Raw genomic sequence first — 43,685 nt, 5'->3', positions numbered from 1 at the left:
ATAATGGTGCAAGATCTCAGACTAGGAAAGGACAAATTTTTGTCTATCCATGATGATTTCGTCCCCGTATGACTTCAAACCCTTCTACGAATGAGGTGGGGAGTTTTTACGCAAAATTTTTAATTGATTTTTGTGTAATAGAAAGTTACACAGTGTATTATGGGTTGATGCTTGTGTCACAACCTGGTTGCGTTAGTCAGTCTAAATGAGGTTGGGGTTAACTGCTGCTCGGTAAATTTGGTGCATATCTAGTATTATAAATGAGCAATAACCTGTACTTTTTTCAGCAAATCAAAAGTTAAATATTATACGTATTTCCCAGTCATATTTTGTGTAGATATAGGACTCATATTTGATTTTTGAAATGTACGTAGTAGGGTGCGTTATGCCTCTGGCTCACCATGAGCATCAGGCTATAGTGCGTTATGCTACGCAATAAGACTACAGATACTTAGATTTGTTGCTCAAATCAAATCGGATTCCTATATTTGATTTTTAAAAAAAACTTAGTACACCTTTATTGCTTCTTAAGAGTTCCCTGTTAAGAGTTCCCTGTTAAGAGTTCTCTGTTCAAAGATTGCTATATTGCCAGTCTAATTGAAAATATGTGTTGCCCCAAACAAATGTGGGAAATTAAAAAAATAGTGTGATTCTGATAAAGTTTATGTAAAACCAGACGTGGAACACTCTTAAATGTAGATAATGACAGAAAAGCGCTGTCAGGGTAATTACGATGCAAATGATTTCCTATTCTACGCAGCCTCATTGTCAAACGATATCAAATGATATTTGAGAAGTCATCAAGCATTTTGTTAATTTATGAAAAATAAATTCATTTCACATCTGGGTGGACTATATCGTAGCCAACGAAATAGTAGTTATTTACGATTCAGACAATTTTTCAAGTTTTTTCTCTGTCTGATGACTGCAATGAGTATTACATTGTACTTTACAGCCAGAGTCGTACCTGCCACAAAAGCCTACACAACATCTTGGATAGGTAATACTTATGGTGGTAAGAAATGGGTGCAAAATTATGTAGAGGCAATGTATGTCGGTTCTGATGGCACAGTATACACCGACAGCACTTGGGATGAAGCTGGAAGAGAAGCAGGAATATATAAAGATGGTGATGTTATTGGTCCTGACTTTGAGCTTCATGGTTGGAGTCGTGTAGGCGGGAAAGCCATAACAGTCACTGATAAATATATTTACCTTGCTATGGTTCAGGGATCAATGGGCAAGATACCAGAGGATTACCCACCGGAAAAAACAGCTTGGTACTGTGTCAGACGCTATACTTTGTCTGGAAAGCCTGCGGGTTTTGCAGGAGGGCGGGGCTATGACAAAAGTATGCTGATTGTCAGTACAAAAAGCCCAGTCACAGGATTAGCAATTGTAGGGAAAGAGTTATATGTCGGTATTGCTGAGGCAAACCGCATTAGTGTCTACAACACTGACACAATGACGGAAGTCCGGAATTTTTCTGTTCCCAATCCAAAACAGATAACAGTTGATAAGCAGGGAAATCTGTGGATTATACAAAGTAAGAATGGCAGTAGCCCTGCTCAGATTTTACATTATTCAAGTCAAGGAAAGCGTTTGCCTGAGGTCATTGCTGATGTTGTTGATGCAAGTGCGATCGCACTCGACAATCAAGGCAGACTTTTGGTCGCAGAAAATGGACCTCGTCAGCAAGTCTTGATATATAACATTACAGCAAAGCCAACACGAGCAGGAACTTTCGGAGTCGAGGGGGGCGTTTATGCTGGTGTTCCTGGTGAAGTTGGAGATTTAAAATTTTACGGTATTACTGGAGTGGGTACAGATGCAGCAGGTAATATCTATGTAAATAGTAATGGTTTCAATAATTCAGGAACCGACTTAAGAAAATTTTCGTCATCAGGAAAGTTACAATGGCGATTACTGGGTTTGCACTTTGTGGATAATGCAGATACAGATCCTCAAAGTGATGGCACAGAAGTATACACCAAGCATGAATACTTCCGGATGGACTATAAAAAACCATCAGGTAAGCAATGGAGTTACAAGGCTTACACCTTAAATCCTTTTAAATACCCCCAAGATCCACGGATCCACACATCGCCAACTTCAGTTTTCTTCCGGCGCATCCAGGGGAAACCTTTTATGTTTCTCACAGATATGTATGCTAGCTTTATGGAAGTTTATCGTTTTAATCCAGTTACAGATGGTTATATTGCAATACCATCTGCTATGTTTTCTGCTACATCCATGAATCATGGTAAGCCCGTTCAAAGTTGGCTGTCTAATCAACCTCAGGAAGAAAAGGATTGGATTTGGCGCGATCGCAACGGTAACGGTGCTTTTGATCAGGGTGAATATGATACTAGAACCCTAGATTATCCTTACCTTGGAGGATGGTGGGTAGATAGCAAAGGCGACTTATGGAAAACTCTGCGAACGAAAGTTGGTATCCTGCATTTTGTTGTACAGGGGCTAGATCAAAAGGGTAACCCGATTTACTCCAGCAGTTCTATGAAAAAGGAGACAACTCCTAACCAAATTACAGATTTGCGAAGGATTGAGTATTTCCCTGACACAGACACCATGTATTTATCAGGCTTTACTAAAGACCATCCTCCGATTGGAGATGATTCTGGAGTCGTTGGTTCTGAAATTATACGTTATGACAATTGGAGTAAAGGAAACCGCACTCCCCGGTGGCGAACCGTGATCCCTTATGACACAACTGGAAAGCGCGAAGTGATGACAGCAGCGATGAGTGTCGCCGGAGATTATGTATTTGCCGTTACAGGAAAAACATCAGAGGTATATGTTTACAAAGCAGCGACAGGAAAGCAAGTACAAAAGTTAAAACCTGGTCCAGAAGTGGCTGGTGAAAGTGGCTGGATTGATATACCTTACGGTATCCGTGCTTTTCGCCGATCAAATGGAGAGTACATAGTATTTGTTGAGGAAGATTTGAAAGGAAAGGTGATTATGTATCAGTTACCGCGCTAAGTGTATGATAGTTTTTGGCACTCATTCCCTAACTGTGTTTGGGAATGAATAACGAAGCAATTATGACAGGCTTTGCCTGTTTTTTTTCAAATATTGGGGCTAGTCGTGAACTCTTGGCACGCATCTGTCGCATTCTTTTGGCGAAATCGGTATGCTCAAGATTTGTAACTTAGATAACATTTAAGCAGTAAATTTATAATGTTTTTACAAAAAATGAAAATATCTTGAATAAGAAAGTATAAAAAATAAGAGATAATGGCAGTGTCTTAAGTATTTTTTTGCACCTTTATGAAAAAAGAGCCGCGACGCACGCGTTCAGTGTTCGCGATAGCCTATGCCGTAGGGATAGGCTATCGCCCTTTACTGTTCTCAAGTTGAATGTCTACCTCGTAGCTTTGTTAAGAGATTTTGGGATATTGTCAAATTTTTGACAAAGCAGAATTTTAAACTGCTGCCTGTTTTTTAAGATCCCGCGTTTATCAGCGGTTGCTTCTATTGATACTGAATGAAGATAAGCTATTTGTAACAAGCGACCACTGTGGAGCTCATAGTAAATGCGTATACTACATCTTACAAACCACGTACAAGAGATTGGTAACGGTATCGTTAATGTGGCAATAGACCTTGCTTGTATGCAAGCAAAAGATGGTCATAATGTTGCTGTAGCCTCCTCTGGAGGAGAATATGAGACATTACTCAAATCTTATGGCATCAGACACTTTCATCTAGACCAGTCAAGAACACCGTTAAATATTATCAAAGCGGTATGGCGATATCGGAACATTGTGGATGAGTTTAAACCAGATATTGTTCACGTACATATGATGACGGGAGTTATACTGGCGGCGACTCTCAGGTTCGGTTATGAATATGGTTTAATTGCCACAGTACACAACGAATTCCAGCGCAGTGCCACATTGATGGGCTTGGGTGACCGAGTGATTGTCGTCAGTCAAGCAGTGGGAGACTCGATGGCACGGCGTGGTATACCAAAAGAAAAAATGCGGGTTATATCCAATGGCACATTAGGCAGTCCCCGCCAGCGCAGCATCAAAGAATACGAACCGCAACCCCTACACCATCCTGCGATTACAACAGTATCAGGGATGTATCGGCGTAAGGGAGTCGGGGAATTAATAGATGCTTTTGTTGAAATTGCTGCCGATTTTCCCGATGCCCATTTATACTTGGTAGGTAATGGTCCTGATCGCGAGTCATTGGAAGAACAAGCGCGAAATACTCCTTTGACTTCCCGCATTCATTTTGAGGGTTTCCAAACAGAACCAAAGAGATATTTACTCGCAACTGATATCTTCGTACTTGTTTCTCACAAAGATTCTTCACCGCTTGTGATTCCAGAAGCACGAGAAGCTGGTTGCGCGATCATTGGTTCTAATGTAGATGGTATACCTGAAGCTTTGGACGGTGGGAAAGCAGGTATTCTCGTACCAGTAAAAGACAGCCATACCTTGGCAGAAAATTTAAGGCAGTTGTTGAGCGATCGCGATCGCCTGCAATGGTGGAGGACTCAAGCATCTCAAAATTTAGAAAGGCTCAGTGCTGCTCGCGTTCATAAAGAAACACTAGCTGTCTATACAGAGTTAAGACCAAATAACACGCCCAATAAGTATGAATATGCTGAAGCTAAGCTAATTCATAAATAACACATTACACGACAGATTAATCTGTTATCGATGACTCGTAATTCGTCATTTAAGTCATAATTTTAAATGACGAATTACGAATGAAAATTACACTGTTTTTCATAGATGAAATTATGCATTTTATTGTCACTGGCGGAGCAGGCTTTATAGGTTCTCACCTTACTGAACAGTTGTTATCAGAGGGTCACTATGTCACTGTGATTGACAACTTGACGACAGGTAATTTACAAAACCTGCCTGAACATTCCCGGTTAAAATTTCTGCACAAAAATATATTAGACTGTCACCCAGAAGATTTTTCCACACAGATTGATGGCATTGCTCATTTAGCAGCTACTCCATCGGTTACCGAATCTTGGTTAAAGCCACTGGAAGCACATGATAATAATTTATCTGCAACTCTAGCTGTGATTGAACTTTGTCAGGCTTTAAAGATTCCTAAGCTAGTCTTTGCTAGTTCTGCTGCTGTATATGGTAACAAAACACCTCTATCAATTTCAGAAGATCAGCCTCCCGCTCCCATATCTCCTTATGGTTTGCAAAAATTAGTAAGCGAGCAATACGCTGTCCTTTTTGCTAAACAATACAACTTTTCATTTATTGGCTTACGCTTATTCAATGTATATGGACCTCGACAAGTACCTGGTTCTCAATACTCTGGAGTGATTTCCATATTTGTTGATGCAATGCTTAAAGGCTTACCCATCAATATTTATGGCGATGGTAGTCAGACAAGAGATTTTGTCTTTGTGAAAGACGTAGCAACTGCTTTTGCCAAAGCGTTAACAACTCCACTAACACCTGGTTTGGCATTAAGTTGTAATATTGGCACAAGTAAAACAACTTCAATTCTTCAGCTTGTGAATATTATGAGAAATTATTTTCCAAAATGGGAATTGGAACCTGGCTTTGCACCTTCTCGTCATGGAGATATTCAACACTCACTCGCTGATATATCTAAAGCGTTGTCAGTTTTAAATTTTGTACCTCAGTGGTCTATAGAATCTGGTTTGAAAAATTTGATAGAATATTCTCAACAACAGAATTCATAGAATGGTGAATATATCTTGTACAACTTTTTCTGATGAAGAACCTCAAAAAGATTATAAAAGAACTACACTTTTATGTAGTAAATAGTTTCCCAGTTCCTATCGCGAACAAACTGCCATTAGGTGCGCTGACAAAAAAGGAAAGATGGTCTATTGGAATCTATACTGGCAAATCCCCTGTTGATTTCCAGGCTCCTAAAGAGATAAAAAATCCTGTCTTGACACGCCGGAATGTATCAGATGTCAGGGCTGGGTTTGTTGCAGACCCTTTTATGATTAAAGCTGATAGCACCTGGTTCATGTTTTTTGAGGTGTTAAATCAACAGACACGTAGAGGAGAAATTGGGTTAGCAACCAGCAAGGATACAAAGAATTGGAAGTACGAACAAATTGTACTTGCTGAACCATTTCACTTATCTTATCCCTACGTTTTTGAGTGGATGAATGAGTACTACATGATTCCGGAAACCCATCAGGCAAACTCGATCCGATTATACAAAGCAAGTAAGTTTCCTACAGAATGGAGTTTTGTTGGTAATCTCAGTAGTGGTGCGTCGTTTTTAGACGCTTCTATTTTCCGTCACGCTGATAAATGGTGGCTATTTACGGAAACAAATCCCCAGCATAAATTTGACACTCTCCGCCTCTATTATGCTGATGAGTTGCTTGGTTCTTGGATAGAACACCCAAAAAGTCCAATTATTACTGGTAATGCACACATTGCCAGACCAGGCGGTAGAGTTGTCGTGATAAATGATAAGATTATTCGCTACACTCAAGACTGTCAGCCCGACTATGGCACACAGCTCAGAGCATTTGAAATTACTGAGTTGACAACGACAAGTTATCAAGAACGAGAAATCGAGCAAAACTTAGTGCTGAAACCTACTGGTGTTGGTTGGAACGGTGCTGGTATGCACCATATTGACCCTCACTTTATCCATGAAGGGCAATGGATTGCTTGCGTTGATGGTAGAGGGTAAGAAGAACGCACCAACGCAAAAAATCCCCCCGGATTCCATCCGTGGGATAAAAACCCCGTTCTGAAGGACGGGGACTCATAAAGCAATACGGTTCAGTAAAGGATAAAGTAGGTTGGGGAGGACAGTGCCGGGGTGAGGCAGCGCGGTCTTGGGGGTTCCCCCCATGAGCGACTGCCGAAAGGGTTTCCCGACTTGAGGCACCTGTCCGTTGAGCCAGCGCGAATGACGGTGACGACAACAGAAGTGCGGGAGGGGAGCCAGTGCGGTCTTGGGGTCTCCCCAAGTAGAGCACCTGGCGTTTTCCCGACAGCCAGGCATCTGGCGTATGCGCAAAGCGCACGCCCTCTGGGCTAAAGCCGTCAGGCGTGCCGTAGGCATATCCGATAGGCGCAGCCGTGCCGCAGGCATAGGGCTTTCCGCTCTCACGGCAAGTCTGGCGTTTAAGCGTAGCGCAACCCAACACAACAAAATGTTTATTCTTGGGTTTGGTAAACTTTTCACTAAAACGCAACAAAGGTCAAAAGTCAATAGTTCTTATTGACTTTTGACTGCCTTGAGGAAAAAATTACAATATAAACGCACATTCGCTTATGAACCTACGAAACACTTGGCACTGCTGAGCGAAGTGTGTTGATAAAGTTTTGAACGTAACGCTCTGTGGAGAAATCAAGGGCGCGTTGCTGTGCGGCGATTGCAGCATTGTGGGCAAATTCTTGATCGTTGAGGTAGCGCAGAATTGCATCTGCCAGTGCGTTTGCATCGCCATAAGGCGTGAGCTGTCCGTTTTTGCCGTCGGTGATGATCTCCGTTGGTCCCCCACCATTGCCAGCAATTACGGGCTTGCCTAATGCCATCGCCTCGATAATCACAATCCCAAACGGTTCGTTATCCGAGGCATGAACAAAGACATCCATCGCTTGCATCCACTCTGGGACGTTACTCTGTAGTCCAGCTAAGATGACTTTATCTTGGAGTTCCAAAGCTGTTATTTTCTCTTTTACAAAATCTTCATAATCCGGTTCTAAATTATGCTTGCCCCCGACTACCAAACAATGGGCATCAGGATACTTTTGTAAAACTTTGGGCATTGCTTCTACAAGAACGTGGATTCCCTTCCAGCGCTGCAATCGTCCCACAATTCCTATTATTGGTCCATGCAATGGCAAACCTAGCTTGCGCCGAGCTTCAGCAGGAGAAGGCACAGTAGAGCCATTGAAGCGGTCTAGTGATACTCCAGGATAGACCAAGGGTGTTGGTCTATGGGGCCAAATCCGCGCCTGTGCCTCCTTGCCATCTTTCGAGAGCGTCACAATAGCACGGGCTGGCACGAGAGTAGCAAGCCGCACTAACCAAGGCTGGTCATAAGGCACTTCCAGTTGGTACCACACAGAAGGCAAACCCGCAAGCATTGCTGCGAGTCCTCCACAGATATGGGTGATCCACATCCAGTTGACAATCATATCTGCACGTTCGCGTCGGGCGATGGAAGCTATCCTAAAAACAGCAGCGATGAAACGGTGAACTTCGCGCAGGCGACCGCTTTCAACAACTCGCGTGTCAATACCGAGCGCTCTTACCTGTTCTACCATTGGACCATGTTCCAAAAATATTACCAACCACTCGACACCTGCGTTACGTCCCTGCTGCATCAAATCCCAAAGCATCATTTCACCGCCGCCTCGTAGTTCAGCTAGCGGCATAATTACAACAACTTTCACGTGTTACCTCCTTATTTGTTTGTATACGAATGTATTTGCAAAAAGGTTAGCTCAACTGATATCTTGCACTCCTTGCAATCACCTTCGGGTGTGCATTGTTTACCAACGTCAAATTCGAGTTTTTAGGCATCGCTCTCGCTAGCCACACCCAAAAAAAGTCCATGAAAAAAGTTACTGCGACCTTTCATCCCACTCATAATGCACCCCGCAGTATACCTCATGCCTTTCCTGAAGGGGCGCTCAGATCAGGACGCTGATATTGAGGTGGAATCTCATATTGCGCTGCACTCATTTCTTGATGCTGATAGTACTTATGTGCTGCCATAGTCATACCAAAAAATCCCCAAAGAACCATGCCTGCTATACTCAGCATTCCGCTACCGATAATGAGCTGAGAACAGGAAGATATACCAATGGCGCGGGCAGCACTGACAAAACTATCGAAGCGAGCCTCATTATATTTGCATACAGTGAAAATCATGAGAATGAGTCCACCCAAGTAAGGAAGACCTCCAACCCAGCCCAGCGTGAAGAATATATCTAAAATGCCGCTGTCTATGACAAATACTACTATTTGACCAGTTTTTTCATCGACTTTCCAGGTGTTTCCAAACCCATTGCCGAAAACATTAGACAGGGCAACACTCAGGTTTCTGTCATAGCTTCCAGATCTATCTTTGAAGCTGCCATCTTGTTCAAGATTGGAAAAACTTTCCAATCGACCGGCAACAACACTGGAAATTGGTTCTATGGTTGCTAATGGCACGACACACAATGCCATTGCCAATATGATCGTAATCAAGCGCATTTGAATCTGTGCTTTGACCGAACCAAAAATCATAACCACCCCAAGTAACCAGCCGCCCCAGTTAGTACGTGCCTGGGTGAGTAGGAATGACAAATATCCCACTGCTGAGGCGGGAAAATTTAAAGGTCCTTGGCGGGCTGTGAACAATAACAGCAAAGCAGCTTGCATCACAGCTCCAAATGGACCGACTGAGTGCATTGTGCTCCATACGCGCATTCCAAAGGGTACCGGTTCTCCAGAACTGGTATTCATTTTTGATTCTATGAGCCAAAATCTATCCCATTCAGGTGCTACCACGAATTGAAATACGCCGTAAGCTCCTGTAATTAATGCACACCACAAGAATGTGCGCTGAAGGTTGTCACGATAGGCAGGATAATCCCGCCAGCACATAAATAAATGGAAACCAAAAAGGACAGGGGATAGCCAGTCCAGAAGACTGCGTGCTACGGGGACAGGTCCGTTGTATACCAGTCCCACAAGCAAGCCATAAAACACCCCTACAAGAGCCAAAACAAAAGGTAAGCCTCCTTGCCTAGAGGCGCTGGGAAGGTATCTGAAGGTCGTTCCAAAAGTTACAAATGTAACTAAGTATGGTGCGATCAGCATCTGACGCGTTATATCCCAACCAGCACGAAGGTCAACTAAGCGCGTAAGAAACGCTGATAGAAACCATATCCACCAGGTAAAGCCCAAGTATAGAACCGGATGTCTTAAGTATAAAAATATAGCTACTATAAAAGATGTCACGGGGAAGATGAGGCGCACCATACTAGCACTTGCAAAATAGCAAGCTAGATTCAGCAATACAAAGGCGAAGATGACTATCCAACCTAGGAGCGATCGCTCATCTGGTGAGTACTTTTCTTTGACAATAGGATTATAAAGAATCTGTCTGGAACTCATGCTAATTCAATTTTTTAGTTTACTAACGGGTAAGGACTAGGGTCTAGGGGAGCCACTGCGCCCTTGGGGATTTCCCCCGAGTCCCGCAAGTGGGGTGAGTGTAACCAGAGCGGGGGTTTTCCCCGAGGAGCGTGGTAGGGTGTTTCTAGAGAGTGTAGGGTGTAGGGAAACACTACACCCTGTAGAAAATTTAAAAATCAAAATTATCAATTCAGAACAATTTTTTTGAATTTTGAATTTTGAATTTTGAATTGTCAAACCCTGCCCACTCGTCACAATTAGCTTTTTAGCAAACTACTGTATCAATCCCTTTCAAGGATTAACATGTGCCTGCCATCCCTGCCAACGCCCACGGATGGAAGCTAGCCACTTTTGCCCCGCAAGCTTGCCTTCGCGGGGCAAAAGCCTAAGCCATTGTACGAACCCCAAACTATCCCGTGTGCCAACTAATATAGCCCAAAGTAAAAAAAATACACGCCTTATAGGTGGCAGATGCTCAAGTAACACAAGCGTTTCATTATGAACTAGATTTATCCAAGCTATTTCATTAAAACTATTGCGCTGGTCTTCATCAAAACGTTGTGCTGGATAGTGGTCAACGGCTACAGCGGGATCGTAAATCATCTTCCAACCTGCCCGCTTTAAAGCTAGGGTAAATGCCATTTCAAAGTGTACCTGTGCTCCCGTACCTCGCATCCGCTCATCAAAGCGCAATCCGGCGATCGCGCTGGTACGAAAACTCATGTTAACACCCTTGAGGACATCGACTTCGCGGGGTTCTCCCATTCCCAAGTGATGATTACCAATGACTCGCCCAAACCACTGTAGTTGACCGACCACCTCGCACGAGTCATCTAACAGCTTGTCACCTTGATGTATCCAATCGCGTCCGCCGACTCCACCGATGCGACTGTCTGAGGTGAAATGAGCACTGATGCGTTCTAACCAATCAGGGCGAGGTGCTGCATCATCATCAGTAATTGAAACCGTATCTCCTTTAACCGCTTCCAGTCCAGCATTAAGAGCTGCAACTACTCCCCCAACTGTAACTTTTACGGTATCCAGTGGCAGTGTAGTTTCTTGGAATTCTTCCAAAAACTGCCAAGTATCAGTATCTATATCCCGTACAACCACTATCACCTGAAAAGGTGGTTTAGTTTGCTCAAGTAGCGCCTGAAGGCAGCGTAATAGGTCTTGAGGACGGCGATAAGTCGGTATGAGAACGGTGTTCCTCATTCTTGCTTAACTCCTCAAACAAATCCACATAAGTTTTTGCCATAGTAGCCCAGCTATGCTGTTCTGCGACAGTGCGTGCAGCTTGACCCATCTGTTGCATTTTGTTGCGATCATTCACCAAAGACAACAGTACCTCTGCCAAAGCCTCAACGTCGTCGGAGTCAGATAAGACAACCCCGCATTCTGGTGTGACTAATTCTGCACCTCCTGTTGCCGTTGCGGTAATGACGGGAAGTCCACAAGCAAGGGCTTCTAATAAGACTAGGGTACATGCTTCGTAACGAGAGGGAAACACGAATAAATCTACAGCACGCATAATCTGGGGTATATCACGCCGATATCCCAGAAAATGTACTCGTTCATTCAACCCTAGGGATTCTGCCATTTGTGGGAAGGGGCTACCTTCAGGACTTCCCACAACTGCAAGATGTAAATTTGGTACTTTCACCAAGGCACGCAGTACAGTATCTAAGTTTTTCCTGGGTGTGCGAATGTCCCCTGCAAACAGCGCCAAAGTCACATTTTCCGGCAAACCGAGTGTTTGACGAGATACCGTACCAGGAGAAAACTCTTCTAAATCAACTCCATTGACAATCACTCGAATTCGAGAACGGGGTACACCAATACTTTCCAATTCTTGGGCAACTTTTTCGGATACCGACACCACAATCTTTGCTTTTTGGAAAGCCTGTTTTTCCCAACGCGCATTGAATGCTGTGTACAGCTTTTGGTACAAACCATACAAATCTTTGCGGAGACGGGAAATATGTACGGGCGATCGCAGCCAAGAACTGTGGACAAAATGTACAGCATTCACATCAGATGCTGCTGATGTAATTGCTCCGTTCACTTTCACCAAATCGACTTGGGAGCGATGTTTCCGCAACCAATCTGCACTTTTTTGAGAAAATATGAAATTACGAAAAAATTCGGTTGGAAACCCGTTGACGGGAATAGAAATCCAGTTGACTTGGCTACTTTGTTGCAATTCTGGTGCTATTTCACTTGCCAATAAAGTCAAGTGATGACCCTGACGAATGGCTTCTTTTGCAACCTCATAATTCACTCGTCCTTGTCCATCACCCTTTTTTACCATGTGAGTCACAATACAGAGTTTCACGCATCACCTTCCTTTTCAGTTCATTTCTGACTTAACATTTCTGACTTAAAAATTCTATTTTTAGTTGCGTTGAGCCTTTTAAATTGATTTGCTATTGGTCGTGGAATGAAACTCAAAGTCAATGCTGCTATAGTTCTTAAATTAAACTTTTCTTCAGAAAGCGCCCGCCAAAGATAAGGACGTGCTTGGGTTGTCTTTTCAGAGCGTAGCAAACCTATAGCTAAAGTTGTATGAGCTTCTAACCATTTTTGCTTAAAATACAGGTTGTATTTCTTGAGAATTTCATCTCCCATAAATTGCTCGTAGCAAAAGATTTCTGCTGTTCCTTTGCGAATTTTTGCCTGAGCATCTAGACTACCACTGCGATTTGTGTCTGTTTGTTCATGGGCGCGATACCGTGTCAATTTTTCTGGATAGTAGTAAGCTCCATGACCGGAACGGGAACATAGATATGATAAATATAAATCCCACATACCGCCTACTTCCTGTGGAATCTTATCCCAGTCAACAAATTCTTTGCGAATCACACAAGCTGCGGCTATTGGTACAGACTTATCTATGACTGCAATTTCAATAAAAGGTTGATGAACTCCTTTTTTTAAGCTAGTTCGTTTGTATGCTTTGGAATTTCCTTCAGTACCAACATTATCAATGTTGCCATCTTTATCTATAATATATTGGTCGCAGAAAGCGAGAATGATATCTGGGTTTTCTTCTAAGGCTGGAACCAGTTTTTCCAGAAAGTCCTCATTCCACATATCGTCATCATGGAGACTGGCAACGTATTTGCCTTGCGCCATCTTGAAGGCATTCATCTGATTGGCAAACATCCCGACATTTTTTGCCTGTCTGAAAAATCGGATGCGTGAATCACCAAAAGATTCAACTACCTTTTGAGGACTTTCCTTTTGGGGACTTTCCTTTTGGAGGCTTTCCTTTTGGGGACTTTTTGGTCTGATGCGTGAATCACCAAAAGATTCAGCTACCTCTTGGGGGCTTTTTGGTCTGATGCGTGAATCACCAAAAGATTTAACTACCTCTTGGGAACTTTCTGGAGTGCAATTATCTGAAACAATAATTTCAATATTTCGATAAGTTTGTTTAACAGCACTAGTAATTGCTTGCTTGAGATAGTCTGGTCTATTATAAGTTGGGATAATAACGCTGACTAGAGGCTCTTGGGAGCTAGTAACGTGTGACATTTTATAAAAATCCTTCCATGTTACTATAAAATTACTACTCTCTATCTTGGTTTGGCATTAAGGAAGCCTATTTAGCTTTCATATATTATCTAACTAAATTTTTTGACTGGCAAATTCTGATATTGTGTTTTCATAAATTTTTTGTAAATGTTTGACGTGGACATCCATTGTGAATTCTTGCATGAGCAAAGCATGACCTTGTTCGCCCATCTGTCGGCATTTTTGATAATCAGAAGACAAATGAGTTATCGCTTGTGCCAGCATCTTAATATTATTAGCTGGTACAAGAATACCTGTTTCTCCATCTCGTAAATATTCTGGAATACCTCCGACTGCGCTGGCAATGACAGGTCGGTAATGAGCATAAGCTTCGAGAGTGACAAGACCAGCTGGTTCGGGCCAAACACTGGGGAAGATAACAGCAAAACACTGTTCGTAAAGTTGATTTAATTTGTTACTATCACACCAACCATGCCAAGTGATACGGTTGTTTAACCCGAGTTTTTGAGCTAATTTTTCCAACCGTGGTCGTTCCCAACCTTCACCCGCGATATCAAGATGAATTTGCGAATCTGTGTGTACTAAGGTTTTGAGCAGCCATTCTAGTCCTTTATCAGGTACTATTCGCCCTACAAATAATATTCGCCCTATTTTGTATGTTTCTAAACTTAGAGGTGCAGTCGCTATTTGCGGTACGGTAATACCACAGCGTAGTGTTACAGTTTGTTGAGGTGGCAAGCCATTTTTAATCAACTGTTCCCGAACATAGTCACTGTTAGCCAAAAAAGTAACTTTCAGATTTCTGATAAAATGGTTGAGATGATGAGTACTTTTTAATTCTTGAATCACTCTTGCGGGTTTGCGGCTTCCACAGCCATCTATTATTTTGCCCCAGAGGCATCCTAAATAAGAGAAATTGCGATCGCAAATGACGTCCTGTGCTGCTAAATATTTTGTGCCACTAGCACAGTACAATGAGTGATTGTGAACAGTGAAGACAGTGGGACATTCTCCTTTTACTTGCTCTAATAAATCTGGACTGTGGATGTGCAGCAATTTGAACCGACTCTGGTCAAGTTCTTTGAGAGATTTAATAACGAAGTCACTCACACCAGATTGCCGAGATTGAATGAGAGAAGTTAAATAAGTTTCAGCTCCTCCATTGCCATTAACTCTGAAACTAGAGCAGTGATATATCAAATTCTCATCATACTCGGGTTGGTTCAATTTTTCTGCTCTCTCCTGTGTAGCTGTGATTAGGTTGGGCATTGCTCCTCCATTTTAGTTTCAAGTTCCCACAATTCTATTTTTTACTCACAAAATATTTTTAATTTTTTGCTAATTTTTGACTTATCCATATTTGTTCTAGTTGCTAGAAAAATCCTGGCTATTCGTTTCCTGGAGTCTTTCTAGCTGCTTTACCCATTTCTTGCTTGGTGCATCGATTCGTTAGCAGCTAAAAAACCTAATTTTTCAGGAATAGCTGTTTCATCTGTAGGTGGTACTAGAAATCAATTGACGTCACCTTCAACCAATACCTCATCAAGTATTACATGTGAGAGTAACTTTCATAGGACTCACTATCTAAGGTAATTTTCTCAAGCCATATTTTTCATAGTTTCGTTTACGTTTAGGCTTTATTAGATATTGCTATTGATCCTTAATTTAGTTGATGCTGCATCTGGTGATATTTCCAAAGCTTACCTTTTAGCTCAAGCAACTCCTGATATCCGCCCTGTTCTACAATCTGTCCCTGTTCGAGTACGACGACTTTGTCTGCTTTAACTATTGTCGATAAGCGGTGAGCAATCACAATCACCGTTCGTCCTACAGAAAGCTTTTCTATAGACTCTTGAATCAACTTCTCCGACACAGTATCAAGAGCACTTGTTGCTTCATCCAAAATCAGAATTTCCGGATTCCGCAGCAAAGCACGAGCAATTGCAATTCGCTGACGCTGACCACCAGAAAGTCTTACGCCTCTGTCTCCAAGCTGAGTGTTGAAACCTTCAGGCATTTCTTGGACAAATTCCATAGCATTTGCCAGTCGAGCTGCTTTGTAAATTTCCTCATCTGTTGCTCCTTCTGAGCCGTAGCCAATATTGTTACGGACAGAAGTGTTGAAAATAAAAGTATCTTGGCTGACCACAGCAATTTTTCGGCGCAGTGAGGTAATGTCAATATCCCGCAAATCAACCCCATCAATAAAAACATGACCCCGGGTTGGATCGTAAAATCGCGGAATCAAATCCGCCAATGTTGTTTTACCAGCTCCGGAAGCGCCCACCAATGCTGTCATTCTGCCTCGTTCAATCATAAGCCTAATGTTACTAAGCACCAAACTTTCGGAGTCGTAGCCAAAATCAACAGACACGAACTCGATTGAACGTTTTAAACCAGGAAATTCGATATGTCCATTGCGGAAATACTGTTCCTCATCAATTGCCAAAAGTTTTTTAACGACTTCCGACGAGCCATACATCGTACTGATATGCGCCGCTACACCATTAATATCTTGAATAATTGGCACGAGGCGAAAGAGAACGAAGAAAAACGTTAATAGAGAACCTACTTGTGGTGCTCCGTTAGTTAAAACACCTGTAACTGCCAGAACAATTATTGCCACGAGTACTGTGGTCGCTAACGCCTCTGCAAGTGGCTTGACAACCATCCATACCAAGGCAATGTTCTTTGAAGCCGTGAAAAGATTCAAGCTGGCATTATAATAACGTTGACGTTCAAAATTTTCAGTGGAAAACGCCTGAACTGTACGAATCCCATTGATGAATTCTACGGCTATTGAAGTAAACCTATTGCTGGCTTTCGTTACTTCAAAACTTGCCTCCCGCACGCGACCATTCAATGTAGATAAGGCTACTGCTAACAAACTGAACAGCATCAATGAAATGATAGATAACTGCCAAGTTAACACGAACATTGATACTAAGTACGTGACAGCAGTGAGTGTTCTTGCAAACAAGAAAGCTGCCGATCCGAAAGCTTGTTTAAGCCTTTCTATTTCCGTTGTTATAGTATTTATCAGTTCGCCAGACTTAGTCTTGCTAAAATAACTAATTTTTACAGACTGTAGTTTCTCAAAAATTTGTTTACGGAGTCTATCAACTAAATTAAGTTGAGTTATTTCGGTGTAAAGTTGTGCTAAATAATTTAACCCCGAACGTATCCAAGTGCTAAATAAAATCAATGCCGAGACGCGATATAGCCGCTCAGGAGCAGATGCGTTCACTCCCAATACAGAAGTATTGAACCAATCAATTTGAGTCTTAAACGGGATATCGGGAGTGGTTAAGGTTTGCAGAAAGGCAGACAAAAGACCGACATTAACGCCCTCAAAAACTGCCGCCACAAATGAAAACACCAAAGCAAAAACTGTGATTCGGCGAAAGTGTTTAAATTCTCGCAATATAAGGTAGTTGTCCTGCCAGAACTTAGTAGTCTTGACTGAATTCTTAAGTAAATTTTGGACTGGTTTGGATAGTTTGACATGCATGAGTGAGATTCAACCGTAGTTTTGCAGGGAAGATAGAGCGCTCTAAATATTATGGTCTTACAAAAAGCCGCAACGCGTTGACTGACGTGCGGCAATTTTACTTACTACTGTAAGTTCCAGTAGTTGTTTTGTCGTAATAAACAGAGCGAAAGTCACTTTCCAAGGGTGGAACCAATACTTATAGTTGGTGAAAGACCTCAAGGGTGTTCAAGCCATGAGGTAACGAACAACAAATCACAGAGTTGAACTATCCAGATGTAAAAGGTTCGACTCTGCTTCAATCTCCCATGACCTCATCATTCCTGGTAATCTGTTGAGCTGTCGTTGTGCTTCTGGGCTGAGTCGTACTGCATCTTCCAAAGTCCAGCAACGAGGTCCAGTCAAACTCATTTCACCACGTAGTACATTCAATAACTGCGGCAGATGATCCAGTCCGTACTTACGCATCCATCGTCCTAGTTTTGTCAGATTCTGACTATCTTCTCCATCGCACAAATCCTCTGGATATGTGATACCCTTATCTCCCATTGCTTTTTTGCTGGCTGTAGTTGTGCGAAACTTGAAAACCTTGAACACTTTTCCTCGTTCTCCAACATGCCATTGGCAAGAAAAAAGTAGTCTCGGTTCTGGGGAGGAAATGCGCATTAACAAAACCAACCCTAACATGATTGGACTTATAGCAAGCAGAAAAATCAAGGCAGTGAGCCAGTCAGTAAAACGCTTTAACCACCACAATGTTGAGTCTAGTAGTTTCGGCTGTTTATCAATCGAGGGTATGCGCAGGAATATGGGCTTGTTGGCTTGAGCGCACGCATCTGCCCAAAATCTTAACCTTGTTTCACCAAGTCTTGGATCTATGCGTACCAAATTTGCAGGAGAACGCTTCAGACACTCCACTAACAATTCTTTTCTATCCAGTGAAGGCATATAGGGTTGTGTTATCCCTCCAGGAGGGATGACCAGCAACTGACCCAGACACCATCGAAGTGCGCAGTATTGAGAGGGATTATCTTGTTGCTGCTGCTTCACTGTATAGTTACTCTGTAATGTTGGTATTATTGAGGTTGTCATATGTATCTTCGCTCATACTATAGTAGATTGCTGACCTAATATTTAAGGCGGCTATTGCCAAAGAGTCCTAGATGGATCTTGCTCTTTACTCCAAAACATGGAGTAATCGAGTGCAAAAAGATAACACAATTATCCCTATTAACAATTGCACATCTTGGTTAATTATTCTTTACCAGAAATGTATATCATACAACAATAGTAGTTTTCAGATAATCTCAGAAACTTCACTCTTGTGTTTTTTAGGGGGATTTAATATCTAGCATATAAGACGAACCGCTACATATAGAGATCTTTATTTAGTCTTTAAAGAGCAAGGACGTTTTTCCGATAATTATTAAGTTCTTATGAATAAGATAGCTTGTGTAATTACGAAATAAGACCCTTCCTTGTCACCGTACGTAATTTGAAATCTTGTTAAAAAAAAGCATAGCTATCACAACTAATCAAAAGACACAAACTCAAAAATTTGAGTGCAAAGCACTCAAATTATACGCTGATATAAATTTGAGTTCCAATACTTCTAATAAAATATCTCTTCAAGCCTGATTTTTTACTTTACGGAGCGAATTCTATTCGTCCCGATACACTCAAAAGCCGCATGTACGGCATTGAAAGTCATGATTTTTCTTGCTTTCCGCGCGGACGGAGTTCATTTGTCTAGTAGGGAATTATATTCGCCCAAATCTTTTGATATCTTCTCTAATAAACTTATTATGAGTAAAAGGAGCATATATGATTTATTAACTTTTATTTTATCAATAGAACAAGACGTATTAAGACAAAATTATTTCTCTTGTCCGTAAGTAGTTTGATGTACGATAGACTTTGATTGTGCTCTTTGGGAAAAGATAGTTATATACTCTGCCTTTAAATATCATAATACACAATAAACAATTAACATTTTGTCTTTTAATTAATACCAAATCTGCTTAATTACTTACGTCAAAGAAGGCACGAGACAGTTGGTAACTTGCGCTGCCACAATGCACTCCAAGCGTGCTGTTGTTGTGGGAAGAGAAAATGAGAATTTGACTATTTTAACCACAATTACTGTCGGGTTGGGTAAAACCTGTGTAAAGATCCAGCAACCTATGTCCTTTGGACACGCACTCGCGTATGCCTAGTGGCACGCTTTGCGCTTACGGAAAAACCTTCCGCTGCATTCAGCGTGTCGCTTTGCAACGAGGGCGCCTCCAGAGGAGATACGGAGACGCTGCGCGAACAAAAACAGATAATTAAGTTGAGCTACTTATACCAAAAGTGACTAAACACATAGACAGAAAAAAGCCAAGCCAGCGCAAGTCCTGTACTCTCTGGGACTTGACTACCTGTACGAGAGATTTTGGGACAAAACTAGTTAAATATTAGACCCACCACTGCATTGACCTTTCTCGACAGACGTAAGTGGCGTGCTGGCTCGGTTTTTTTTCCAGTCGGTCTACTTAATGGCAACTGAAGCCCAAGAATCTCCGCGTCTAAAGACGCCGGAAATTCTCAAAAAAATTGAAGCAGAAAGCCCACAGCTTTCTAAGAAACCTCTTCATACCATCGGTGTGACGAGGAGTAGGAGGGTTAAACTCCTGCCGCTACTAAGAAAAAATACGGCATATGCTTTTCTAGGTAGCATGTGCCGCTTTATTTATATTTTTGGTTGTGCGTTCGTTCTCGTTAGTCAAGCCAGGCATATTCAGGCAGTGTGCGCCTTGCACCAAGCTGTGGCGTAGTTTTATTTCTCTACAGCTTGTTGCAGTGCAAATCGTTGTTGATGTGTATATGGCACAAATGTACTACTAGAGTTTGAGACCCCATTTGCCACAACTCCAAGTAAGTTTAACCGGCTCAACATGGCTGTAGCTTGTGTGAGTTGAGTTCGAGTCACTCTACCTATGCTAGCTACCATAACCACGCCACGACAAGATGAGGCCGTAAGCATCGCATCAACTAAGCCAAGAACTGGGGTTGAATCTACAAGTACCAAATCATAGTTATTCTCAAATGTTGCCATTAATTGCTGCATCCGAGGGGAACTTAGCAGATTAGCTGGATCAGCAGGTGTTGGTCCTGCGGTCAAAATGTCGATATAGGATGAGCCTGAGGATTGGATACTAATCTGATTAGGTATTGTGACCTCACTTGCTAATAGAGTTGAAAGCCCCTGTTCGTTAGGAAGATTTAGCTGTTTGTGCAGGCTGGGTTCACGTAGGTTGGCATCAATCAGCAGTACCCGTTTATGTAAACGAGCTGCGCTCATTGCTAAGCCCAATGCCAGACCTGACTTACCGTCATCTGATAAAGCTGAGGTAATCATCAAAGATTTGAACGAAGCAACAGAGTTCAAAAGTTCAATGTTTTTATAAATCAGATCTAGCGATTCCCAACGCGGTGAAGATTGCAATACCTGAATTGTCCAAGGGGCAGGGACATCTGGCTTACCAAATGGTAACTTGATAACTGATTCTCTGGTTTTAGCAGGTGGTAACTTGGGAGTTGTTCCCAATATCGGTAAAGCAACCTGCCTCTCCAACTCAGCTGTGGTGTGAACTGAATCATCAGCCGCTTCACGGACAAACGCAGCAATACCTCCTAACATCAACCCAACCACTGCACCTAACATTAGATTCTGCTGTTCGTTGGGACCCTGGCGTATACCTTCTTGGGGTTCTTCCACGATTTCCCAGTTAAATCCTCCCTTGGCAATTTCTTGCCGTAATCGCTGTTCTGCTTTCAAAAGTTCCTGCAATCTTTCCCGGCTCAGTTGTACTTGCGGCTGTAGGCGACCGTACTCAGCTAACAACTTGGGAAATTTTGTGAGTTGCTCACGTAGTTCTTGCTCTTTCTTCGCCAGAACTTCGTCTTTTGCGCTTAAAGACAGCATTGTTGTTTGTGTGTCCACTAACTTCGCAGCAAGGTTGAGGTCAATTGCGCTCTTCTGTCCTTGTTGTAGGAGAGACGGTGCTTGGCTAATTGCTTGAGCAGACTCTGCCCCTAAGGTTCGTCTTTGCTCTTCCTGCAATAGTGCCTTTTGACTTTGAAGTTGACCTGCCAATTTCTGCACACTTGGAGCTTCCTCTGTAAAGCGCAAGCGTTCTTGTGCTAGAGCCAGTTCTGTTTTTTGAATTTCGTTCAGTAGTCCTTGATAACGAGTAGACTGACTCAGACGAGCTTCGACAAGGGCATTCTGTGGTGTACTTTGAAGTTGCTTTTGTATATTTTTGTACGTAGCTTCAGCTTCTTTATACAGAGAACGAGCTGTGCCACGCTCTTGCACAATCCTGGTCAATTCGTCTTGTGTAGCTTTTGCCTGTGTCTCTGGATCTATAAGATTCTTCCCTGTAATATTCTTCCCTGTGCGAAAGTCTCGTAACTCACCATCAGCCTTCTTGACATCATTTCTTGCTTCGTCTAACTGTTGTCTAATAACTTTAAGCCCTTTTTTTAAACGCTCATTCTGCTGCTGAATGTTGTAAGCTAAATAAACTTTCTGAATTGCTTGCAGAGCCTTATGTGTTTTTACTGGGTCTTTCTCAGTATATTGCACCTGAAATATTTTAGTAGCAACATTATCGTCTTTGTTTTTAATTTGACTTAAAACCAAAGAACTTTTTAACTGACCTACGGTCATGTCTGGATATTTGGACTTGAGTTCAGTAACTGCTTTTTTAAGCAGAGGAGAACTTTGCATCAAGCTCAGTTGGGTTGCAGCGTCTACCTGAACAGTAGGTTCGGTAAACTGACTGTCTACACCACCACCTTCTTTCTTTCCTTGATAGTTAGGTTCTACCAACAGCTGCATTGAGCTTCTATAGGTAGGAGCTGTTTTTTTTGTCATCACACCTGCAACGGCAACAGAAGCCACAAATGCTGCCAAAAACCAAGGAAATCTCCGTATTAAAACCGCAAATAGTTGTCCGTAACCCGGTTCTGACTCAGTAACTGGATTTCCGTATGGACTAAGACTGCTCTGAACCACTTTTACTATCCCTCAGCTAACAAATTAAATGAATAATGTATTTACACAGTACAAGCTTGCTCAATAACTTGCTCAACTTTGTTAAAGAAAGCTTCCTCGGAAAAGTTTGCCACTGCATGATTACGGATGTTGTTGTAATCCCAATAGATTTCCCTGGCTTCTAGTAGTGCACGATTGAGTGATTCGGGTGTTTGTTTCTGAAAAAAGACTCCTGTTTTACCAGGTATTTGAGTATCTAATACCCCACCCGCTCCAAAAGCGATGACAGGTGTTCCACTAGCATTGGCCTCTACTGGAACTAAACCATAATCTTCTAGGGCTGCAACTATAACAGACTTTGCTTTAGAAAACAACTGAGTGCGTTGTATATCAGTTACGTGTCCTAAAAACTCAATATTGGATAATGCTTTAGACTTTAACCTCTCCCTTTCTGGACCATTTCCTGATATCAGCAACCGCCATCCCAGCCAGTTAAAAGCTTCGACTATTATATCAAGACGCTTGTAGCTGATCATCCGAGCCGAGGCAAGATAAAATTCTTCTTTTGTATCTGAAAAAACAAATTTACTGGTGTCAATCGGATAGTTAATAACAATGGCTTCTTTGCCGTAAGTACTTTTAATCCGACGAGCTACAATACTGGAGTTAGCAATGTAAAGGTCAGGTTCCTGTGCATAGGCAAGGTCTACCTTTCTCATCATTTCAAAAACTTGGTCGATTAATGGAGCAAAATATCGATAATCTCCGTACTCACGTAAATAAGTTTCTGTGTCCCACAAAAAACGGGTAATGTTATGACAAAAGCAAATATGGCGGCTCTTTTGGTTCTTTCGCACTGCTTTGGCAAAGCTTGTGCTACTGCTGATAATAAGGTCGTAGTCTTGCAAATCTAAGGCGCGAAAGGCTGGAAAATATAAGGGAGCCATCAACCTAAAATACTTCGCTGCTCCTGGAATATTTTGCAGGAAGGTTGTGTTGACAATGCGCTCACCAATGTCAATGGTTTTTTCGGGGTCGTATAAGGAAGTAAAAACATCTGCTTGGGGGTAGCGCTTACAGAGTAACTCGAAAACGCGCTCTGCCCCTCCTTTCTGGGTTAAATAATCATGCACCAAGGCAATTTTCATATGAATCCTTAATGTATTGACTCCATACAACTATCTACAAGTGGTGATAGGTTTGCTCCGAATACTGCACCGACAGTTAACAGTTCACAGACTCTAAATGCAAATCTGATTCAAGCCCCTACTTGTTCTCAAGATACTAAAACGTGATTAAGAAGTGTTAATTTTTAATAAATATTTCGTAAGGAGAGAAGAAAGAAAGAAATGAGTAACCCATTGGGTAAATTGAGAACTTGAGATTTTTATTGGCTAATAGCTTTTTTTGTTGATGAACAGAACTGATACACAGTCGGTGATCGTGAGCTAAGTATTGCAAAAAGAACTTAAATGGCAACAGGTTATACCAGAAGATCCAAATAGGGTATTGCAATAACTCTGATAAAGTTCCTTATAAAAAGCTTTCACAAAATCTTCTTCTTGACTAATCGATCCACAAATAGTTAAATGGAAATCAGACATTTGGGCAAAAGCTTCTAATACTAATGCATAAGTTTTGCTTAAGACTAGAGATTCTTTACTACCCAACGTATGCTATTTTTGCTACCGAAGTCAACACCATAACTTAAGTATGAGTTAACTTCGGTTAACGAAATTACCTAAACTGCTGCTAAAGTTTTGGATTTGGTGAAATAAGCGTTTTGCTCAGCTCGCAGTTTGTCGCACAGTCTACCTTCAGGGAGTTCTACATCGTCGTAGGTCAGGACTTGGTCTTTTGGAATATCTCGCTTCAGGCGACATCCTTCTGCAAGACCGATTGGTAAGAGGTTTTGCTCTTGAACGATGTTGGAATTTTCACATTGCCCATATGTCATGTAGTAGCCAATGCCATCCAAGGTTTCTCCAGCCTTGAGGTCGATTTTGGCAGTGGTGATCACATCTACCAGAGGACCACCTAAAGGACTTAAGACGTAATCTTGGAAAAGGACAGCGCGAGCAACAGACAATGGTACCTCAAAGTGACAGAGGTGATAAGGAGTGTAAAAGCTGTAAAGCGGACCTTCACCTAACTTGTATAAGTTGAGGTAGTGACGTTGTTTGGGATCGTCGTGGGTTCCAAAGACAAAGACCCCTGGACCTGGTTTTGCACCAACGACGTAATCAACGATACCGCCCAGTTCTTTGAGTTGTTCGACATCGTACATTTTGGTCATTTCATCGACATGACCGTTAAAGTCGTATCCCAGCATTCCCCGCTTGGCAACTGTCATACCTGTGGCGTTAGCAACTATTGCTTGCTCAAAGGATATCTTTGTTCCATCGGCAAAGCTGGTGACCATATGAGCTTTTTGACCCCAACGCTTAGCAAATGCTTCCTGTGTTGTTGGATTGCGATAGGGATCTTGTAAACCTTTGATGTTACCACACAACAGTGGAGTTAAGCCGATACTCTTGACGAAGCGGTAGAGATTCATTTGCACTCCTGGCTGATCCCCATCACAAGCGGTGAGGATAACTCCTGCTTTGTCAGCGTAAACTTTGAGAATAGAACCGATGGTACCATCTAATTCGGCGTTCATCATAATGATGTGCTTGTGATGGGCGATCGCCTCCATCACAACATGAGCGCCAAATTCTACTGCGCCTGTCACTTCAATCAGAGCATCGATCCCCTCGGCGCGACACAGTAACATTGGATCTTCAGTGACTGCGTATTGATTGCGGGCGATCGCCTCTTCTAATTCGGTGACGGTAGAAACGACTTTGCTATCTTCAATACCTGCTTCCGAATATGCTCGCTTAGCTGCATCAACACTTCGGTTGGAGATAGCAACCAACTCCATACCAGGAACGGAATTTTTAATCTGATTGGCAATTCCCCGTCCCATAAACCCAGCACCAATCATCCCAACCTTGATGGGGTTACCTGCTTCAGCACGAGCTTGTAAGGCGCGATCTACGATAATCATTGGTTAATCTCCTATGAATAATATTTGCGAATTGCTTAGTTGTTGATTGTTAATTAGTCGTTTTTTCGATCACCACTAACAACTAAACATTCCCTCCAACGCTCATCATTTTCATCAAAGGCCAATTTTTATCTTTTTCAGAAATGTCAGTTACTTCCAATGGCCATTGAATATTGAAAAATGGATCATCGTAGCGCAACCCCCGCTCATATCCAGCTGTGTAAAACTCTCCTACCTGATACGCGACCTCAGCAGAGTCTGTTAGTGTTTGATAGCCGTGAGCGAACATTTCTGGAACATATAAGGCGCGATGATTTTCCGCAGTTAATTCCACACCGATATATTGAAGGTAAGTTGGAGACTCAGGACGCATATCAATAATGACGTCATAGATAGCGCCTTGGGTACACCGGACTAATTTTGTTTCTGCTGCTGGTAGAGTTTGATAATGCATGCCCCGCAGCGTCCCTTTTTTGTAGTTAAAAGATAGATTGCATTGGGCAACTGTTGGCTTTAAACCATGTGCCTCAAATTCTTGAGCGCAGAAAGTACGGGCAAAGAAACCACGATGATCCTGCTTTTGTTCTAGCTCAATGATGTACGCGTCTTTCAGTTCAGTTTCTACAAAAATCATGGGTAACCTCGCTTGAAATCTTAACTACACAGTGGCACTGGGTCATTTCGGATTTTTCTTCGTGTTTTTTGCAACTTTTTTTTGAAGCCCTGTAGAGGTGTAGGGGTCAAGCAGCGATCGTTATGCACCGAGGGTAACCCGAAGACAGACAACTGCTCACCAAAAGGGCTTCAAGGGAAACTAAAACACAAAGAAATTCTTCAACTGAAGAATCGCACTATCTTAGAGCTGTCACAGAATCAGCTTCTTGATAGGACTCTGGTTTTGCAAAAGTATCATCCCAGTACTGGGTGCAAAGTTCTGGTCTCTTCGGTGGGTTTGCAGTGTAAGTAAAAAATAGTGCTGGTCTTTCTTCTGTCCGTAGTGTTCCGTGGTGTAAAGCGACTTTTGGATCTGTAAAAATCACAGTACCTGCTGGACCTGGACATGATTTCCACTTGTCTTCTGGGATGACTTCCTTAAGCTGTTCATCAGTGATTCCTAAGTAACCTGACTGCCAAAGCTTGTAGTAAATCCGGTAATAATTGAGACTGTATAAAGAAGTCAAAGAGACCGGAACATATTCAAAAGGACCGTGTTTTTGTTCTACATCGGACAAATAAATGATCATTTTGAGCATCCGACGGTCTTCTGAGTCTTTATGCCATAACAGTGTGCCAAACTGATCTTCGTTCGGAAAATCTTTACGTAAATGTACGCCCTGAAAGGCAACAGGAAGACCGATGTAATTCTCGATGATATTAAGTAGCTTTTGTTCCCGTCCCCACTGAGAAAATTCTGGTAAATCTGTAACGGTGTAAATTTGCGGCAGTCTTTTTGTGAGGTGGCTATTGCTTGCATCTGTCATTCTAGATAGTTGATTGTAAGATGCTTTGAGAAGAGCAGATGTAGAGCCAAGTCCCAACTTTTCGAGTGTTGTCACATAAACTCCATCGCGTTTGAGGGTATCGACAATCACGCGATCGCTTTCTTCCAAAGCAGGCAATTTCCTTGCATGGTTTAGGAGTGCTGCTCTGTAACCTAACTCAGATGTCAACTGAGATATTTTGTTGATAGTACTGTTAAACATAGAATAACTACCTTGTTCAATTGATTGATTACCCCTTCGGGGTTCGCCAGTCGCTCATGGGGGAAACCCCCAAGACCGCGCTGGCTCACAAGTCTTATTTTCGTCAATTTTGAGTGAATGGTTCCGTTGTTTGTGCCATTTTGAATTCTTTAGTAGGAACTGCGTCAAAAACAGACAGACCGACTAAAGTCAAAAAGGGAACTATTGTTTTAATAGTGAACATAGGCCATCTTCTCAAAGCACCTAAGAAAACTTTCAAATTAGCTTCTTTGAAACTCTGGAACATCATCCTACGGTAAAATTGTCTAGAGTATCCGTTTTCCTCCAATTTCGTGACAACTTCCGGTAAGTGCTTGTATTGCATTAATAGTGCCGATTGTGGATCTTTTTGCCAATAACTCACACCAACAATACATTCCATATAGATATCTTTAGTAACAATTATCCTGCCATTAGCAGCGCAATACCCAGCCAAGTATGCTAATGATATCCAGTTATTCTCAGCTTCTGACCAAATTTGAAGAGCGCGTTGTACTAAGTCAGTACGATAGATCGAAGCCGTGAGAAAGATGACTGCGCCAACACTTTTTGAAAAACAATGTTCAAAGATAGCTTTTGGGTCACCGCTTCCATCTTCACTATCAACATCAAACCAACGGTTACCTACTATTGTGGGTGGGTGTACAGGTTCCCCAGTTTTTTGATTACGACCAGAAAAGTTAAGGAACAATAATGATAAATCTTCATATTTTTTGAGTTTGTTGATGACATAAGCAACTGCTCTATCCTGAATGGGATCATCATCACCAATTGTCCAAACATATTTGGTCGTTGCGGACTTTAAGCAATGAATGATATTCCGCATGACACCAATATTTTCTGCATTTCGGCTAGATTTAAATGTGATGTGGCTGAGATTTGTTTGCCACTTTTTAATCACCTCTTGAGTATTATCAGTTGAACAATTATCTGAAACAAAAATTTCACATTCAGATTCCAAACCAATGATCGCTTGAGCAACCCATGCTAGTTGCTTATCAAGTAGTTGGGCGCGGTTGTAAGTCGGAATAGCGATAGTGAGTAGTTTATTCATGGTGGACTGTACATCAGGTTGTGTTTCATGTGGATTGAGTTGTTGTGGATTTTGCATATGTTATTATGACTTTTGATTTGAATAAGCGAAGGAATAAAAATGAGAAGAAGACTTAAGGCTTCAGGAATATACAGAAATCAGGTATGATAATCATACTACTGCTATAACAGCTAATCTTAGCTTCTCAAAACTCCTCACAAAAACAGTTAAAGTTTTAAAACATACATATTTATTTTCTATTTAATTCATTTGAATATCTTATTTTTTTGCCTTATTTCATTACCATACTATGATACATTGATGATTTCAACAATTCCGAATCATTTTTTTTTAATTCGTAATTATTGAAATCACTTTTTTTGCTTATCAATTCAAGATAATTACTTCTGACTCCAGAAGAAATCTTTGTCAATTTGTTGTGTACGGATGAGATATTCTAATTGCTTTAAGCGAGTGAAGCCTCTAGATAAGAAAACTTCTTCAGTCATATCAATTTGCGAGAACAAATCATACAACTGTTGTGCTCCTCGTTGAGCATTCCAATCACACTTAAAGCCGGGTAGAACGGTATTAATTTTTTCAAAAGAGACGCGATAACTGCGATTGTCTGCACCTTGAGTGCCAAAGCTCAATTTACAATCTGGGAAAACTTGAGCAACAATTTCGGCAACTTCTTTGACTCGATAATTATTTGCTGTATCTCCCACGTTAAAAACTTGGTTATGTACAATATCACGAGGTGCTTCCACTGCGCAAACAATTGCTTTGCAAATATCCAGTGCGTGAACTAATGGACGCCAAGGCGTACCATCACTAGTCATCTTAATTTCTTTGGTTGTCCATGCCAAACCTGCCAAATTGTTCAAAACAATATCAAAGCGCATTCTGGGGGAAGCACCAAAAGCAGTGGCGTTCCGCATAAAGGTAGGAGAGAAGTCATCATCTGCTAGTGGCTTGACATCTCGCTCTACCATTGTCTTACATTCTGCATAGGCGGTTTGGGGATTGACAGGAGATTCTTCTGTGACATCACCTTCAGTAGCAACACCATAGACACTACATGAGGACATATACACAAAGCGACGCACACCAGCTTCTTTTGCCAATTTGGCAAGACGAACTGAGCCTTTATGATTAATTTCGTAAGTGATATGCGGTGCAAGTTGTCCAGTGGGATCATTTGATAGATCAGCCATGTGAACGATCGCATCAACACCTTGCACATCCTCCGGGGTGATGTGGCGAATATCTTTATTGAGAGTTTTGGCTGTTATCTCAGTACCGTTGTACAACCAACCTACTTTGTAATAACCAGTATCTACTCCGATAACTTCATGTCCCCGTTCAATTAACAACGGAGGTAATAAACTACCAAGATAACCTTCAGTACCAGTGACTAGAATTCTCATTGTTTTTGATTCCTATTCAAGTTTAATTTCATGTGGTAAACAAATTACCTTGGTGAAGTACGGTGCATCATTCTCTGTAGGATGGTTTAGGCACTTTCATCATCATGGATTCATGACTACAGAAATTCTTGCCTTTACTCACCTTTTGTGTATATGTTATGCACCGTAACACAGCATGTTTAAAGTTTTGAAGTAGTCAACGATGTTACTTTCATAAATTTTCTCCAAAAGCGTCTCCAAATGGTGTCTCGCCATCCTGACCAGTCTGTCATGTCAAGATATTGGAAGAACAAATGTTTTTTAGGATGTTTACATTCTTCTCGCAATCCTGCATACCAGGGTTTGGGAGAGTTCGTAAAGTGAATGATGCAAGGGTTGTGCTGCAGTTCGTTATAAATATCCTCCGTGAAGGGGCTGTCTTTCCAGGATGAATATTCATGTATTTTGGGCATTTGATTCCATTTTGGGTGAAGTTCTCCCCATTTCCCAGCAAGAACTGCGTTTAATCCATCCTGATCATTGCGTACGTATTCTCTATTTTGTTTGATGTATTCAAGGACTTTTTTGCCAATATCCTCTGATCGCCACTTGTCAAGATTTATCACTAAAAGTCCGGAGTTGAAATATTTCTCATCCGGACTAATCCCCACCTCACGGTAGTTTTTTAAACCTTCAGACATTCCTACGTACAATTCAACATCGTCTTGAACTGCTAATGCATAGTTATCTCCCATGTCAATCGCCCATAACTCTGCCAAATCTCCCGTCACTACCATGTCGGTGTCTAAGTAAATGGCTTTGTGAAACTCTTTTGGTAAATATTCGGTAATCAGAAGCCGATAATAGCAAGTCAGTGTTAAATGTCTGGTCAAGACTAAGTTTTCAAAGACTGCATTATCTGGCTGTATCCATGAAATACTGACCTGTTCTTTGTTAAAAGATTTACTAATTCTGCGTTTGTTCGCTTCGGTAATACCTCCATCAAGAACATATAACGCTATCTGATGATTCTTTTTCAGATTGGCAACTGCTGAACGAACTGTGACAGTGAGTGGCATGGCATAGTTATTATCAGCAGCGCACACAAGAACGATTGGCTGAACATCTGAGTTAAGGAACATTAGTTTTCCCCTGACAACTAATTACAACCTTAAATTAGATGTTCTCGCAAATTGACAAATGCCACAATGCCTGTGCTTTTTCTTAACACTATTAACTTAAGCAAGCACAGGCAAACAAAATATTTTAGAGTTGAGTGACTACAGCTTTGAGATGTGGCTGTTGGGGAATTTTGTCAACAATTGCTTTGCCAATTTCTATGGAAGATGTTGCTGCTGGTGAATGGGCATTACAAACATGGACGGAGTTTTGACCTTGAACAATCAAAAAGTCATCCACCAGTTTGCCATCATTCATCAGTGCTTGGGCGCGAACACCCGCGTGAGTGGGAACTAAATCTTCTTGTTGAACTTCGGGAATGAGTTTTTGCAAACTTCTAGTGAAAGCTGCTTTACTAAAGGAGCGAATAATTTCTTGGATTCCTTCGTCAGCGTGTTTGGCTGCGAGTTTCCAAAAACCAGGATAAGTCATGACTTCTGCAAAATCACGCAAGTCAAAGTCTGTTTTGTTATAGCCTTCGCGCTTAAGACTCAAGACTGCATTTGGTCCAGCATGTACGCTCTTGTCAATCATGCGCGTAAAATGGACACCCAAGAAAGGAAAGTCTGGATTGGGAACTGGGTAAATTAAGCCTTTGACCAAATAGCGTTTTTCTGGTGTGAGTTCGTAATACTCTCCCCGGAAAGGAACAATTTTTGCTTTCGGATCAGTTTTGCCCATTTTGGCAACGCGATCGCTATGTAATCCAGCACAATTGATCACAAAGCGAGTTTCAAAAGGACCACGGTTTGTTTCTAATACCTGATGTTTTCCACTGATAACTATTTTTTCAACCTTGGTATTGAGACGCAGTTCTCCTCCCTGCTGTTTAATGATTTCAGCATATTTATGGCAAACTTGCTTGTAATTTGCAATACCAGTTGAAGAAACTAGAACTCCTCCAACGCTACTCACATGAGGTTCAACTTCTTTGACTTCCTCTGGAGTCATTCTCTTAACGTCTATGCCATTTTCCAAACCTCGCGTGTAAAGATTTTCTAGGCGAGGTAACTCTGTTTCATCAGTAGCAACTATGACCTTACCGCAAACTTCATGCTCAATTCCATGTTCTTGGCAAAATTCCACCATTGAACGACAACCGTCACGGCAAAATTTAGCTTTGAAACTACCCGGCTTGTAGTAAATACCAGAATGAATGACGCCACTATTATTACCTGTTTGGTGAAAAGCCCAATTGCTCTCTTTTTCTAAAACTAGAATACGAGCATTGGGATAGCGTTTACCTAAAGCCATAGCGGTGGAAAGACCAACAATTCCACCACCTATAATCGCGAAGTCATACATGAGTACTCTAGCTCCCGGAATCTAGAAATATGAATCAAGAATGAAAAGTAAAAAATCAATAACGATGAGTGAAGAATGAATGTACCTCTTTCTTTTATCTCACCATACCTTCCAAGGAGCCTTATTATTCTTCCACAAGTCTTCGAGATAATTTTTATCTCGTAAAGTATCCATTGGTTGCCAAAAGCCATTATGCTTGTAAGCAGATAGCTGTTCCATTTCTGCCAGCTTTTCTAATGGTGTCTGCTCCCAAACAGTGGAATCATCATTAATGAAATTGATGACTTCTGGCTCTAACACAAAATAACCACCATTAATCCAGGCCCCATCTCCTTCTGGCTTTTCCCGAAAACTAGTGATTTTTGTTTGTTCTTGTCCTAAAACAATAGCACCAAAGCGTCCTGGTGGTTGAACTGCTGTCATTGTTGCTAAATTATTTTGTTTTTTGTGAAAATTAATTAACTCCTCAACATTGACATTACTGACACCATCACCGTAGGTGAAGCAAAAAGTTTCATTACCAATATGCTCTCTGACTCGCTTCAACCGTCCACCCGTCATTGTGTTGTCACCTGTATCTACTAAGGTGACACGCCAGGGTTCTGCCTTACCTGCATGCACGTTCATCTGGTTAAATCGCATATCAAAGGTTACGTCTGACATATGTAGGAAGTAGTTCGCAAAATACTCCTTAATGACGTAGCCTTTGTAACCACAGCAGATAATAAATTCATTAATGCCGTAGGTGGAATAAATTTTCATAATATGCCATAATATAGGCTTACCACCAATTTCCACCATAGGCTTAGGTTTGATGCTCGTTTCTTCACTTATACGTGTACCAAGACCTCCAGCCAAAATCACTGCTTTCATAAGCTTATCTCTAGGTTTTTAGGTAGATGAGTCATCAACTTTTCATGGGCTAAGTAGAGAAAAAGTTGTTTTTTAATTTTCTCAGTATATAATTTAGCCGTAAATTTACACTTAAGTATGAAGACAATATAAATAAACCTATCTTAAGTATGAAAAAATGAAAAAGCTTTATAAATATCTGAAATCTACAGATAAGAGCACTTAAGAAGTTTTTAAAAAACGCAAGATAACACCAGATAAAATAACCGAGTCCTACTCTTTCATAAGAGTAATAAATAACTTGTTACATCATTCAGAACACAAAAAATAATCAATAGTATAAACAGCTTTGTTGGCGCAACCCTCCGCAAAACTCAGGGGAATAGCCATAGGCATAGAGCATACTTTGAAACAAGTCTGAACCGAGGTTTCCTCAGATCAGAACTTTGGTGAGGTAGCGCCGTACTTAGTTGCTTTTTGGGGATGTATTCGTCGTGGTTTGCAAAAAAGTATCGCATTTGTTTTCGACGACAACACAGATGCTGCTTAATGCTTGTTGGTAATTCTCCATATCTTCTTGTTCCAAAGATATTTTGGCAGCCTTCTGCAAATCATCAACTGCTTGCTGATGATACTGACTAGATTTGCCACCTCCATATTGTGCAAGTTCGTAGCGGACAACACCTCGTTTTAAATAGACTTTTGACAGTTTGGGATTGATACTCAATGCCTGATTAAAGTCCGCGATTGCGTGTTTATATTCTTGCTCAAAATCACTGCTATATTGGGCTACTTGATAACGTACCAAACCTCGCTGAAAAAAGGCTTCGGCTTTTGATGAATTCAGGCTTAGTGCTTGGTTGAAGTCAGCAATTGCTTTTTTATATTCCTGTTGAGAATCGCCACTATATTTAGCCATTTGTGAGCGAACAACACCTCGTCTGATGTATGCTTCTACTTCATTCGGATTAAGACGCAGGGCATTGTTATAGTCTGCAATTGCTAGATTATATTCTTTGTCTGGATCAGTGCTATATTCGGCAAGCATATAGCGGGAATTTCCTCGATTGACATACGCTTTTACTTCCGTGGAATTGATGCCAATTGCTTGATTGTAGTCTGCAAGTGCTGCTTCATACTCTTTGAGGTTATAGTGTGCATTTCCACGATTTACATAAGCTTTTGCGTATTTTGGATCTTTTTGTATTGCTTGAGTGAAACTTTCAATGGCTTGTTGATAATCTTTCACTTTGTATGAAGCATGACCTTGCTTGTAGTAATCAGCAAAATTTTGATTTTTGTGACTTTGATTCTGTTGCAAAGAAATCAAATTTTGCTGAGCGTAAGAATTTTGAGCAATAAAGGGGCGATTTGTGAATTTAACCATTAAATCCAAATACCCCAAAGCACCAACGAGACCAAGCAAGCAGAAAACAACAGGGTAGAAATTCTGCTTTTTCTGAGGTTTATAGTAAGGAATTTTTTGGGAAAAGCCTGAACTACGATAATGAGTGTTGAATGGAATGGTTGGTTGGGGTGTACGAGGAACTTGAGTTTGGCGTTTTTTCTTTTGTACTCGCGGTTGTAAATGTTCTTTGTTTGCGATCGCCTTTAAAGATGGGAATGGATCACGTCCACCCAATCGCAATGTACGTTCGCACCAAGGACATTTGTCCAAGTGGTTGCTATAGCGATGCTGGGGGTTAACAGTGCAGCTGATGAGCGAGTTTTCAGCATCGGCGAGTGCTGTGAGCCAAGTTTGAGCATTGGGGCGTATCTGCGGGTTGTTGTGACCATCCTCAAAACAACGTATAAACAGTTCCTGTAAACCCGGAGGAAGAATATCCCAAGGAGGTGCGATGGGTGTTGGAACGTAGGGTACGCGACGCTTTTGACTGTAGGTAAAATGTCCACTAACAATACGTGCTTCATATGGTGGAGGTTCACCTGCTCCTTGATAAATCCCAGAAAATGGGTGTGTCCCTTCCATTAACAATTGAAATATCACTACCCCTAACCCAAACAAGTCATGAGTAGAATTGCGATCGCACTGAGCAAAGGTTTTGTTGTGAAGTTCTGGTGGGGTAAATTCTGCTTTCCCAACATGACAGCGGTAAATAACTCCATTTTCTGGGTCTTTTACTTGGAATGAATCGGTGTCTACTATTGTCACCAATGCCATGTCACTGACGAGGATATTGGACTCGTTCACATCGCCGACACAGTATCCACGCTCGTGTAACGCAGCAAAAGCTGAAGCGAGATTGCGAGCAGTGCGAATTAAGTACTGATAGTTGAATAAAGGACAGTGCTGGCGGCGAGTTCTGGGATTGTAAAAGTCGATGATTGGACGCATTCCTTGAATGCGCGGCATCAAAAACCCTATCACCTCACGGGCTCCGTTCGACGATCGCAACAATTCAATCGGCCAAGCTATGGAAATATGCCCCAAGCTGGCGGTTGGGTTGTCCGGCGGGTGGGCAAGCATGACCTCCAGTTTGCGAGCTTGGGCAGGTGTTGGTTTGTGGTAAACCTTGGCCACTAAACCAGCATCTGTTGGTACTGTGTATATGCATGCCTCACCGCCTCGTCCTAAACTTACGGTCAGGCTGACATTACTGATTTGTTGGTTGGGAAGACAACGTAGTACCTGCATGATATATTTTTATAGATACTCTATGAGTTTATACACTTCCAGACAAACGAATTCGCGACATAGTTTATAAATCACTTAAAGCAGCAATTATTAGTGTCAAGTCATCATCTGTACGTTGCGTAATTCGCTCGGAACGCAAAAACCTCACTAACTGCTCTTTTGCCACTGTTTTGTCATCAGCATTAGCTGCGAAGTCAAATAGTGGAAGAAAGAATGGTTTATGAGGAACTCCCACAGCCATATTCATGGCAAGCATTTGTAGTCCATCTGTGAGGACACCAACATTGGCTACTGCCTGACGCCATAATCTCAGTTGCACAGCATCTAGGGCTGTCGGTGAGGTCAAAAAAACTGTCTCGTTGATATATTCACCACTGTCAGGTATGGTCAGGGCAATGAGGTTATCCTGAAAATCTCTTACCACTGCCACACCATCCCCGATTTGTGCCACTGCCACAAATTCTGGTGTTGCTAACGCAATAATCAGCGTACTTGCTAAATCCAATGACTGCTTCTGGCAAGCGACAGCCTCTTCCTCGACCGCTTTCTTGGCAGCAATTATTGCCTCGGTCAAAAGTGAGCGCACAGCACTATCATCGACTAGTGTTCGTCGAGAGAATTTTTTGATAGATATGTTTTCTATCGCTGTTTCCACAGCAATCATTGCTCCCACCTTACCCATGCTTGCACTACCTGCTCCATCTGCTGCCGCAACAACTAAGATATTATCTGGCAAAATTTGCCAATGGTGAGCATCCTGACACAATTGTTTGTTCTTCAAATGACTTGTTCCACATACCGATGCAGCTACTACCCGCCAATGAGGTCTTTGTTTAGAAGTGTTCATAGATGATCTTTTAGTTACTGCTCTTGTTTGAGCATTCTGTCACATCTTGTACTAAACAGAACCCCAACCAATAGGTGGTAGTGCCACTTGTTCGTCTACTTTGGAATGAGAAACAGCTGACATACTGGCTGATAGCCAAACAAACATTTCAACAAAATTGAGTCCTTGGAGTTTTAAGGGTGTACGTACAGCTATTTGAGTTAAGCGCGCCATATTCGCATTGTCCACTCCAACAGTGAAAAATGCCACACGCTTCCTCACCTCATCTTCTTGTAGTCGCCTTGTGGCTTGCTCTACAACATCTTCAAACTCGCCTTGTGGCTCACCATCAGTAATCATGAATACCCAAGGACGATAGTAAGCAATACCATTGGCACGATATTGAGCTTTTCGTTCTTGAATCATGTCCAAGGTTTTATGAATTCCAGCACCCATACTCGTCAGTCCCTGTGCTGTCAGCATCGGCGGACTGAATTGGTCAGCAGTCACAAAGTCCTGTACTACGTTGACATGACTATCAAAAGTAACTACTGCTACTTCAACCCTCCTTGCCGCTAGGGAATTTTTTATTAATTCTTCTTTGAAACTCTGTAAACCCTGATTTAATGAATCTAATGCTACACCTTGCATTGAGCCAGATGTATCTAGAAGAAGCACACAAGGACAACGAGGTTCTGGATTTTCAGCAAACTCCACTACTTCATCAAGTTTTAATGTATCCCGCATAACTTTTTGTGTTATGTTAAAGTCCAAAGCTTAGCTTTCCTTTTCCTCAAAGTATATAGTTTATAGCACCAATAAAACCATATCCAATTTATTTGAGTTCAAACAGTTTACTATTTATTTAACCAAATTCCGCTGCTAAATTCATGACAATTTTTTTGTGGAATTTTATTTGAGACAGATTGGAGTAAAGCTGAGCCAACAAATAGTCAGCATGACCTTCTTTGCAATCAAAACGAGTTTTATACGTAATACGTATACGATACAATATGTCAGTACCTTTGCTGACATAGAAATTTAAAGATTCGATGTAGAAAGGTAGGATATTAGATGAAAATAACTCATTAAAGTTTATCAAATCATTCCTTACGAAACACGCTTAACTCTCTTGCCTTAACTCTGAACAGGGGGATGGTGTTTCTTAATTATGTTGCTAGCGGTTAAGAGCGCACGAGTTTAAGGCTCATATCACAACACCTCTAGTACCAATGCTCAACTAATTAACATTGAACGAGAATGCAAAATTCAGCAACTACAACTCAGAATGCAATAAGTGGGAGATTGGGATGTATCTTGTCTGAAGTCAGGTGAGCCTTGATTCGGTTATTTGTCAAGCCCCACGATTGCTCGTTGACTAACTTGACTCTAAAAAGACCCCTGTGAGCTACCACTGACTGGGAACCACTTTTTCAAAGATTTGGTCGGGAAGCTGACACCTCACTCCCCACCCACTCGCATGAGTTGGTGAGGAGTGCAAGTTCTTTTTTGTTTAAAAAAGTTGAAAAATCTCCTTTGTTAGTTATGTTACGAAAAAATGTAACAGACTAGCTATAATATCCCTTTCAAGCTTGTAATATATGTATAAAACCCAAATTCAGAGAAAATTTCTGTATAAAGAAATCTCAAAGTTAGAGAGATACCATTATTACCGATCACTCGAAAATTTAAACAATCGGTCTTTTTTTACAGAAAATCTTTAGAGAAATGAATAATTTTGGCACATTTACCAAACTACGTCCTCTCAGCTTATTGAGACATTTATCTAATTGTTCTGAGAGTACTTGTTTACAAGTGCTTAGCAGTTCTATTTCCTGGTCAATATATCTAGAGCAGGGAAAAATAACATATGCTACCCATTCAGTTGAACCTTTTGATCGCTTGGAACGTCATTTGCGTCGCCTAAGCCATCATGTTCCTAGCATCGTTGGTGAGGTTCGTGTTCAATTACGTTTAATGTTTGAACCAGACACCAACACTCAACCAGTCGTTCATCACAGTGATAATCCAGAGGAATTGATTCCTCCCCCAATACCTCCTGAATATCAAGCTATCTGCTGGTTAGTGAGCGAACGGTATTTACATTCTACACAAGCAGCAGTCTTGATCCAAGAATTGGTAAAAGAAGTGCTGGAATCATATTTTTTAACCAAACAAGCGACTTTTACATTAAAAGATTCTGATTATCGAGTTCCAACTATTTGCAAGCTTGATGTCGAAAAAATTGCGGAACGTTGCCAACAAAAGTTGCAGAATTGGCATTCATTGGGACCCCACATTTCTTCTCCCTATCAACGTCCATATTTGTTAATGAAAACCACAGATCATCAAAAGAATTTATCAGGGATTGAGCCTCAGTTAACTGAGTGGATGAAGGGTTTTAGTTTGCGACATTTGTCAGTGATTATGAATCAAGACGAAGTTCAACTAGCTAAAACATTATACCCTCATATTTTAAATGGCACTATACTATTGCATGAACCAGATCCACCCTTTGATAAATTACCAAAGACATTTACAGATTTTATACAAGCTTCTCGTTCTGTTACGGGATCAACTCATACTAAACTGGTTGATTCAGAAGTAGGGTCAACTCGCACCACATATTCGGATAACTCTGCTATTTCTGCGAGTCATGTCGCGACTCAACAGCGACAAACTCCGGTTTCTCCTGAGAAGAAAGAGATTCAGAAATCAACAATCTCCAATAACAACAATCTGAAACATGAAGCAGGAACTTCTGATACTGTCACTCCACGAAAAGTCTACAAAATTATTTCTGTAGATGATAGTCCCACCATCCTTAAAGAAATTAGCCGCTTTTTAGAAGATGAAAATTTTTCTGTCGTGACAATCAATGACCCACTGAAAGCGGTGATGTCAATTATTAGGTACAAACCAGACCTGATTTTACTGGATTTAAATATGGATGGGATGGATGGTTATGAATTATGCCGAATTGTCCGAAATAATTCAATGTTCAAAAAAACTCCCATCATTATGGTAACAGGAAACAAGGGACTTGTAGACCGAGTCAAAGCAAGATTGGTAGGAGCCTCTGGATATTTAACTAAGCCTTTTACTCGTGCAGATTTACTCAAAATTGTATTTACGTATTTGGCTTAGCGATTTAGTGATTAAGCGGGCATTGTATCCAAGTTGCAAGAAATAGACACCGAAGCCCACCATATTTGTATAGTCAAAAAACGACAGTCTAGTTACCGTCCAACAAGTGATACAGCTGCATATCAGGAATGAAACTTGAAATGGCCTGCTTTTATAGACTCAATAATCGCGCCTTAGCTTAACTAAAGTTTCTTGAATTATGTCTTTGGCTTATCTTTCTAAAAAGATAGTCAACCCTTTATGATTTTTCTATAGGTTTTGGAATATTTACTGTTAGTATCAAGCTTGGATACTAACCTATAATAGCATATCCGGATAATTACTGATAATAAAATTTTCATGAAATCTTGCTCGCTGCAACTCGACGTGAGGAACTTCGTGGAATAGTTCTAGAATAGTCTGTGCATTATGATTTAGCTTAGATTTCAGACAAGGCAACACAAGACTATGCGTATCTCACTCAAATGGTTGCAAGAACTAGTGGAGTTGAAACTTAGCCCAGAAGAACTAGCAGAAACGCTGACACTTGCTGGGTTTGAGGTAGAAGATATTGAGGATCGCCGCACTTGGGCTGCAGGCGTTGTTGTGGGGAAAGTGCTGGAACGACAACCGCATCCCAACGCCGACAAGTTAAGTGTTTGCCAAGTCGATATCGGTACGGATGAAACTTTAAATATCGTTTGTGGTGCTTCCAATGTCCGGGCAGATATTTACGTGCCTGTAGCAACTGTAGGCACCTACTTACCAAACATCGATTTAAAAATCAAACCCGCGAAACTACGAGGAGTTCCATCACAGGGGATGATTTGTTCCCTCAAGGAACTGGGTTTGCCCAATGATGTAGACGGAATTCATATTTTTCCTCAAGAGAACTTGGCACTTGGTAGCGATGTACGTCCACTGTTAGGTTTAGATGATGTAATTTTAGATGTCACCGCGACTGCTAACCGTGCTGATGCTTTATGTATGGTTGGTATCGCGCGGGAAGTCACAGCCTTGACAGGGGCAAAGCTAACGCTTCCCCAAGTAGGTGAAGTTTCGATTTCTCAAGGTGGGTTTAATCTTAATTTAAAAATCGCTGATACACAAGCTTGCCCAGCATACATTGGCACGGTGATTGACCAGGTAAAAATTGCACCATCACCTGAGTGGCTGCAACAGCGCTTGCGTGCTGCTGGAGTGCGACCCATCAATAATATCGTGGATATTACTAACTATGTGATGTTGGAATGGGGACAGCCGCTGCATGCTTTTGACGCTAAGCGTTTACAATCTGTTGCAGGAGGTGAAAATCTCGCGATTGGTGTCCGCTTCGCCAACGCAGGGGAAACTCTCAAAACTCTGGATGGACAAACTCGCACTCTATCTACACAAAATTTGCTGATCACCGCTAATGATAAACCTGTTGCGATCGCCGGAGTTATGGGTGGTGAAGAAACCGAAGTCCATGATGGAACTCAAAACCTCGTTTTAGAAGCAGCGCTATTTGATTCAGTCGCAATTCGCCGTTCTTCCCGTAGTGTCGGTTTAAGAAGCGAGTCCTCTGGAAGATACGAACGAGGAGTCAACCGCGCTGAGTTGGAAGTCGCAACTCGTCGTGCGTTATCGCTCTTTCGCGAACTGTCTGGAGGAGTGATCATACATCAAGAAATTAATGATTCTCGTCCTGACCGTTCAACTTGGTCGCGTTCGATTGAATTACGCTTGGATCGAGTCAACCAGGTTCTCGGACCGATCGATTTAGGTGAGGAAACAGGAGAAATCCAAAGCCAAGATGTTGAACGCATCCTCACAGCATTGGGATGTCAACTCACTTCCATACCCGATAACAGGTGGACGGTTTCTGTACCTCCCTATCGTTACCGCGACTTAGAACGGGAAATAGACTTAATTGAAGAAATTGCTCGTCTCTACGGCTATGATCGCTTTTATGACACCTTGCCAGACAAGGCAGAAGCAGGTTATTTGCCTGTTGATCAAGAATTGCTTCGCAAGTTACGAGCACTATTGCGAGCAGAAGGATTGACAGAATTAATCCACTATTCCTTGGTAAAACCTGGGGAAGATAGACAAATTGTCCTGGCAAATCCGTTATTTGTTGAATATTCGGCGTTGCGAACTGACTTGATATCGGGATTAATTGATGCATTTCAATACAACCTGGAACAGGGTAATGGTTCGCTGAACGGCTTTGAAATTGGACGAATTTTCTGGCAAGAAGAAGGTTTGCAAGAAACAGACGCCATTGCTGGGATTATGGGAGGCGATATTTCCTCCAGCAAATGGACAAGAAGCGATCGCCAGCAACCTATGACCTGGTTTGAAGCCAAAGGTATTTTAGAAAATGTGTTTAAACAGTTTGAAGTGCAGGTGGAATATCAACCTGATTGCAGAGATTCCCGCTTGCACCCAGGACGCACAGCTTCCCTATGGCTAGGAGGTAATAGGCTTGGTGTGTTTGGGCAATTGCATCCCCAACTACGCCAAGAAAAAGGTTTACCAGATTCAGTCTACGTGTTCCAGTGGGATGTAGATGTGCTTTTGGATTCTCTGGACGATGATAAAATCCTAGTACCACAATTCCGCCCTTACTCCACTTATCCAGCCGCAGACCGAGATATTGCTTTCTTTGCGCCTGTTAAGGTGAGTGTTGCCGAAATTGAAAAAGTCATCACCAAAGCAGGTAAAGAATTACTGGAGTCTGTAGAATTGTTTGATGAATATCGCGGAGAACACGTGCCCCAAGGACAGCGGAGTCTGGCATTTCGCTTGATTTATCGGACAGGCGATCGCACCCTCACCGATAGCGAAGTTGAACCAGTACATAATAAAGTCCGCGAAGCCCTAGCGGAGAAATTTGGCGTAACTTTGAGGAGTTAAGCCACAAGAAACAAGAGTGAAAACTAAAGAAATTTTTTGCTCTTGTTTGTTCCTGTTTTGTTGAATTTTGATTTTTTAGATTTGGAATTGCGTAAAATTATGCCGAAATTTGTCATGTGGGGAAGTTACTGCCAAGACGTTCTGGAAAAACGCGCCCCTTACCGTCAAGCGCATCTAGATGGACTAGCAAAACAGAAAGAATCCGGTGTGTTAGTTACTATTGGTCCTACGACAGATGTCACTAAAGTTTTTGGCATTTATGAAGCGGAAGACGAAGCGATCGTACGCCAGTTGGTTGAAGCTGATCCTTATTGGCAAAATGGCATCTGGACTGAATATTCTGTCCAAGAGTGGATTCAGGCTTTTTGAATAAAAGGTACGGTAATCATGAAAGCATTTTCATGGAGAAAAAGTTTTTTGTTGTCTAGACTAGAGGAAAGGTAAAAACTGGAACAACTTCAACTTTTATCTAGTCGGTTGATGAGTTGAAAAGGTGATTCTATGAACAAAATTTTGAAACGCGCATTTATGCCCAGCCTATTGGCTGCAACTTTAACTGGTGTTAGTTTTATTCCAGCTCGACCCGCGTCTGCTGATGATAAAATCCTTGAGGATACAGCAATTGGAGCCGGTGTTGGCGCAGTCTCAGGCCTCATTAGAGGACGTAGCGTGGTAAAGGGCGCCATTAATGGTGCTGGTACTGGTGCTGCTATCAATGGTGCTAATGGTCTTAGAGGCACTCATAGAGAAAGAGAGAAACGCAGCATCATTCAAGATGCTGCAGTAGGTGCAGCCGCCGGTGCAGCCACTAATGGTATTACTAACGGTGGTAGAGGTACCTTTGGCAGTGCAGCAACAGGTGCAGCAACAGGTGTAATTATCAATAAAATCAGAAGCAAATAGTAATATCGTCTCGAAATTAGACCGCCTCAGTTCAGAATTGAACTGAGGCGGTCTTGATGTTAGAAGAACTTATTATATAGTTAAAAAATTAAAAATCGGTTACAAAAAAACTATCAGGATAACCATTAAAAGTTGTATAATAACGGGAAGTCAAAAAGCAAAACCGATTTTGACAACGCACTTTTTCTTGTATCTCTTGAAAAAAGCGACAAGACTGTTTGACTTTTATTTGAGTGTGAGATTGGGGTTTTCTGATGAAAACCCAGACGAGGGGAAACTGGGCTAAATCCACACATCACGGCGGTTTGCATGCACGAAGGGAACCCCCTGCACGACACTGCCTCACCGCAACCCACTGCCTCCTCTACATCTTGTCGCAGGAGTGGTAAATTACTGGACAATGAGTTAGGGACGATAGTTCACAGCGGTGAGACCAGCGCTGCGGGAGGGTTTCCCTCCGCAGGCGACTGGCGAACCCGGA

At 41.7% G+C, this 43,685-nt stretch carries 31 protein-coding genes; 9 read left to right on the top strand and 22 right to left on the bottom strand.

What is annotated here, in order from left to right:
• Nucleotides 1-819 precede the first annotated feature (819 nt).
• The 4 genes from DP116_RS03795 to DP116_RS03780 all read left to right on the top strand — a co-directional run bounded on the left by DP116_RS03795 (nucleotide 820) and on the right by DP116_RS03780 (nucleotide 6,699).
• A complete protein-coding gene (locus DP116_RS03795; RefSeq protein WP_169153900.1) occupies nucleotides 820-3,003 on the top strand; it encodes an NHL repeat-containing protein in 2,184 nt (727 codons plus the stop codon).
• A gap of 554 nt (nucleotides 3,004-3,557) precedes the next feature.
• The gene (locus DP116_RS03790) at nucleotides 3,558-4,667 is read left to right on the top strand and encodes a glycosyltransferase family 4 protein (protein WP_169153899.1); all 1,110 of its coding nucleotides are present in this window, start codon (nucleotides 3,558-3,560) and stop codon (nucleotides 4,665-4,667) included.
• 80 nt (nucleotides 4,668-4,747) lie between these two features.
• Nucleotides 4,748-5,719: an NAD-dependent epimerase/dehydratase family protein gene (locus DP116_RS03785; protein WP_246275468.1), complete on the top strand. Its 972-nt coding sequence runs from the start codon at nucleotides 4,748-4,750 to the stop codon at nucleotides 5,717-5,719.
• 32 nt (nucleotides 5,720-5,751) lie between these two features.
• Nucleotides 5,752-6,699 (top strand): glucosamine inositolphosphorylceramide transferase family protein, encoded by a 948-nt coding sequence (locus DP116_RS03780; protein WP_169153898.1) that lies wholly within the window; start codon nucleotides 5,752-5,754, stop codon nucleotides 6,697-6,699.
• Here DP116_RS03780 and DP116_RS03775 read toward each other — a convergent pair.
• The 9 genes from DP116_RS03775 to hepC form a co-directional block, all read right to left on the bottom strand.
• Nucleotides 6,653-7,162, bottom strand: coding sequence for a hypothetical protein (locus tag DP116_RS03775; protein WP_211173061.1), 510 nt, complete (start codon nucleotides 7,160-7,162; stop codon nucleotides 6,653-6,655). The two genes, DP116_RS03780 and DP116_RS03775, sit on opposite strands and share 47 nt — an antisense overlap.
• A gap of 133 nt (nucleotides 7,163-7,295) precedes the next feature.
• Entirely contained in the window at nucleotides 7,296-8,417 is a 1,122-nt protein-coding gene (locus DP116_RS03770; RefSeq protein ID WP_169153896.1) for a glycosyltransferase, read from the bottom strand.
• Between the two features lie 217 nt (nucleotides 8,418-8,634).
• Entirely contained in the window at nucleotides 8,635-10,131 is a 1,497-nt protein-coding gene (locus DP116_RS03765) for an O-antigen ligase family protein (protein ID WP_246275466.1), read from the bottom strand.
• 312 nt (nucleotides 10,132-10,443) lie between these two features.
• On the bottom strand, nucleotides 10,444-11,367 hold the full coding sequence (locus tag DP116_RS03760; protein ID WP_169153895.1) for a glycosyltransferase family 2 protein: 924 nt from the start codon (nucleotides 11,365-11,367) through the stop codon (nucleotides 10,444-10,446).
• The gene (locus DP116_RS03755) at nucleotides 11,294-12,487 is read right to left on the bottom strand and encodes a glycosyltransferase (RefSeq protein WP_169153894.1); all 1,194 of its coding nucleotides are present in this window, start codon (nucleotides 12,485-12,487) and stop codon (nucleotides 11,294-11,296) included. The genes DP116_RS03760 and DP116_RS03755 overlap by 74 nt, the downstream gene beginning before the upstream one ends.
• Nucleotides 12,488-12,507: 20 nt before the next feature.
• Nucleotides 12,508-13,689, bottom strand: a complete 1,182-nt coding sequence (locus tag DP116_RS03750; protein WP_246275465.1) for a glycosyltransferase family 2 protein — start codon at nucleotides 13,687-13,689, stop codon at nucleotides 12,508-12,510.
• A 93-nt stretch (nucleotides 13,690-13,782) separates the two neighbouring features.
• Nucleotides 13,783-14,958 carry a glycosyltransferase family 4 protein gene (locus tag DP116_RS03745; protein WP_169153893.1) on the bottom strand — a complete coding sequence of 392 codons (1,176 nt, stop codon included), beginning with the start codon at nucleotides 14,956-14,958 and terminating at the stop codon, nucleotides 13,783-13,785.
• Nucleotides 14,959-15,349: 391 nt separating this feature from the next.
• Nucleotides 15,350-17,200 carry a heterocyst formation ABC transporter subunit HepA gene (hepA, locus tag DP116_RS03740; RefSeq protein ID WP_169153892.1) on the bottom strand — a complete coding sequence of 617 codons (1,851 nt, stop codon included), beginning with the start codon at nucleotides 17,198-17,200 and terminating at the stop codon, nucleotides 15,350-15,352.
• Nucleotides 17,201-17,434: 234 nt separating this feature from the next.
• On the bottom strand, nucleotides 17,435-18,271 hold the full coding sequence (hepC, locus tag DP116_RS03735; RefSeq protein WP_169153891.1) for a heterocyst development glycosyltransferase HepC: 837 nt from the start codon (nucleotides 18,269-18,271) through the stop codon (nucleotides 17,435-17,437).
• Between the two features lie 1,445 nt (nucleotides 18,272-19,716).
• Here hepC and DP116_RS03730 point away from each other — a divergent pair.
• Nucleotides 19,717-19,995: a hypothetical protein gene (locus DP116_RS03730; RefSeq protein ID WP_211173060.1), complete on the top strand. Its 279-nt coding sequence runs from the start codon at nucleotides 19,717-19,719 to the stop codon at nucleotides 19,993-19,995.
• A gap of 2 nt (nucleotides 19,996-19,997) precedes the next feature.
• On the opposite strand, the gene DP116_RS03725 is transcribed toward DP116_RS03730, so the two are convergent.
• From DP116_RS03725 to DP116_RS03660, 13 genes are all read right to left on the bottom strand, one after another.
• The gene (locus DP116_RS03725) at nucleotides 19,998-22,241 is read right to left on the bottom strand and encodes a polysaccharide biosynthesis tyrosine autokinase (RefSeq protein WP_169153889.1); all 2,244 of its coding nucleotides are present in this window, start codon (nucleotides 22,239-22,241) and stop codon (nucleotides 19,998-20,000) included.
• A 41-nt stretch (nucleotides 22,242-22,282) separates the two neighbouring features.
• Nucleotides 22,283-23,368, bottom strand: a complete 1,086-nt coding sequence (locus tag DP116_RS03720) for a glycosyltransferase (RefSeq protein WP_169153888.1) — start codon at nucleotides 23,366-23,368, stop codon at nucleotides 22,283-22,285.
• A gap of 593 nt (nucleotides 23,369-23,961) precedes the next feature.
• A complete protein-coding gene (locus tag DP116_RS03710; RefSeq protein ID WP_169153887.1) occupies nucleotides 23,962-25,272 on the bottom strand; it encodes an NAD(P)H-dependent oxidoreductase in 1,311 nt (436 codons plus the stop codon).
• An 82-nt stretch (nucleotides 25,273-25,354) separates the two neighbouring features.
• Nucleotides 25,355-25,906, bottom strand: coding sequence for a dTDP-4-dehydrorhamnose 3,5-epimerase (gene rfbC / locus DP116_RS03705; RefSeq protein WP_169153886.1), 552 nt, complete (start codon nucleotides 25,904-25,906; stop codon nucleotides 25,355-25,357).
• Nucleotides 25,907-26,123: 217 nt separating this feature from the next.
• On the bottom strand, nucleotides 26,124-26,975 hold the full coding sequence (locus tag DP116_RS03700) for a phytanoyl-CoA dioxygenase family protein (RefSeq protein ID WP_169153885.1): 852 nt from the start codon (nucleotides 26,973-26,975) through the stop codon (nucleotides 26,124-26,126).
• Nucleotides 26,976-27,078: 103 nt separating this feature from the next.
• Entirely contained in the window at nucleotides 27,079-28,068 is a 990-nt protein-coding gene (locus DP116_RS03695; protein ID WP_169153901.1) for a glycosyltransferase family 2 protein, read from the bottom strand.
• A 380-nt stretch (nucleotides 28,069-28,448) separates the two neighbouring features.
• Nucleotides 28,449-29,477 carry an NAD-dependent epimerase/dehydratase family protein gene (locus tag DP116_RS03690; RefSeq protein ID WP_169153884.1) on the bottom strand — a complete coding sequence of 343 codons (1,029 nt, stop codon included), beginning with the start codon at nucleotides 29,475-29,477 and terminating at the stop codon, nucleotides 28,449-28,451.
• Nucleotides 29,478-29,656: 179 nt separating this feature from the next.
• Entirely contained in the window at nucleotides 29,657-30,598 is a 942-nt protein-coding gene (locus DP116_RS03685) for a glycosyltransferase family 8 protein (protein WP_169153883.1), read from the bottom strand.
• Between the two features lie 124 nt (nucleotides 30,599-30,722).
• Nucleotides 30,723-31,940, bottom strand: coding sequence for an L-2-hydroxyglutarate dehydrogenase (lhgD, locus tag DP116_RS03680; RefSeq protein WP_169153882.1), 1,218 nt, complete (start codon nucleotides 31,938-31,940; stop codon nucleotides 30,723-30,725).
• A gap of 99 nt (nucleotides 31,941-32,039) precedes the next feature.
• The gene (gene rfbF, locus DP116_RS03675) at nucleotides 32,040-32,813 is read right to left on the bottom strand and encodes a glucose-1-phosphate cytidylyltransferase (protein WP_048870003.1); all 774 of its coding nucleotides are present in this window, start codon (nucleotides 32,811-32,813) and stop codon (nucleotides 32,040-32,042) included.
• Nucleotides 32,814-33,258: 445 nt separating this feature from the next.
• The gene (locus DP116_RS03670) at nucleotides 33,259-35,448 is read right to left on the bottom strand and encodes a tetratricopeptide repeat protein (protein WP_169153881.1); all 2,190 of its coding nucleotides are present in this window, start codon (nucleotides 35,446-35,448) and stop codon (nucleotides 33,259-33,261) included.
• 64 nt (nucleotides 35,449-35,512) lie between these two features.
• Nucleotides 35,513-36,295, bottom strand: a complete 783-nt coding sequence (locus DP116_RS03665; protein ID WP_169153880.1) for a PP2C family serine/threonine-protein phosphatase — start codon at nucleotides 36,293-36,295, stop codon at nucleotides 35,513-35,515.
• Nucleotides 36,296-36,346: 51 nt separating this feature from the next.
• Complete coding sequence (locus tag DP116_RS03660) at nucleotides 36,347-37,021, bottom strand: vWA domain-containing protein (protein ID WP_169153879.1); 675 nt, start codon at nucleotides 37,019-37,021, stop codon at nucleotides 36,347-36,349.
• A gap of 981 nt (nucleotides 37,022-38,002) precedes the next feature.
• Here DP116_RS03660 and DP116_RS03655 point away from each other — a divergent pair.
• The 4 genes from DP116_RS03655 to DP116_RS03640 all read left to right on the top strand — a co-directional run bounded on the left by DP116_RS03655 (nucleotide 38,003) and on the right by DP116_RS03640 (nucleotide 43,204).
• Nucleotides 38,003-39,421 (top strand): response regulator, encoded by a 1,419-nt coding sequence (locus DP116_RS03655; RefSeq protein WP_169153878.1) that lies wholly within the window; start codon nucleotides 38,003-38,005, stop codon nucleotides 39,419-39,421.
• Nucleotides 39,422-39,868: 447 nt separating this feature from the next.
• Complete coding sequence (pheT, locus tag DP116_RS03650; protein WP_169153877.1) at nucleotides 39,869-42,301, top strand: phenylalanine--tRNA ligase subunit beta; 2,433 nt, start codon at nucleotides 39,869-39,871, stop codon at nucleotides 42,299-42,301.
• Between the two features lie 99 nt (nucleotides 42,302-42,400).
• Nucleotides 42,401-42,670, top strand: coding sequence for a YciI family protein (locus tag DP116_RS03645; protein WP_169153876.1), 270 nt, complete (start codon nucleotides 42,401-42,403; stop codon nucleotides 42,668-42,670).
• Between the two features lie 132 nt (nucleotides 42,671-42,802).
• A complete protein-coding gene (locus DP116_RS03640) occupies nucleotides 42,803-43,204 on the top strand; it encodes a hypothetical protein (RefSeq protein ID WP_169153875.1) in 402 nt (133 codons plus the stop codon).
• Nucleotides 43,205-43,685 lie beyond the last annotated feature (481 nt).

This window comes from Brasilonema bromeliae SPC951, from assembly GCF_012912135.1.
GTDB classification, from domain to species: Bacteria; Cyanobacteriota; Cyanobacteriia; order Cyanobacteriales; family Nostocaceae; genus Brasilonema; species Brasilonema bromeliae.
This window is presented reverse-complemented; position numbering and strand designations above follow the sequence as displayed.

Bases quoted from the DNA above. Each gene is read 5' to 3' on its own strand.
- DP116_RS03795 (WP_169153900.1), top strand. From the start codon at position 820: ATGAAAAATAAATTCATTTCACATCTGGGTGGACTATATCGTAGCCAA.
- DP116_RS03790 (WP_169153899.1), top strand. From the start codon at position 3,558: ATGCGTATACTACATCTTACAAACCACGTACAAGAGATTGGTAACGGT.
- DP116_RS03785 (WP_246275468.1), top strand. From the start codon at position 4,748: ATGAAAATTACACTGTTTTTCATAGATGAAATTATGCATTTTATTGTC.
- DP116_RS03780 (WP_169153898.1), top strand. From the start codon at position 5,752: ATGAAGAACCTCAAAAAGATTATAAAAGAACTACACTTTTATGTAGTA.
- DP116_RS03765 (WP_246275466.1), bottom strand. From the start codon at position 10,131: ATGAGTTCCAGACAGATTCTTTATAATCCTATTGTCAAAGAAAAGTAC.
- DP116_RS03760 (WP_169153895.1), bottom strand. From the start codon at position 11,367: ATGAGGAACACCGTTCTCATACCGACTTATCGCCGTCCTCAAGACCTA.
- DP116_RS03750 (WP_246275465.1), bottom strand. From the start codon at position 13,689: ATGTCACACGTTACTAGCTCCCAAGAGCCTCTAGTCAGCGTTATTATC.
- DP116_RS03745 (WP_169153893.1), bottom strand. From the start codon at position 14,958: ATGCCCAACCTAATCACAGCTACACAGGAGAGAGCAGAAAAATTGAAC.
- hepA (WP_169153892.1), bottom strand. From the start codon at position 17,200: ATGCATGTCAAACTATCCAAACCAGTCCAAAATTTACTTAAGAATTCA.
- hepC (WP_169153891.1), bottom strand. From the start codon at position 18,271: ATGACAACCTCAATAATACCAACATTACAGAGTAACTATACAGTGAAG.
- DP116_RS03730 (WP_211173060.1), top strand. From the start codon at position 19,717: ATGGCAACTGAAGCCCAAGAATCTCCGCGTCTAAAGACGCCGGAAATT.
- DP116_RS03720 (WP_169153888.1), bottom strand. From the start codon at position 23,368: ATGAAAATTGCCTTGGTGCATGATTATTTAACCCAGAAAGGAGGGGCA.
- DP116_RS03710 (WP_169153887.1), bottom strand. From the start codon at position 25,272: ATGATTATCGTAGATCGCGCCTTACAAGCTCGTGCTGAAGCAGGTAAC.
- rfbC (WP_169153886.1), bottom strand. From the start codon at position 25,906: ATGATTTTTGTAGAAACTGAACTGAAAGACGCGTACATCATTGAGCTA.
- DP116_RS03700 (WP_169153885.1), bottom strand. From the start codon at position 26,975: ATGTTTAACAGTACTATCAACAAAATATCTCAGTTGACATCTGAGTTA.
- DP116_RS03695 (WP_169153901.1), bottom strand. From the start codon at position 28,068: ATGAATAAACTACTCACTATCGCTATTCCGACTTACAACCGCGCCCAA.
- DP116_RS03690 (WP_169153884.1), bottom strand. From the start codon at position 29,477: ATGAGAATTCTAGTCACTGGTACTGAAGGTTATCTTGGTAGTTTATTA.
- DP116_RS03685 (WP_169153883.1), bottom strand. From the start codon at position 30,598: ATGTTCCTTAACTCAGATGTTCAGCCAATCGTTCTTGTGTGCGCTGCT.
- lhgD (WP_169153882.1), bottom strand. From the start codon at position 31,940: ATGTATGACTTCGCGATTATAGGTGGTGGAATTGTTGGTCTTTCCACC.
- rfbF (WP_048870003.1), bottom strand. From the start codon at position 32,813: ATGAAAGCAGTGATTTTGGCTGGAGGTCTTGGTACACGTATAAGTGAA.
- DP116_RS03670 (WP_169153881.1), bottom strand. From the start codon at position 35,448: ATGCAGGTACTACGTTGTCTTCCCAACCAACAAATCAGTAATGTCAGC.
- DP116_RS03665 (WP_169153880.1), bottom strand. From the start codon at position 36,295: ATGAACACTTCTAAACAAAGACCTCATTGGCGGGTAGTAGCTGCATCG.
- DP116_RS03660 (WP_169153879.1), bottom strand. From the start codon at position 37,021: ATGCGGGATACATTAAAACTTGATGAAGTAGTGGAGTTTGCTGAAAAT.
- DP116_RS03655 (WP_169153878.1), top strand. From the start codon at position 38,003: ATGAATAATTTTGGCACATTTACCAAACTACGTCCTCTCAGCTTATTG.
- pheT (WP_169153877.1), top strand. From the start codon at position 39,869: ATGCGTATCTCACTCAAATGGTTGCAAGAACTAGTGGAGTTGAAACTT.
- DP116_RS03645 (WP_169153876.1), top strand. From the start codon at position 42,401: ATGCCGAAATTTGTCATGTGGGGAAGTTACTGCCAAGACGTTCTGGAA.
- DP116_RS03640 (WP_169153875.1), top strand. From the start codon at position 42,803: ATGAACAAAATTTTGAAACGCGCATTTATGCCCAGCCTATTGGCTGCA.